Raw genomic sequence first — 48,258 nt, 5'->3', positions numbered from 1 at the left:
CAAGCCAATCGCTGGTGCGTTGATTTTCCGTTGTATTTCAAAGACCGCGGTGCCGCAATCGCATTCGCCAAGGACAATGGTGTGAACTTCATTTTTCACATTGCTTCCAGCAGTATCGAGATAATGTAATCTCGTAGGAAGAGGATATAGCCCAATCACGAATGCAAGGTAGGATGCTGGCAAATTGATTGGTGCAACCAGTCTCTCCATGAACCCTATCTACGGTTTTTAAAAAAGGGCGGCAAATTATTATAGTTTGCCGCCCTACTCTCTTTACTTTTCTTCAGAACTCAATTTTTGCGAAGAACTCCCCTCTTTAGTTGCTGAGGATGATTGAGTGGACTCTTGCTGTTGTCCCTGGCCCTTCTGATCAGTCCTGGCTGAATTCTTGTGATCGTGTGATTTACCATTTGTCATAATCTCTTCTCCTTCTGGACATTTTGAGCAGAAAACCTGCTCAGAAATTTCGAAAGTGACCATCACTTTCGATGAATTCTCCAGACACACGAGGCAGAACAGATGGCGATTCCGCGGAACGGGAACGCACAAAAAAAGGAGCGCCGTACCACGGTCGCTCACGACACCCTCGCCAAAGGGCACACGAAACAACACATGGCCGACGCCCCATACGGGGCGCGGCTTCAAGTGCTGCTTTCGTGTTCAAGGGCAATAGCCCAGGTTGGCGATTTGTCGTGAAGCAGTTCTTGACGCTCGCGCGTCAATTCAAATTGGAATTGTGGTGTTTCTCACCACTAAATCATATCAATCATCTCCTTCGGATGTGAAATTGTTTCTCTTTGTAGTTTTAGTGTATGCAGAATGAGTTCAATATTCAATCTCTGTTTCATTCAATCGTATCCGGCAGGACATCCGTAACAGAATTACTTGAACTACTTTCTTTGAGCAGTAGATTGCCCTGTGAATAATATTTGCGGAGATTGTCTCGTGATCCCTGCCAAAACAACCATTCCAGAAAAAGGAATCCAATTATTTCCCAAAGTGAAACAGACCTATGGGAAAATAAATAAGACACAAAAAGAATGGCAAACGAGATCATCATGTTACTGTGAAACTTGTAATAGTTGTAATGTGTCAAAACCAGATATTGATAGGCAGAAAGCTTTTCCTGAAATCGACCAAAGTTCTGCTTCGGTTCTGGAATACCGGTTCGATGGTGAATTCTGTCAAAAACCATCCACCGAAAAGTCGAAATCGTGAGCCCTGCTGCTAAAGAGAATACAGTGACATATAAAAATCCCCCCACTGTCGAATTGTGGTCAGGTGATGCCCAAATCCAAACACGAACGGTCTCTGAAAGGAAACTGATGCCGATCATCGCGATAAATCCCGGCAAAATATAGGAAATGAGGATGCCAAAGTTACTGGAGTTGGGATCTCGCATTTAGGATCAGCATGCCAGATATTGACTCATCGCGCAAGTAATTCATTTTCGTGACTTTTACGAGCGAGTGAACGACTTGCTCGCTACCAAACGTCCTGAGATGATAGACTGCGAGCAGACAGTCGAGGCGGTTGGCAAAACAAGTCAATCTGTGGGAAGGAAATTTATAATAGAATGCTGATATTTCCTTAGACAGGAGACAGCTTAAAACAATTTTCTCTGTGTTTTGGCGTTGTCCTGTTCAGACACTGATCGAGTGCTTGGCGGTTCTTCTTTCTCGATTTGATCTGTGTCTTTTTCAGAATTCACATTGTCCATACGCTGTTCCAGAAGGAATAACCACTGTGGAACTTCAATGATATTGGAGGGTATTTGCTTTTTCTGGTTCGTTTTCAGTGGGACCGCCTCATGAGCGAATAAATCCTGTGCTGCTTGTCGTGTCGTGTCAGAGACAAAGGGTATCGGTGCCTCTTCAAGTGGAATTTCACGGATCACACCGCGACGTCTGCCATTGGGAGATTCGTGGTAGAAACTGCCAATCCGGTAGGCGAACTTCGATTCCAGTGTCAATGAATTCCCACAAACAACATAACCATACTTGCCTCGTAAGCCGAGATTCAGTGCTGTGATCCGCACACACCTCGCATCAAGATCCTGCCCGACTAATTCCGCTTTGGGATTGACCTCCCCCGCTTTCAGGAGCATCCGCCCAGTCCCGCAGCAGGGATCGTTGATTGTAGTTGTATGTCCCTGGTTCATTTTTTCTTCGGTATTGACGGTCAATTCCGCAAGAAGTTCTGAAACGGATTCCGGAGTCATAAACTGCCCCTTCTCCCCATACGAAATGGCCTCCTCAAATAAATCACCCAGTAAATCTTGATCCTGCTCCGACATGCCCTCGATCAACTGCGCGAGGAACTTCGGAAACAGATCAACGCCCCGTTTTCCCTGTGCCCCCTCTAAATGGTCTTTGATTGTCTCAAAATAGGAAGGTTCCATTGTTTCGGCGGCCAGAGCGGCAACACACGCCTGTAATAAGTCTTCGAAAGCCTTTCCACGACTAACGCCCGATCTCTGAGAAACGCTTTCCACCGTATTGAATAGCTGCCGGGTATGGGAATAAATGAATTGCTCTTTGGCCATGGCCGCGTAGCCTGCCTGAGACTGAAATCTGAGGCAAGAACTTTCGCAGCGAAGTGGCAGCTACTTGATTTTGTCTAATTCATCACGCTGAAGTGAAAGACGGGCTGCATGGCGAACGGTAAGCACAAACACGATTTGCTCCCGAATGGTAAAGACAATCCGAAACGGGCCGTAAAGAGCCTGGCGGATTTCTACTTTGACAAACTCATTTTCGGGAGCCAAACCACAGGCTTCCGGAAAGGTTTCGAAGCCAGTCAGTTTTTGCTCAAGACCGGCTTTCCAGGCTTTCGGATCTGCCGGTCCATGCTTACGGATATAAGCGTAGGCACTTTTAATATCCGACTCTGCCCGACGTGAGAGTTCTACTTGAAATGTCATGCGTCGTCGAGTTCGGACAGGACATCACGGAACGGACGGGTTCGCCCTGCATCAACGTCAGCCAGCCCTTCGTCTAATGCTTTGAGGGAAGCCGCCAACTCCTCATCCGTACCAACCCCCAGCATGTCGCGATAGATCTCAATCGACATGAGGATGTACTTTCGCCCTTCTTCATCCACTTCCACCAGCCCGTGGTGTTCGTCGAGGGCATTCCGCTGTTCTTTGGTGAGTCGTGGTTTTAACATGCTCTTAGTATAGCAGTATGGATGGTGTCTTGTCATCCAGAAAATGAGGCTTCATTTCAGATTCACCTTTCGGAGATCTACCGAAAAACCACTACTAAATCAGTCGCCACCAGAGTCCATTTCTGCCATTCTTCCAGCGTCCCTGGGCATGTTTCCGCATCCAGCAGTTAGTATCATAAGGTTCCATATTCAAGAAGTAGGCAAGGTCCAGATAATACACCTCTACTCCCTTGGCGGCGGTGAGGAAATCGAGAATCAATTGATTTCGGGCTTCGATTTCGGCGTTGGTTAAAGAGGCTGCCATCAGCATTGCAGACTGCCATCGAAATGAAAACCTGTCAAATCAAAGTGAAAGACCGCTGAATTACCGCTTGTACAGAATTGACTGATTGAGCATATCGACGGCGTGATTGTTCCCTCACGAATTCGGAACGGTCAACATTGTTCGTTTCTGGTTTGATGGTCTCCATGGTAAATGCAGGGCGGGACATGCCATCAATCATCAAACGAATACAGGCCCGGTATTTAGGCAAGGCGATCAAGTCGGCTGCGTTGACAGGACCGGTCAGTTGTTCTGCCAGGATGTCCGCGTCATTAGGGCCTACGGCGAACACCAGCATACTCCCCACATTCCCAAACACTGCCTGCAGAGTCTGTTGATCCACCTGATCCAGAAACTGGGTCGCCAGACAGAGACCAAGTTTGTACTTGCGGGCTTCTGAGAGAAATACGGAAAAGCTCGATGTCGCGATGTGCTGAAATTCATCACAATACAGGTAAAACGGCCTGCGATCCTGTTCTGAAATCGCAGCACGCGTCATAGTCGCCAGTTGCAGTTGAGTCACGAATAAAGAGCCAAGAAATGAAGACGTTCGTTCCCCCAGTTTGCCCTTGGAAAGATTGATAATGATGATCTTTCCTTCATCCATCGCCTTTCGGAAATCAATTCTGCTCTTTGGCTGCGAGACCATATTACGGATCACCGAATTCGTCAGTAATTGCCGCAGCTTATTCTCGACCGAGGCAAACGGGTCCTCCCCTTTCAGAGAACGCAGTTTGGGAAACGTGGTCATCCACCAGTTCCGGACCACCGGGTCTGTCACCCTGGCAAGTGTTTCCCGGCGAAACGTATCATCGACGGCAAACATCCGCAGCATATCGAGAATCGTACAGTCCCCTGCCAGCATCAAAGCCAGAACGGTGTTCCACAGAATATCCTCAAGACGGGGCGTATGCGTCCCCGTTCCGAAAACTTTTCGAAACGTGCTCACCACTCCATCACAGGCGACATCCACCATTGGCGGGGGGACATCCAGCGGATTGATACTGACGGGAAATGCCAGATCACTCGGGACAATCAGGATGACATCGTTCGTCCGCTGACTCGGTACGGCTGCAAGGACCGCATCGGCCAGATCCCCGTGTGGATCCACGATGGCCAACCCTTCTCCTGAATTCATGTCGGAAAGAATGGCATTCTGCAGGACCGTCGATTTCCCATTCCCGGTTTTCCCGACGATAAACAGATGGCGAAACCGGTCTTCTGTGCGAATTCCGAATCGTTCATGCTGATCCTGAAAGGCCACTTTTCCCAGTTCACAAATTCTGGAACCCAAAGATTCCCTTTTCTTGAGGGGTAATTCTACAGGCGGTTCCAGCCGCCGGGAATGTGTCGCCATGCGGGAAACATCGCGTACCGAACTGGTGGGCAGATGCCACATGGTTGCCAGCTCTTCATCAGACAGCAGAAAGCCCGGTTGCTTTAAACCAGTCTCGGACTGTCTGATTTTCGCAGGCTGAAACGCACCGAACCGGGGTTCCGTGAATTTGTTCAACACAGCCGCCAGTTCGTGCAGTTTATTGATTGCAGCCTGCTGCTGGTTCAGAGGTGCTTGAGCAATTAACTTCAATTGGACTTCAAACAGATGCTGCCCCAGTTTGACGGACGCGGCCTGCAAATCTTTTTCACTGTCGTGCATCCGGGACGAAGTCTTGCTCAGTTCATCATCGAAACTGAATCGTGAATCTTCAGATCGCACTATCATGCGAACAAGCATGGCTGCACAAACTCGCTGCCAGCGTTGGGGACTGCTGGCATACAATGCATATTGACGGGCCAGCGAACGATGGCTCCGAAAAAAAGGAGTCGCTAAACGTTCCAGGACCGACTGTACCTGCCTGCATCGTCGCGGAAGGGCAGGAATCACTTCAAGTTCAATTCTTGCCCGGAGATCAGAGTCCCCCGCTGCCACGGCCTGCAAGATGCCACCGATGGGGTCATCCACTTCGTTATGAATCCCATCTTCAAACTGCTGGTATCGTAAAATCGGAAAGAGATCGGGACGTAAATGGAGTGACATGACCCAGGTCTGAAACCCGACGGGACAATCCAGAGCATCCTCTTCCAGCAGTTCAATGGAACAATCCGGATATTTGGCGTGAAACTGACTTTGAATCAGGCGATACAAAAGCCCCGGAAATCGACAAAATAAGCCGACCTGTCCGGCGTATTGTCCCATGATAAAAGAAACAGGCTGCTTTCGTGACGTCGCATGATGAATGGTGGCCAGAATCGACCGCATGTGCCGTGGTCCCCGTTCGTTGGTGGGTGTATCACTGATCGAAATCAACATGTTGGACGATAGTCTACAGCATCAAAACTGAGTTGGCTTTATCAAACAAATAAGACTTTTCAAGGACAATGATTTCTTGACCCTTTCAGAAAAATAATCGCTTCACGACTACAAAGGACCCGCGTCAGAAGTTGCATGTTTCATCGGCGGGCTTTGCCTCGTTGTGGCTTGCAATCTGCTCGGGGGTGGCTGACCAGTCCGAGCAGGAGTGGCGAGTTTGATAAAAACTCAGCACCATCGGAGCAACGAGCCTGCCAACAGGAGCCACACGTTATCACAGTGCCTTCGGTCTTTCCAGAAGTGCTGAAGAATCCTGAAACTGCCGTGACTGTGATCGCAACAGAGAAATATTCCTATTCTGAGGCGAATGAAAGCAGGGACGAAAAAAGGCATCAGGATGTGCCAGATAGTCATCCAGTAACACCACATAAAACGGCGCTAAGGATTGTTCAGATATTTTGTATTGACTGGCAGCATCAACAATATGCCGTAACCGATCTGGTGAACCGGTAATCGCAAAGAGCACACGGTACGGTTGAGGCATGACGACCATATCGACCAGATAGCGTCCCATTTTACTCGAAATACTGTCGGCACTTTTATATGACAGCACCGATTCAGTGCTGTTATCCAGTTCCACACAATAAGAGAACTGCGTTCCATTCGGTAATGCGAGGGTAAAACGAGTATCCGGCCAGAGCGGACGTTCTCCGCAATCAATGCGAAACGTGTTTTCCGGATGAAAATCAATGACTTTGATTCCCCGATGATGAGCGGCGACATATGTCTGCACGATGAACTGTGACAATGCTCGTTGATGTCGATGCCGTCCGGGGCTGATTTCTTGAAAGAAGCGTTTCGTGGGTGGCTCGATCTGATCGTCCTGCATCACCGTACGATAACCGGCCAACGTCAGTTTGTAATACAGGCGGGCACCACCTGGGCCAGTCGTGGCATAGCGCCACGAATGCAACTGGCCTGCGGCGGTCAGGTCTTTCATGCGTTCCTGCACCCGCCGCAAACTCTGGAAAGGTTGTGACCAGGTCTGACTCAGTTTGAGGATCTCTTCCGCAGTCAAAGGGCAACGAGCTAGGGCAACCAGGATGTCATCATCGCGTGACGTTTTTTGCCAACGTAGTTTCGTGATTGATTTGGTTGTCATACGTTGGCGACAAGTGTAACATCTTCTCTCTCACTTTGCTGACACTCTCACTTGCATGGCACAAAGAAATCGTGGCTACATTGACGTTGATTCGTTGCAGCAGGAACTGATTGCCGGCGGTGAAATCGTCGAACGCATCGCCAGCTTCTACAACGTTTCCTTACCAGCACTGCATCAAACACAGAATGAAACCCGGATGGCATGTATTTTCGCCTGCGGAAAAGAACAGGAAACCGGTGACCGTGCTCTCTCGATCAAAGCCAAACAGGACGGAGCCGTGTTTCGTTGTTTTCAGTATGGCTGCACAGTCCGGGGAAACCTGCTCAACCTGATGTATCTGATGAAGCACAACTCAGAACCAGCAGATGGAAAACTGAAAGGTCGGGAATTCAAGGAAATCGCTTCTGACCTGCAAGCACTTGTAGCAGGGCGGACACCAGAACCAAAAGCAGAAACACCATCAACACGCCAATCCCCAGCAACGGAATCGATGGATGATGAATCCCCTCTCCTCAACATCCCCTTGAAAGATTCTGAGAATGAACGGGCACGCGAACTGGTCAATCTCGATGAACAGTTTATAACTGATGTTGCGGATATGTCTCCCCAAGCAGCCGCCTATGTGCGAAAGCGTCCCTTTATGACTTCCGAGTTCATGGAAAAGTTCCGCTGTGGTTATTTACCAAGCAATGCCAAGGGGCTGCTGCGCGGCCATTTCGTCTATGGATATCCTGATGCAGACGGAAAAGTTCTGACCTGGTTCGGTCGCAATCTGAACTACGAAGACCAACACAAAAAATGGCAACTCTCTGGTGACAGTTCCAAAGAGCCGCAGAAATTCAAATTCGTCAAAGGTTTTCATAGAGGGCAAGAACTCTTTGGCGAACCTCAATTCCGCGAACTGGCCACCCCGGAACAACTCCAGCAAATTGGCATCATTCTCGTCGAAGGACCGAACGATGTAATCAACCTGCACACGCTCGGCATTCCGGCTTTGGCAGTCTGCAGCAACACCGTCACTGAAACACAGACTGACAAGTTAGCATCCATGGCGAACAGTATTCCCGGTGGACATGTTTCGGTCATGCTTGACCTTGACCGAGAAGGCGAAAATGGTTCGAAACAAACCATACTGGAGTTGGCAAAGCGGTGTTGTGTGCGTCTTGCTTGGACAACCAATCTTTTAGATGGTCAATTTCGTAATCGACAACCGGAGTCTGTGACTGCTGAAGATTGGGATACAATGTTACTTCCGGCTCTCATGCATATATCGTAAACATCCACTCGCACGGCAATCCCGTATTTTGTTTTCGCTGATGGCAATTCAATACAAGGTGTAAGAAAGTTATGCTACGAAAAGATGTTACGCTGAGAAATGTGCTAAAACGAACGCCAAATTAAGTACGCTTCAGCCCACGATCTGAGGATGCCTTGTGGTGAACGGCATTAGAAATGCTTGCGTCCCACCATTGGTAATCTGTCGGGTAATGCGGCATTCATCTTGGGAAACCACGCGTAAACACTATGCTCCAGGTGATGTCCCAAAAGATGCAGATACCTTGAATAGATATTTAAATTAAATAATTATGGGGATATGTTTTGAATTACTTTGATCGAACATAAGCAAAGAGATTACAATTCTATTAAACCACAAAGCCCACTGGACTACAGGGCACCCGTGTGGGAAGCGAAGTTGTTCATACAACAGAACACAAAGTCATTTGACCGTTGACATTGGCGATCATATTAATTCACGTCTATAGAAATCTCTCAAGTAATATTGGGTAGCATTTATAGATAAGGAGAGGAGCACAGGAAATGGTTACATCCTCAAGTCAACAACAGAATGAATTAAGTACAGATCAGCCAGATCAAGTCCGTAAGCCTCTCAAGCAGAAGGTATTCCGATTACTCAGTCTTTTAGCAATGTGGTATTTCTGTGCATTGGTTATTGGGGACGGCAACTTCTTTATTGGGGTCAAGCGAAAGCCAGGATTCAGTAGCCCTGTTGTGAGGTTGAGTCGTAGCACGAATATTTTTAGTGCTGCAGCAAATTCGGGAAGAATTGCTGGGCAATTCAGATTTATCCTGATTGGATTCGATAGTCGCGGCGCGAAAATTTTCTATCCAACAGCTCCTCTTTGGGATAATAATAGCCGATTGAGAAATGACTAATTGAAAATTTATTATGAGGACTTTCTCACACTCTTCAATTAGTGATGAAATTCTTGACTTCAAATAGGGCTGATTTACCTTAAGCAAGAAGTTTTGTTATCCAAAACTAGTCTAGTGAGCTAATTTAAATAGGAATTGGTCAGTGGCTAATTCTAAGCATTATTATGCCTCATTACACTATTGTCGATTTGATTCCAGAGATGTCAAATTGAATACATTCTGATGGTTTTCCAATACTAAGAAGTCCTCCTGTAAAAATAATCGCTCCAATCGTAAAAAACCTATTTATTGTTATACCTTCTGCTTGTGGAAAAAATGGTAGAATTTCTCAAAATAGTTGTTTCAATCGGCGTTGATTTTGCTGACAAGTAATCTATTAGTCAGGCCGATTTTTAGTTTACGACCTGGGAACTTTATTCACTTGATAATTTGGAGGGTATCATGACGGGCCAGATACAAATTCGTCCTATTACTCTGAATCATTTACTGATCACCTTGGTAGTCATACTGGCCACCTCAACTCAAGCCTTGGCCCAGAAACGTCAATCGGTTGGCAGTTGGTTAAGACAGCGGGTTGATCACGTTCATAACCGGCTTGAAAATAGCCCTAAGGCTCGTCAAAAGATTAACCGTGGGATTGATCGGTTTGCTGATAATGTCATTGACTTTGCAACACCTCAATCTGATAAACAAACTCGGCGAGCTCAAAGGGATGCCGTACATATGGTCCTTAATCCTAGTCGCAGTGAAAAGGATCGCCGATTCAATAGCTTAATTCAAAATGTAACTGGAGCCGATCGTACGATAGTAAGTTCTTCTCGTAACCGAGGACATCGGACTATCAATTCATACAACTCGAAGAGGGGAAGCATCTCTTACACGAGATCTCCTAGCAATATGCTAATAGATTCGAAGTCTCAACATTCTTCGAAAGCGCAAGGCATTGCTAAACATTATGCCACAGTAGGAATCACTATGATTCAGGGGGCACACCAGAAGGTGGCTTCCTTTTGGGCTCGTACAGCAAATCTTTCAATGGCTGAGAGCAAAGTAATTGCTGCAGGAATACTCGGGTTTCTTGGTCTTTTCTTACTTATCTTACTTAGCAAATTTTTCAGAGCAGTGTTCAGGCCCAAAAAGCTTCTCGAAGAAAAGTGAATTTGTTGATTAGTGATAGTTTTAATAAAATAGCCCTCTGAATTGTACCTAGGTACGACTCAGGGGGCCATTTCACGTAGTTAATCATGCTAGGTCTCACATGCAGGATACTGTCATTTTATCCAGAATCTATGTGTGACATGAAGCCCTTGAAGCATCATATCAGGACTTAAATCGGTCATTTTGCACGTATTTGTTCCATATCAGCTTCATCTTTAAACAAGTCCATATAGTGTCAATTGATAGTAGGCAGAAATCCTGATAGATTTAGACAGAATCAAATTCTATCTATCAATAATTAGCCAGTAACACCGCACTGGAGAGCACTCATGCGACTCATCGCTTTGCATGCATCTATCGCGTTGCTCGTCGCCGCAACCGGCTGCAACAATCAACCGCAGCCCGCGACAAACACAACGCCACCCGCAGATACGACACGCAATGATGATTCTGGTGTCGAACATCCACAATCAGTCACCGAACCGCAAACGCTTGCCGATTACGTGTTTCTTAAATCGGAATTGCCCGACGAGTTCAAGCCGAATATCGACCAGAAATTTCTTGACTCGCTCAAGATGAAGGATTCTCCCGGAACTGTGGGCGACAAGTCCATGCTGAAAAGTCTCGGTGCAACTGATGCTTTTGCAGCGTCATATGGTCACTTCAATTCGTGCTCCATCGCATTACTCGTTATGCAAATGGAGTCTTTCGACAAAATAGAGGCGATTACCCCCAAGCTGTCGTCGCGTCCTCCGTCGTTCGTCGAAATGAACACAGACGCTTTTAAACCTACAATCATCTACATCCTGAAGCGGAATAACGTTGCAGTAATGCTCTCGTTGAACCTGCCTCAGCGATCGGCACAGGAATTACTCGGCGAACACCGCAAAACATTTATGTCGCTTCTCGGAAATTACATCGAACGTCTTCAACTAACCCCGGTATGGAAATCACCCTTTCTTCGAACAATTGAAGACATCGATGCCATAGCGGAATGGCCACTACCGAACGCGATCTACTCCATTAAGGGCGACGTGGTCGAATTCAATGTCAACGCCAAACGTCATCCTCAGTTTCAGCGATTCACTGACAGCGTCTTTGGCAACCACGATTCCGGACTACGAAGCACTATCAATGTTGGTGATTCTGTTCCGGAGTTTACCGTCGTATTCGCTGGCTCGGTGACTAAGCACCCATTTGAACGTATCCGTCAGGCAAGCGCATTCGGCAGCGATGCGTACGTTGTGTTCCGCACAGAAGTACCAAATACGTTTCCCACCACCCTCCAAGGCTGGTCGCGTTTAACACGCGACGAAAAGGCTGACATAGTGCACTGGAAGTCGAACCCGATCGCTGGTGCTTACAGCCTTAGCGGATCCGTAATTCTCGTCGCCGATCGTGCATTTGTCGAACGCGCTCCGAACCTTCAAGTGCGTTGTGGGCCATCCGAGATCAACAAAGACTATCGGGTGCGGGCAATCCCATTTCTGGAACCTACCAGTGTGCCCGGCATATATGCTACTCCCATCAACATGGAACATCTACCTTGTCGCCGTGCGCGCGCCGGAGTCCGCGGCAAGGATGACGAAATCAGCGAAGTTGATGTTGCCGTTCACATATTTGGCCAAGATCCGGAAAATACTGATGAGCTTGTAGAAGGGCTTCTGATTACATTTGTGAAGTAAAACACACTGGCTAACAAATCGCTCAACCGGAGTGGCGGATGGGCGCGTGTTCTGGAGTCCAAGTCGCTGACCGCCGCCCGGTTAGCTCAGGCGTTATGTTTGTCCGGTCGCCAAAACTGACTGTAATTGACGTCAACTCCTACATGCAGAAGTTGGACAAAATTCAGCGGCGAAGCAGAATCTCCCAACTCGCATCGGTGTTAAAGACCAAAGTAGAAAGTTGGCGAGTCGCCGTCCCAGAAACTCGTCGGGAGCCTGATTTGAATTCTCGGACATACTGAATATCCACCGTTTTCGCTTGCGCGGTCATTGTGTCCGAAGCCGGTAGGCTTTGAGTTTATCCCGCTTCGCGGCCGTCCCCTGCCCAGGGAGCCGTGCGTGACCCACGAGGGGCGACCAGAGGGAGACGCGAGGCCGAGAGTGGAGCCATTGCGTCCCTGGAATGTGTCGGAAGTCTCGGCCTCGCGGGTTCCCGCCCGCGAGTGGTGTCACCTGTTAAGAGGTGTTTCTTGGCTTTGTCAAGACCCCATTGGTCGATTTCCAATCGCCAACGGAAGGGTTTCGCTCCCGCACTTCCCTGCGGGGGTAAACGCGGGGTGTTTTGCGATGTTAGTTGCGGGATTATTGTGCGATCAAATGAAAACCATTCTTCATTTCTTTGTCACCCGATTCCAACTGAACTGAGAGAACGTCCAGACATTGACTCAAACGAAACTCTTTATTCTTGTTGAATCGATCCCGGAAAAATTCGCTGTTGAGTTGTTCTATTGCTGTTTGCTCGATTCTTGTTTGTTCATCGAATGTCAGTTCATGCCAGATGGGCCATAGTTGCTCTCTGCGACGTTTTTTCTCCTGCTTGGCTTCTGATACCAGCTCCTCTTCAATCTCAGCCTCTACAGTTTCTGAATGAGTGTTCTGGAGATACTGGTATTTTTTTTCCTTAATGAGAAGGGAATCTGGTTTCAACCAATTTCCTTCAATGGCTCGTCGTAGCATGCCGAGTGAATTGCGATCTGGGTTTCGATGGGGTAACCATTCAATCTGTTGTTTGATCTCATCCAGTCCCCTACTCCCTGACAATTCCAATGCAATATCCTCGTCAAATCCTGCGTGTTGCAGTAACTGAAACGAATCCAAATTTTCAACAGCAACAACAGCAACAACAGGTAGATCGGTTTGTTGTTTGTTAGTGTTATTTTCTTGTGGCTTTTCTTCAGTCTGGTTTTTGAACCGTTCACCTCACCATTGGCTTGCTCATGCCAACGAATGGCATAGGTAGAGGGACGTCGTTTAATGTGACTTGGATCAATGCCCCCTTTCTGGACACAGTGAACATAGCCCGTTTCGATTGCATGCTGAATGGCTGCACTGAGAGTGGATCGATCACTCAGATTCACGTACTTCTGAATGTAACTGTACGACAACGGAGCGATTTGACGTCGTCCCCCAAACTGGTTCTGATAGCCCACTGTATGACGCAACACTGTCCCGACCACCTTCACCACAGAAAGAGCCTCGTGCTTCACAATCAAATCGAAAAAACTGTTTGGAATTGGTGTGCGATATCCTTCACCAGCAAAGAACCCGTTGAATTTTTCAAAATTCTTATGATACTGAGTGTCGGTATCCCAGCGGAGTGCATAACAAGCCGTTTCTGATGACTGATTATTTCCGTTTGCCTTCCCTTGTTGGATACAAATGATAAATCCACCTGCAACCGCTTCATCTAATGCTTTGCGAATTGCTCCCCTGCTAATTCCTGCTTCATTGATGAGGTCTCGATACGAGACGCTGATATCCTGTTCGATGGGACTCCCCTCTGTATCGAGCCAACCGAGTGTTTTTCGCAACAGATAAGCTACCAGTCGAACCGTTCCCCGTGAATGATGGGGCAGGCATACTTCAAAGAATTGATTGGGACAGTAGAGATAATTTGCCGTTAGATGTTCGAAACCGTCGAATCTCATTTGCGTGATAAGAAATGATTTAAGGTTGGTGTCTCGTACCATTTGTGCTGCTTGGGTTTGGTCTTAGCAACCCCCTTTGTTTTCGGAGTAGTTCTCCTTTTCGACTTCGTGGCAGCTATTGATTTCTTCTTAACATTTCTCTTACTCCCCTGTTTCGAAGAAGGCTTGTTTGTCTTCTTCGGTTCTTCAACAACGACAGCTTCCATTGTCGCGTCATTTTCAAGATCAATAATTGGATTCTGTTCAGTTGGTGTCTCAGTTTTTGGGAAATCATCACCTGGTGAGACTCTCTGGGAACCAAGTAGACTGACATCTGCAAACTTCCCCATCACTTGATGTACCTCTTTGAGAAGTTCTTTCGTGTCGGTGTGATCTTCCTTCAACGTGTCGAACATGTCTTTGAACATTTTGATCTGTTCCATGAACGCTTGCTTATCCTGCTGATGTTCATTAGATCGTCGATCATTCTCCTGCTCCAGTCGAGTGATTTGTGATTTCAAAGTGGAGACCAGTTCGTTGTCTGTTAATGCAGGTGAAGGTTTTGATTCTTCTGCCCTTTGAGATTCTTTCTCAGATTGTTTTTTCTCTTTTTTTAATGCCTCTTTATCGTAATGTTCTTGCACCCATTCACGCAGAGCATACCAAGTTGGTGAGAGTCCCTGATTGGAGAGCTCTTGAATCAGTTCGAGTGTCACCTCAGTTCCCACAAGTTCCTTGCCATCGTCGGTTCGCAGTTTGAGGTTTGAGAGAATCTTTGAGTCCCCTACCCTGACCGCTTGACTGAAGTCACGGGTCAACGAACGGTGGGATCGGCTGAATGCTTCCTCGATCTCTTTCTTGGTGAGATAACCTTCGATGGGAGAAGCTGACATGGTGCTGACGGTATGAAAAATAAGACCGCATCAGAGTAGCCTTGCTGCTGACAGGATGTCAACAATTTCTGTCGCCCCTCACGACAGGATGTCTGACCCCCCGTCACTTGTCAGAGGGGGATGACAAAGAGAGTTTCCGCTTATCTAAGCGAAAAAGAGGACTCATCAAACTTAAGTGTCATACCATCAATTTTTCGTTGTCAGCCCCTCAACAGGCTGACAGTCATGGTGTCAGACGGGGAGTCATGTCAGGCTGTCGCAAGATAGAAATCAGGGTGATAAACCATTCTGATGGCAGGTAGTCATCATCCCATCATCCCATCATCCCATCAGACAGTGTGACAATCAGACCAACAACACGAGTAACAGAAGTAGGGAATTCAACTATCCCTTCAACTGTAAGCAAGAAATAAACCGCGATCAACGAGGCTTTTTCTACAAAGATCACTTCGCAAGTCAGTGACAATTTGCCAAGGAAAGATGGCATCCCGGACAGTTGTCAACTTGAGCATTAGCTTGATTGGCAAGATCATCAACCGCTTGATGGAATAGGGGATTGTGATCCAAAAAATTGTTTGGATAGAAGCATAAATATTAAGCACCGACTTTTACTCGCGAGTTCTTTCTTGTATCTCCCGAATCCCAGGTAAAGTTGCCTCGGCAAACAACTTTGACAAGGCAACACAATGGTAAGAACTCAAGTAGAGACGCACACGACTGAGTGATTTTAATCAACGATATGAACTCCATAAAACAGAAGCTCGTTCTATTTTTTCTTTGGGGTACAGCCAATTTCATTGACCTGGCAGCGATGTCATATTGGGAAAGCAAAGACATTCGTACTAAAGGCGTTGACCCCGATCTAGTCGGTCAATTTGAGTCACTGACATATCAATTTTCGACTCCAACTTATAAAACGCCGCTTCCTTTTCATGCCAGATTTCCGAAACCAGCTCTCATTGAAAATAATCAGAAGTACCCTGTCGACAATAACCGAATTTATATTACCGGTTATTCCATGGGAGGCTATGTCACCTGGAGCATGATCGCCCGCTATCCAGACTTATTCGCTGCCGCATCTCCCATCTGTGGATGCGGTGATCCGACCACGGTTTCTAAGTTTGTGTATCTGCCGTTCTAGGTTGTGCATGGTGACGCCAACCAAACTATTCCCGTCTTAGAATCTCGAAAAATGATTAAAGCACTTCGAGCGGTTGGGGGGGGGGAGAAAGTACTGCGTGTTTCTGAAAGGACGGCGCAGTCCGACTGGAAGTGACACGCGAGTCGCGAAATCCGCTGAGCCCTCCAACATACTGTGTGGCCGATTCTGATTGCAACCTATCCTTAATTGATTTGTCCGTTTCCTTGCTGACATCAAACCATCAGTTTCGAACATTGTCAGCAATGTCCTTCTAATGTTACACAGAGGAAGCCTATTTTTTTTTGAAGTTACGCCTGAAAATTAGATAGACAGCAATAATAACAATGACTATCAAATTGATAGCATAAATCCAATATAAAAAACCACTAGAATTTGACTGTTCAGGAGTTAATGTCTTGATTTTCGGGGCACCATAGGGCACTCCTATGGCACCATCAACTTTTCCTCTCGCGTCAAATACAAAGGTATCCGCTTTTGGCTCAAGAAGTTTTTCAGAGAACAATTCAGGTGAATATGGTTTGTTTACCTCTTTCCAGGCAAAAGTGATTTTTTGAAAATCATCACTTTTGTCCTTCAATCTGTTTTGATATGACTCATATACTTTGGGAATTTTTATTCCCTCAATTTCCTGGTACTCCGTCTGCAAGGCAGTAATGACCTTCCATTCCTCAGACTCAGATAAATGCGCCCAGCTAACCATTTTTTTGAGCAAAAACGGGTCAGCATTTGTGACCCACCAGACTGTATGAACCTCGGAATAGGGGTTTTTGGGATTTGAAATTTTTAATAGTTGATGAATCATATAAGACTCTTCGCCAACCTTTGCAACGGCATTGATTTTAACCTTTAAGCAGTTCTCCACAAAGTTTTTGCCACTTCCAGCCCTATTAATAAACATATGAGGAACGTAGGCAAATGAAAAAATGGGAAACAAATTGCAATACTTTGATACAGGGATTGACGTGCCCCCAAGTATGACACCAGTCACAAGACTTAGTGTCCGATTGTATCAATGACTGTTCTGTTTGCCTGCTGAAGCGTAGCGGAAGCAGGCAAACAGAACAGTTTTGCCTCCGGCACCGGGGCTCGGTATCCCAGAGAACTATGTGGTCGGATTGTGTTGTATTCTTTTCGCCAACGTTCTATCAGAACCTTAGCTTCCAATAAAGTATCGAAGACTTCTCCATTCAGCAATTCATCTCTTAGCTTTCCATTGAATGATTCAATGTATCCATTCTCCCAGGGGCTGCCTGGCTCTATAAATAACGTCTTCACTTCAATTCTCCGTAACCAGTCACGAACTCTTTTGGCTGTAAACTCAGGACCATTATCACTTCGAATATGATCAGGAACCCCGCGACGTACAAACAGGTCACTTAAACGCTCCAATATGTTTTCACTATTCAACCTCCTTTCAACATCAATTGCCAGACATTCTCTGGTAAATTCATCAAGCATAGTCAACATCCGGAAAGCTCGGCCATCATGTGTGCGACAATGCACAAAGTCATAAGTCCAGACATGGTCTTTATGTGTCGGACGAAGCCGGACACACGAACCATCATTGAACCACAAACGTCTTCGTTTCGGCTGTTTTTGAGGGACTTTCAGTCCTTCTTGCCTCCAAAGCCGTTCTACTCGTTTATGGTTCACTTTCCATCCACGCTTTCTAAGTAGCTGAGTGACGCGACGATAACCGTAACGCCCAAATTGGGTCGCCAGTTCGATCATCTCTCGAATCAACCTTGGTTCATCAGAGGGAACAAATCGCTGCCTGCGCTGTGTGGATCTGGGTTGCCCCAGAATACGACAGGCACGGCGTTCTGATACCTGATCCCTTCCTATAGAATCCCGTACGAAATTCACTGCCTTGCTCCGTTTCGACGGGCTTAGAAGTTTCCCGAGGCAGCTTCCCTCAGAATAGATTTATCCAGTTCTGATTCTGCCAGTAATTTTTTGAGACGGCTGTTCTCTTTTTCGAGTTCTTTCAACCGTTTGGCCTGATCCATCCGCAGACCACCATTTTCACGACGCCATTTGTAATAGGTCTGTTGATGGATTCCCAGTTTCTTGCACATCAGAGGAATGGTCATTCCCTGGGAGAGGTGAACCTCGGCTTCCCGGAGTTTAGAAATAATCTGTTCGGATGAATGACGTTTTGTGGGCATAATCGCCTCCTTTTAAAGGTCCAGATACCTGAATTGTATATCAAGCTCTGGATTCGGTTAAAGGGGGCACGTCAGTGCAGTACGCGCGATCAATTCGAATGCTGAAGTCTGGTTGGACTCCGGAATTGCGTACAGCATACTTTGAATGGTTCCTGAAAGCTGCCAACTATAAAGGCGGCGCCAGTTTCGAAAAATTCATTGAATTCATACGTAACGATGCAGTCGCATCTCTCAGTGAATCAGAAAAATCATCCCTGAAAGAACTGCTGGCAAAGAAACCGGTTAAAAAATCAGTCCTCGAGAATCTTGGTGAAGTCTTTGCAGGACGCCCCACGAAAAAATGGACTCTCTCCGAACTCTCTTCTGCTGCCCGTACCGGTCTGAAAAACAGAAACTTCGATAATGGCCGACGTATGTTTGCGGCTACTGGATGTTTTGCCTGTCACCGCTTTGGAAATCAGGGTGGTATGACGGGCCCCGATCTGACGTCCGCTGGCCGCAGGTATTCCCCTCACGATTTACTGGATCAGGTCATCAACCCCAGCAAAGTGATCAATGAACAGTTTTCTGCAGTTTCGGTTGTGACCGAAGATGGCAAGGTTCATACAGGCGTCGTTGTAAACCTGAGTGGTGACTCGATTATGCTCAACACAGACCTGACCCAACCCAATAAACAGGTCAGAATCGACCGTAAGACCATTGATGAAATGGTTGTTTCCAAAACTTCACCGATGCCCAAAGAACTGTTCAATCGAATGACCAAAGAAGAAATCCTCGATCTGATTGCCTACCTGATCAGTGCCGGCGATCCAGATCATCAATTCTTCAAAGACTAAATACAACATCTGCTAAAGCACACTGGTAATAAATATCGTGAGTCTTTGTTGAAATGAACCTGTAAAATGCGACGTGAGAGATCGGGAGCTAACATATTGATACGGTCGATTAGTTACTGATGATGGTTTGCTGTTCGGTAAGCTTATCATTTGTATGACTCTTGATATGAGTCATTGGATTCTCTAGCAGATAACCTGCATCTCAAGATCTGGTTTAATGAAACTACAGTTCAACAATAGACTTTTTGTTTTTCGTCCTCTTCCATTTAATGCCTTACAGCTCGTATGCTCAATTTATTCAGCCACATGATAAACTTTTTAATTAATGGGCTTTCTATTAACTTGTTACTATCATTCTCGACTGACTATAGTCGTACCCTGGTAAGCCAGAAAGCCTTTCCTATTGTATTTCAAATAAGTTTGCAAACCATGTCGTAGAAGACACAAGATATTAATACTAGAATCAATACACAGCATCTCGATAGTAATAATTCAGTAACCCACCAAGGTGATTACACTCAGTCAGAATTCCACCAAACGTGGTTCGATGAAATCGAAGATTTCTGCTTTCGTGTCATTACACTTTTCTCTTGATAACTGATAGCAGAATTTAAATTGGCTACACATATTTCAACTTCATGATCGCCAGCCACTTTTTCTTTTATGGACTGGAATAATAGTCGATCTTATCTCGATCAAGCTCAATTCCATGTCCCGGTCGATCAGGAGCGTATGCGTAACCATCTGCGAACCGGACGGGCTCGATGGCAATTTCGTTCCACACCAAATCCGAATACTCAAGAAAAAGGCACTCGGGTAAACTCGCCGCAAGATGCACTCCAAGTTCCAGCACCGTGTTTCCTAATGACAGAGGCACGCCATAATCAGCGGCCAGCCATGCAGCTGATCGTGTTGTACTGATGGAACCATGAACATTTAACACATCGACTGCGTTGTGTTCTAATAACCGTCGTTTTCCTGAAAAGCCCAGGTACTCCCCTGTGTTCACACGTGTGTTTGTGAGCTGAGAGCATAAGCGAGCATAGCCCTCGTAATCATCGCGCGTAATCGGGTCTTCGATCCAGAATATCTCGTGGCCTGCATCACAATAGGTATGCATGCGAATCAATGTTTCTTTAACAGACCACGCTTCGTTTGCATCGACCATCAAACAAACATCATCGCCCATGACTTCCTTAACAATCCCAAGCCGGCACAGATCCCAGGCAATGTCAGCATGTCCGACTTTGGTTTTGATCGCACGAAAGCCCTGCTTACGAAATTGTTCTAACTTGGCTCGAAACTCGGAATCGGTGAGAGGAAAGTCCAGCGTACTGCCATAAGCGGGCACACACGGGTTGTCGCCACCGAGTACTTGATAGAGAGGCAGTTGTTGCTGTTTACCAATCAAATCCCAGAGTGCGGTTTCGACTGAGAGCGTCAAGTAACCGCCGCCTACATTACCTCCACGCGGTCGTGTGATGCGCTGGGCCAGTCCTATTGGCGAACCACTCAACAGGCTTGGCCAAACGTCGTATTCAAATTGTGTCTTCATATCAGCCAGACTAGAGACAGGCATTCCTTGTTGAATTTGAAAACCAACACCCGAGTGCCCCATATCGGTATGCAGTTCAATAATCGTCATCCAATGATCGGCGAATCGAACTTGAGAATCACCGATTGGCTCTCGCAATGGTAAATGGAGTCGATGGAGTGTGTAATTGGTAATTTTCATCCAGGTTTCTCGTTTTTTCTAATACTTTATTAAACAGGTCATTGATTTAAAGTAGAGCATCTGTATTCCATGGTCACGCTTGTGAAACATTCACTATTTCATAAATATTACAGCAACTAAGCATTAAGTGTTTTAAATTAAAAATAAACAAGCAATGTTTGTACGCCAAGTGCAGTCATCGCAATTCCGGCAATCAACGTTGACACCCACAATGGCCAACTCATCCTTAATACGCGTGGTAATCGTACGTGATTGATCCATAACATGGCGAAACACCATAAACCGCATAATGTAGCACCTCCAATTACCGCACCAAACGTCATCCGGTCCAGTACATTTCCTGCAACTTGTTTGGGTAACCAGATCATGATCATACCACCGCCGTAGCAGTAGGCTACTGTCAGATTGCGCCAAATCGGAACATGTTTGTCTGTTGTCCATTTGGGTAACAGGGAGCGTGCACTCTCAACCACTGTGTAGCGATAAATTTCAAATGCTCCGTACAAAGTACCGATGAATGCCAGGAAAACGCCAACAGGGTAAAGCCAAAGAAGCCATGGATGTAGTTGTGTAAGAAACGTCTCCTGTTCAGAAAGGAGCGTCGTGTTATCAGGGATTCTCTGTTCGGTATGTAATAATAAGGCACCAAGTACGGCGAACAAAAGTGTTACGAGAATCACGCTTGTGAACGAGATCCCCGTATCAAGCATCGCCGCACGTGTCCAGATTTTGGCGCGGGTCACTTGGTCATCGTCGATCAGTTCGAGTTGATCGCAAGAGGCTACCTTGCTGCCAGCAAGTCCCCACTTCTTTTCGCGAATCATGCCGACATAGCCAATGTAATCAAACGTCCCGCCGCCAACAGCGCTTAGGTAGAGCGCCACTTCCAGCCACGGACTGCGACCTGCGAACGTGTTTGCGTATTCGGTTACAACCCAGGGTTCATAATCGGGAACAAGAGGAATAAATAGCCCGGCAAGAAAGTCAGCAACATTTGGTTTGCAAACGATTACGGAAATCGTCGCACAAACGATGATTAGACCGAGTACAACTGCAGAGACGCGCTCCAATGTCTTTAATGTCGAGCTGATCGCCAATATGAAACAGATTGTGAGAACGGCGCCCCCCCAGACGTTTTGCCAGAATTCAAATCCGTCAAACGGACCGACAGGTTGATTGCTCATCGATATCCCAGTCAACTCACGCAGATAGCCACCAAGAATCTCTGAAATACTTGAGAAGGCAATCGGCATCACCAGTACTGTTGGTAACGCGATCAGCAACGGAAACCACAACGGCGGACCGGGGATTGCCTTCCAGCTGACCATGGGATGTTCGCCCGTCAGTGTAAGGTGCCGCGCTGCACCATAGACCTGAACTGCCTTGAAAATACCTGCCAGCAAGAAGCACCATAGCAACTGATAACCGAACACCGCACCAGCTCGTGAAGCCCAAACTAATTCACCGCTACCGATAGTGACCGATGCAATAATCAAGCCGGGGCCAATGAATGAAAAGGTGTTTCGCAGATGCAACGAGGCGAGACGTTCCGGTGGTTCAGGGAATAAGTCACAGGATTGGGACAAATATTTACCTCATATCGCTTACAAAAGGAATGTAGGTGTAATTGATGTATATCAGAATCGAGCTTGATTGAAATAAGCTGGAACCCATTTCTTTTCACTATAGCGTCTTTCATCTTATTTCGCTCGTCTCAAAGAGAATGAAGACGTTACAGTAAACCTGGCCCCAGGCTAGTCGATACTCTCAATCCATAAAAGTAAAAAACAACTATGGTTGGCAATCAATTAATCGTGTCGAGGCACCCGGGTCTTTCGGTAGTTGATATCGACCATGTCTCGAGTTATGACTTTGTGCCTTGTCGCACACATGATGGCCGATCCTTCCGAATGTTCACTATGCTTGATGAATTTACCAGAGAATGTCTGGCAATTGATGTCGAAAGAAGGCTCAACAGTGAAAACGTATTGGAGTGTTTAAGTGACCTGTTTGTACGTCGTGGAGTTCCTGATCACATTATTCGAAGTGAGAGTGGTCCTGAGTTTACAGCCAAAAGAGTTCGTGACTGGTTACGGAGAATTGAAGTGAAGACGTTGTTTATCGAGCTAGGCAGTTCCTGGGAGAATGGATACATTGAATCATTCAATGGAAAGCTAAGAGATGAATTGCTGAATGGAGAAGTCTTCGCTACGCTCAGAAGTCTTTTCCACGACAATGTCCATTACACCGTATGATCCTGACAAGTCAAACATACAAGTCTTGTGGCTGGTGTCATACTTGGAGGAATGTCAGTTCAAAATGAGATGACAGTAGGCTGGAAATTGACGGTTTCCACTAATCCCAAAGTCTGATCATCATAAGACAAGACGCGTAGCTGAATAAATTGACCATACGGGATAGCAGAGAAACAAGCTTCTGAATTGGAAGCCTGTTTTCTGCCGTCCGTTTTTTGTTAGATTTAGAATTCGCCGATGACGTTTCCATCTGCTTTGCCACCGAGGAATCCGAATGTTGCTAGGTCGAGATTCTCGCTGATGAATCTCACTGCACCATCACACATTAAAAAATGGGCGCCTCCGACATGATTACTGGCGAATCCGTGTCCCGATGCCCAGGTTGCTCCTCTGCCAACCCAATTAATGCCTGTTGTGGTTGATGAGACGGCCCAAATTCCATCCCATTGGGCATAGTGGTTTCCTAGACCGTTATTAATCTGTGTCACTTCACCGACGCCGAGTGTGTTCGAAGTCCCGTCGGTAATATCGCGAATTTTGGCTCCTCGTGCATTATTCGCCATGATGCCTTCAACTTTGTTGTCACTACCGAAGTGATTTCCTCCGTCGTGACATAAACAAACGTTAGAAGCACATAGAAAACAGTTCGTCGTAGATGAGGTCGGACCAGACGAACCGTTATATGACGAAACGGCAGCTGTTGTAACAAATCCCAATCCATTGTCTTCATCACTGGCCAAACCACTTCGAATTCCACTGCCCGGTTCGCTAGGGCACTGGTAAACTGCAATAACTTGCTCATGAAAATGGGTCAAGCCTGCCATCGTAGTATTGCTGTAACTTCCAAAATAGGGGCTCATTTCGTTGTAAAGAGGCGCTTGATCAAGATAGGGAAGAATCATGACCCGCCAATTGAAAGCGTTTTCGCCGGCGGCATTCCAGTATATAGCCGAGCCGCCATAGGGGAATGTCCGAAACACGTCATGGTAGTTGTGCAACGCCAATCCGATTTGCTTCAGATTATTCTTGCAGGTGCTGCGGCGGGCTGCTTCCCGCGCTTGTTGAACAGCCGGTAAAAGTAGTGCGATGAGAATGGCGATAATTGCAATCACCACTAACAACTCAATCAATGTAAAAGCGCGTCGTTGTTTCATTTCTTCAAACCTTTCATGCGATGATAAAAAACTAAGTAGTTGTAAAAGAATCACACCTTATATATTCAGAAACACAAATTTACTTCTTGCGTTTCCCGTCTAAAACTATATCAACCACTTTATTCTTGGCTGAATCTTCAATGAATGCGGTCAAGCCTGATTTATTTGCGTCGTAATATTTTTGGGGGAGAATCGGAAACCCCCCTTTGGTTTTCAAATTGTTAGGATCGCCTTCTTTTCTCGCATCGACGAAGATCTTGTAGTTTCCCGGCATGACTCCATCATTTGCCTGAAAAGTCATTAATGTGTAATGACCTTCCTGATTGATGTCTCCCACTGCTGGTCGGCCTTTCTTTGAATCGCTGGGGACAAACTGCACGCGCCCCATCGATAAAGGCGCGCCATTCCAAGTGACCTTACCTGAAACCGGAACTGTTTTCGGACGTTCAACACTATTGCCGCAACCAACGGCGTGAACTAAACTGAAAACTACCAGAATAGTGGGAACATGAATCTGCATCATTGTTTTCTTTCCTGTCAAAACTGGTTGTCTGAATACGTCAAAATATCAGTTGATGATTTTGTATTTAACGAAATCATGTCTTTCACTATATTTCCAGCGACGACGGTCAGTCGATGATCGTGTCTACTTTGATGATAAGTCTATTACTCGTGATCGACGACTTTCGGTTTGTAATTTGAGAAATTCGAATTTTGAATTTGAAGACAGAACCTAGCATTTGCCATTTGACGTATCCTCTTCATTGCTGGAAGACTTCCAGCTAGTAAAACCAAAACCGAGAGTCAAACTCACGTGCATGAAGCAGTATGTATAATTGGTTCTTATCGCTGAAGCTCTTTTAACGCGATCCGCGATGTGCCAAGATCCTCTTTGTTAATTGAATAGGCAATGTGAAGGTGGTCTTTCCAGACGACAGCGTTGGGATATTGCCAACCGTGACTTTTGGTTCGGCCTCCGTAGCGGTGGCGAATGGGCTTGCCAAAAATCATGAAAGCACGATCAAAGGTTTTACAATCATCGCTCAGTGCGATGGTCAAATAGCGTCGATGACCCGGACCAGGGTTGCTGATGAGGTAGGCGGTACCATCGGGGAGATTACCGGCTGAAAATCGGGCTCGGCAATCTGGAAAGTTTGTTTTGGCGGGCGTAGACCATGACTTTCCTTGATTGGTACTCTCGCTGGCATATAAGAACCCGCTACGATTACGAAATGACATGACCAGTGTGCCATCTTCTCTCGAAAAAAATCCTGGTTCTGTGTAACTAAATATATTTATATCATCCATCTCAATGTCAGCCTCTTCCCATCTGCCCAAGCTATAATTTGAATCGGTATATAGTAGCTTCATACGTTTCGTTTTGCGTTGAGGACCAACGTTTTCCCCCGAGAGAAGCAGACGACCACTGGGCAATTGTCGTGGTCCTTCGATGAAAAAACCGTTGACTATTCTACGCGGTTCGCTCCATATTTGAGCGTCGACTGAAGTTCGCGCAATGAGAGATGTGTTCTCCCCAAAATTCTCACCGTCCGTTGTGGTGTAAAACGCGATGAGAGTTTTTCCAGATACAAGAAAACCAGCGGAGACACAAACTCCTTTTCCTTGCTTATGGTTGGCCAACTCAATCGGTTTGGTCCAATTAATTCCGTCTTTGGTATGGCAGTAGAGAATTCTCTGACCTGGTTCATCCTCTGCCACGATACCGTTTGACCACATACAGACTAGGCGATCACGAAAAACAACTAGATTTGGATGATGGCAATACTGGTAGCTTTCTTCAGTTGCTCGAAACAAAGTGCGGTGCTCACCGGTAAGCTCGACTAAACCCAAAGTATCGCTATCGCGATCGAAGAGTTTAGGAGAAATCTGGAAAGGAGGTTCTGCCATCGCAACTGTTTGCAAGAGCCCCATACAGCATGGCAGGCCAAGTAAAAGTGAGAGAAAGACATTGTGGTGTTTCATCAAAAGTTCCTTAATGTATTTAGGAAAAATGGAAATTAATCAAGCTCATCTTTAAAAAGTACGAAGCAAAAGTGTTTGCAAATGACCATGTCCCATGCATACATGACCTTAGTTAGAATGAGTGAGCAGTTTGAAATTGCAGCAGGGTTTCATATATCCGATCCCCACTGTATACCCAATCAAAAGTAGTACACGATGATTTCTATCTATAAAAAACTACGTAGAAGTGGCAACAATATATTGAACGCTGATATTAAAAATGCTCCTCTAAATTTTCAGCCGACTACGATCCAAATCCATTATCAGTAGAGTGCCTGATACGAACACACTAAAGAAATCAGTTTAAACAGTGAGTTTACTACTTTGATTTAAGGTCAAAGTCAAATGAACTTGCATTTCCTGTAACTTCTGCAATATTCTTACGCCCCGCCTTGGTTACAGCCAAGTATTTTTTTGGTATGACTTGTTTGGCTTCCACGTCCGCAGCGGACTTTCCCGCAGGAATTGGAGAACCGTTGGGCATCGCCCATTTCGAGAATATTACATAATATTTACCAGGTTCGATGCCAGGTTTTCCAGATTTGTGTTGAAGTGTATATTTTCCGTCACTATCCGTAACTCCGAACGCACCATTGCCTTTTGTTCCAGAATAGGGAGTAAAGATTACGCTCGCACTTGCCAGAGATTTACCATCAAGAGTCACTACTCCAGATACTTCCGTGAGTTTATCCGGTACAACTTTCTCACTACCACCACAACTGTAAAACAAAATAGATAAATGTAAAATGACAGCTAATTTCAAATGAGAAACTGTGTTTGTCACATTAAAATTCCTTAATCTCAAAAAATGTTAAAAAGAAAAGATTACAGAATATGTACTCTCATTTTGTATATTTTCATGAAGCCTGACAAAGCATCTTAAACATCACTTTGTAAGTACTCATTTAGAACTGGCCTATGACATTACCGTCAGCCATGTAGGCTAGATTTTTACGTATTGTGCTGTCGAGGTTCTCGCTAATAAATCGAACGGCACCATCAGCTAATAAAATATGCATGCCACCAGTGTGAGTACTTCCCGGTGAACCCCACGAGCCTAAACGACCAGGTATCGGTGTCTCTTGCCATGGTGGGATTGTCCAATCACAGCATAACCATCTATTAATATCAATATTGGGAGGAAGGTCGAACTTGATTCCCAAGCCAACGTGATGAGCGGTTGCCCAAGACATTGTTTTACCATCAGCAATCTCCAATGTCGTTTCAGCAATCGCAGCGGTATTACTCGATCCATCTTGGATATCACGCATACGGCAAGATGAATTAGTACCAAACATTGTTCTAGTGCTAAGATTAGCAATAGCCCAATCTGGGCAAGCGGTGGCATCATTCACAATAAACCCATAAGAAGTCCGAGCCGTGTTTGCTACGCCTGATCCATAAGTAGTGTCGGCCCCTTCATAGTACTTTTCTCCGCTATCGGTGGGGCACAACAATACCGTAAGGATGGTTGTGGATAACTGAGCATTTCCACTGGCTATCGCACCACCACCGGCTAAAGTTCCACCTCCCGCTAATCTCTCACCAGTAGCAGCACTAAAGTTGAATTGATTGTAAAGAGGAGATTGATCAAGGTATGGCAAAAGATACAACCACCCTGTATGGTTAGTAATATCACTACCGCTAAAGGTGCACGTGGATGAGGCTTGTCCTGGATTCCCTGTAGCATAGGGAAATACCCTAAACGTCTCATGGTAGTTATGAAGGGCTAAACCGATTTGCTTTATATTGTTTTTACAAGCATTTCGACGCGCTGCCTCCCGCGCCTGCTGAACTGCAGGTAGTAATAGGGCGATTAAAATCGCGATGATGGCGATCACGACCAACAATTCGATTAGGGTAAAACCGAGACGTTTCAGTTTCATATTGACCTCACCATTTCATTTAAAAAAGACAACAAACATATAAAGAGTATTAAAAAAACTGTCAGTAACACGACTTACGCTATTTTGATGTTTCTCAAAACGACTTTATAAAAGAAAATGTTCATAACATGGCAAAGATTCGTCGATGATAGACGCCACGAATGACAATTGTTACAAATTGATAGACTGTTGTCACTCTTCTATCCAATCAAACAATTTCGTTTTTTCCTCAAATTGTCGTCAACACGAAATCTAACTATTCATCCCCATTAGCACTATTATAATAAAGGTATTATCTCTTCCGCTGAATATGCTGACCGCACACACAATTATTTTGAATTTGTTTTTTTCTCAAAATGGCAACACATCATGCCTGAACAAAAACGCGTCCTTCTATTGATTGAAACTTCCAGAGCATATGGTCGTGGCTGCCTATCCGGAGTAGCAGCATATGTCCGAGTCAACCAGAACTGGCACGTCCTTCACACAGAAAGAAGCCTCATTGAGGGACCACCTTCATCCCTGAAAAATTGGAAGGTAGAAGGTGTCATGTCGCGGATAGAGACACCGCAAATGGCCGAGGCCATCGATCGCCTTCACCTTCCAACAGTTGACCTTCGTGGTGCTCACCATCCACACAATGGCGGTATGTTTGATACGGATCACAGCATATGTGCTCAGTTCGCAGTTGACCATTTCCTACAAAATGGTTTTCGGAATCTAGCTTATTGCGGATACCCCGGCATTGAGTTTTCTGATCAGCGATGCAGCTACTTCATCAAGCATCTGAAGGCGAAAGGACACACCGTCGATGTTTTTGAACCACCAACCCGAAAGCACAAGGTTGATGACATCATTACCAGAGAGGCTAGAGGTGAACTAACTGAATTGCAGCTTGTACAATGGCTACAAAATTTGCCAAAGCCAGTGGCTGTATTTGCTTGCAATGATGTACGCGCCCGGCAGATATTGACATCATGCGGACTAGCTGGATTGCGAGTTCCTGATGACCTAGCTGTCTTGGGAGTTGACAACGATGAAGTAATCTTTAACTTCACAATTCCTCCATTGAGTAGTATTCAACCAGATTCCAAGCGAATAGGATATGAAGGAGCAGCTCTACTCGACAGATTGATGGAAGGTGAACCGGCTCCAAAAGAGACAATCTTGATTCCTCCGACATGTATTCATGTTCGTCAGTCTTCCGACATCGTGGCTGTAGAGGACCGTGATGTCGCGGCTGCAATGCGCCTCATCCGGGATTATGCCTGTGACGGAATCACAGTTGATGGCGTGGCTCGTCAAATACCCCTGAGCCGAGCGAGCTTGGATCGTCGATTTCAGCGAGTTTTAGGCTACAGCCCAAAAGCAGAGATCAATCGAATACGAGTCAATCGGGCGAAGCAATTGCTAGCCGAGACAGAGTATAAGATCACTACAATAGCCACTTTGTCTGGCTACGGTATGGCCCCTCAATTTATCACTGCCTTTAAACGTCTCACCGGACTTACACCTGGAAAATATCGAGAACAAAGCCAAATATGATGAACAGGTCTGACAAAGCAGCATTTAACAGAAGGAAGCACCCACAGTTTTTCAATTCATAAAGAATCTTGGCGTAATATTAACCGTACGGCAAAACATTTTGTTGAAAAATACATTGTACTGAATTCCAAGCACCTAAGACTGTCGCACGTTGTGATTTACTGTCTTCGCACACAAAAATATCAGCCATTCGCGCACTACAAAGCGTATACGTATAATTGAACAACTAGAATCTTGCCCCCGGCTACACGTTCGTTTTACCCCGCTGGGCAGCCGATAAAAAACAGAAATCCGATACGCGAATGTGAAATTTCAAACCACTTTCAAATGACCTGTTCAAATACCATAGATTACCTGGTCAGAAATTTGAAGAAGCCTTTGAACTTCGAACCTTTAGTCATTCTGTTCGAGAATTCCCCCCACTTATCCCCCCACAAATACGCGTTATCAAAGCAAAAGCAAAGTATTGTCAAAGCGTGGTTGAAGTAAATTGCCCTGAAAAACGGGTCTTTGTGAAGCATAAGCAAAGCATGGTTAAAGCTATTACGGTCTTCGGAACCGGGGGTTAGGGGTTCGAATCCCTTCGGGTATATTTTTTCAACTCGATTTGAAATCATCACTTGCCTCACCATCCCCTGCTGAACCTCTGCCACATCCTGCTGAAAAAATTCGACTTGACCGCATCGCGCGTATCGGCATGATGATGCGGAGATAACGTCGCGCGCGTGAGAGATCACTATTGGTTCAGTTGAGATTCCTGTACCACTGAAAAAGACAGCACGATCAAACCCGCTCGTTTCAGCACGATTTTCCAATCCACTGCTCCGATGCACCTCAGTTTTCAAACGACATCGTAACGCTTCATTTGGCATTCCTGGAACATGACAAGACCATCCGGGGAGATCACATGACATTCCCGGAGAAAATACGCAACGCCCTCTTGACTCCCCCACGCCGTTCACAAAGATCTTAGTCACAAACATGATGCTCTTCTCCAGATGTCGTCGCGAGTTTAGGTGCCCGCCCGCCTCGCGACGCTCAATCCCAAATCACCGCCTCGATGGAACCAAAACGGTCCCCAAAAATTGAGCGGATCGGCGCTCGCCGCCGGTAGAATCCTGATCAAAGAAACAAACCACCGGCACACAAATCCTACCCGATATCACCAGTACCATCTCAGATGAACATTCTGCAGGAATTCCGATGCTCCCACATCAGTCCTTTTTTTACGAGATGAAGCCTGCAACGGGGACAAATGGGTGCTTTCCCGGATAGCGTGTGAGGAAGTAAAGGGTCAGGATTGAATTCCTAGTTTCTTTAAACAGAAAAACATTCCCAGATAGAGCCCAATCATCACCACAGTCGAAATTCCGAAGCTGGCAGTGAAGCCGACTCCCTTTTTCAACAAAAATGGCAGGAGTAGAAAGAAGGAGAGTGACGGCAGTACCAGCCAGAAGATGCTTCGGGACAGCTCAGAAACTTTTTCGGCGCTTCCTGTGTCGATATAGAGCCAGATCAATCCCAGGAAGGAGACGAGCGGTAGAGAGGCAAGTACACCACCTAACAGAGAGCTACGTTTGGAGATTTCGGAGACCGCCACTACCAGCACTGCTGTCAGAGCCACTTTCAAGAAATAATACATTCTTCGTCCCCATCCTCACTGTAGATGATTCGAATTAGATCATGTATGTCTCTCCCCCTTTTGGTCACCGCTTGAGTGAATCCTCAAAGCGATGACCATCAGGGAGACTCGTTAAACAGGCGGATGAATTATTCCTGGAATTCACCCTGAGATGGTTTACCATCAATTTCTCCCAGTACGGTTCCGGCGAAGTCAGCAACGTTGCCGATCCCGGGATCGGTCCCGACAAATTTGGCTGCTTTTCCGTCTGCCTCGTCCTGAGGGAGCATCTTGACGGTCATGGGAGGCACGACTTTGCCTTCTGCCGTCTTCGTTTCCTTGATTGACAGTGTCAGTTCTTTCGCGGCAACCGGTCCAGGCGATTTCTCATCTGCTCCCAGAAACAGAATCGTGCACTCATGCTTTGGGTGATCCACTGTGAATTCCGCATGGTACTTACCCAGATCAAAGACAACCCCGCCATTCGGGCCTGTCCCATGCGAATGAGCATCTCCATGACTCTCTTTTGTCTGTGCTGCTGGCGGTGGAGTTGTCTCCTTCGGAGCAGAGTCTGTGCTGCCTTTATCTGCACAGCCTGTCACAATCAGAGCAGCGAACAGTAAGCCAGAGATTTTCAAGTTCATCATTTTGTTTTCCTTTTCTTTAGAGAAATCAATCAAGAGTGTTGTTGTGTGACAGCCCGCAGCAGTTCTTCGTCAGAACTTTCACTACGAACCAGGCGTTCGGCATCCTTGCCTGAGAATTTCCAGAACAATCCGGGGTGAATAAAAAATTCACAGAAGGTGGATGTCACCAGCCCTCCCAGTATGACGGTCGCTACGGGATAGAGAATTTCCAGTCCCGGTTTATTTCCGCCCACCACCAGCGGAATCAAGGCGATCCCGGCGGTCAATGCGGTCATCAGCACCGGAGCCAGCCGTTCCAGGCTGCCCCGCAGTACCATCTGGGGAGAGAACGCTTCTCCTTCTTCTTCCATTAGATGGAAATAGTGCGTTACCAGCAAAATTCCATTACGGACGGCAATCCCCCCCAGGGATACAAAGCCCACCATGCTGGCGACTGTCAGAGTCTGGTTGGTTAAGACCAGCGCGAAGACGCCTCCGATGAACGCTGTCGGAATCGCGTTCAGAATCTGAAACGTGATCCGCGCCGAAGGATAGAGCATCATCAGCACGATAAAGATACCGGCAACAGAGACGGCAGCTAGAATCGTGATCAGGAATGTTGCAGAGCGTTGCGCTTCAAACTGCCCCCCGAACTCCACAAAATAGCCGGTAGGCAGGGCGACCTGTTCGCGGACCTGTTTTTCGATCTCAACCACGGTGCTGGCCAGATCGCGTCCCGACACATTACAGCGGATCGTCTGTCGTCTGCGGACATTTTCCCGGTTGACCAGGTTCGGCCCACTGGCGGAGCCGGGGAAGTCAGCCAGTTCCCGCAAACGGATCTGTCCTCTGCCATCGGGGAGTTCCAGCCGCAGTTCCCCCAGATTGTATGGATCGGAACGATATTGTTCGTTAAGTTTGATGATCAAGTCAAACCGACGCTGGCCTTCCAGGACCTGAGAAACCGCTTCCCCCTTCAGGGCTGTTTCCACAAACCGGGCGACATATTCACGGCTCAATCCGAAATATGCCAGTTCGTCTGGCTTCAGAACGACATGCAGTTCATCGACCCGTTCCTGTGGATCGATAATGGGCGGTGTTACACCAGGAATATCGGTGATCGCATCACGGACATCTCCCGCCAGTTCGCGGAGTTTATCGAGATCATCTCCATACAGTTTGATACCGACCTGGGCCTTGACCCCGGACAGCATATGACTGATGAGATGAGACAGCGGCTGCTCCGCCTCGATCCCGACTCCGGGAACATTCGTTTCCAGATTAGAGAGTAACGTCTCCAGAAACTCATCACGATCGTAGTTCGCCTCCGGATTCATTGTCAGAATATACTCTCCCACATTTACCGGTTGAGCATGTTCATCCAGTTCGGCCCGTCCGGTCCGGCGAAAAAAGTGTAAAATCGGCCCCTGTGGCTTGTCTTTGGATTTCTGCATTTTGACCAACTGGGCATCGATCAGTGAAGAGGCTTCATTCGAAGCTTTCAAAGAAGAGCCTCCCGGCAGGGTAACGTTGATCTGTACGCTCCCTTCATCGAATTTCGGCAGAAAGTCAGCTCCCAGTTTGGAAAGTTCCCAGACACTGACGCCGACCAGAGCCCAGGTCATTAGCAGCAAAACGGCTGCATGCCGCATGCTAAACCGGATCAGATATCCGGCACCCCACTTCAGAACCCGCAGCAAACGGCCATCCTGATGCTCGTGGGTCGCCTTGGCCTGGGGCAGCAGATAGAAAGACAATACGGGGGTCACCGTCAGCGAGACCAGCAGCGAGGCCAGAATCGAAACAATATAAGCCACTCCCAGGGGAACGAACAGACGCCCTTCGACTCCCGACAGGGCAAACAGGGGCATGAAGGCCAGCACCACAACGGCGGTACCAAAGATAATCGCAGAACGAATTTCCCGGCTGGCCTCATACACGACGACAATGGCGGGCTTCGGATCAGGGCTCAGGTTATTTTCTCCCAAGCGACGGAAAATATTTTCCACATCCACAATCGCATCGTCAACGAGTTCACCAATCGCAACTGCAATCCCTCCCAGGGTCATCACATTGATCGAGAGTTCGGTGCCCGTGAGTACTCCGACAATCCGAAAAACAAGGGTTGTGATCACCAGTGATAACGGAATTGCGGTGAGTGTAATGAACGTCGTCCGCAGATTCAGCAGAAACAGAAACAGCACGATTACCACGAGTACTGCACCAATCACCAGGGCTTCTTCTACATAGTAAATCCCCCGGTCAATAAAGCTTTTGAGCTTGAACAGCTTCGTGTTGATCACGATGTCGGCAGGCAGTGATGTTTCCGCATCATGTAGAGCCGCCATCACATCATCAGTCAGCTTTCTGGTATCGGCATGCGGCTGTTTGACGATCGTAATCACCACGCCCGCGTGTCCATCGATACTGGCATCTCCCCGCTTTGGCGCAGGGCCTTCGACGATTTCTGCCACGTTCTCCAGTAGGACAGCACGATCACCGTTCATTTTAATTGGAGCTTTACGAAGTTCATCCAGTACTTCATTCGTAATTGCCCCCAGCCGACCAATGATCCGCACAGAACGTTCGGTCTGGCCACTGAGGATAAATCCGCCGCTGGCATTCAGGTTATTTGATTGAACGGCCTCCTCGACATCCTGCAGCGAAACATTGTATTCCTGTAATTTAATGGGGTCGACCAGAACCTGGTACTGCTTTTTATCGCCCCCCATGACGATGACTTCTGCGATGCCGGTTAATTTGAGCAAACGCGGTCGGATGAGCCAGTCTGCTGTCGTGCGCAGATCCATCCGTTCTTCGAGGGGAGTCGGAAAAACGACGTCATAGGAACGTTTATTCCAGACAAAAGAAACATTTCGTCCGAGATCTTTCGGTTTCCAATTGGAATTCTGGACCTCTATTTTCTGCCACAGACCGGGATCGTTGCGCTCTACCGGATTCCACACCGTCAGTACAGGTTTTCCCTCTTGTTCGGTACGTTCCGCCAGTAGGCCAGTCTGTCCAATTGGGGTCAGCGTTCCCCCTTGTGGTCCTTTGCGGCGATGGATTCCCACATGCAGAATTTGCCCCATGATCGAAGCCTGCGGTGTCATAATCGGGCGGATGCCAGGCGGCATGGGCACATTCGCCAGACGTTCCGAGACAATCTGACGGGCGTAGCGCGGTTCGGTCTGCCAGCTGAATTCAATGTAGATCACGTTCATGCCCTGGCTGGACTGGCTGCGAACATCTTCGACCCCGTTCGCTCCCAGAATCGCTGTTTCAATGGGATAAGTGACCAGAGTTTCAACCTCTTCAGACGACATGCCAGGGCACTCCGTCAGAATCACTACGCGCGGGCGATCGAGGTCGGGAAAAACGTCGATCGGCAATGTGGTGGTCAGGTAACCGCCGTACGCCAGGATGACAACACAGGCAGCCAGCACCAGTGTGCGATGAGTTAACGAAAGTCGGATAATGGAATTGAGCACGGCGTTCCCCTATTTCCCTTCATCTTCGTTTTTGTGGAGGCTGCCGTCTGCATGAATGTGGTAGCCTTCCGGCAAATCATCCCCGGAAGACGACTTCAGCATACGGTTCAACTGCTCCGCAGATCCCTGAACCACAAACGAACCGGGAGTCAGAGATCCATCATTGGCAATGACCGTATGGCGGCGATCTCGCTCCAGCACACGCACCGGTTTGCGGTAGAAGGTATTCACATTCTGGATGAAGACATAAGCTTCCGCCCCTTCACGGGCAACGGCATCAGCCGGTAGCACGAACACGTTGTCCAGTTTTTCCACCCGGATCAACAGCCGCACTTTCTGGCCGGGACGAAAACGCCAGAGTACCTGAATCTGTCCATTCTGCTCTATAATACGGGACTGATTTTCTAATGGCAGACGAAAGGCGAAAGTACGGTTCACGGGATCGATGACATTCATCAGCTTGTGAATCAGAAAAACCTGATTGTGAGCAGGCCAGTCACTCGCTGCGTGCTCCTGAAAATCGACTTCGACCGGCCAGCCCTCTCTCACGTTGCGCTCCAGCAGTTGTGTTTCGTTCCGGAAGGCCCGTCCTTCAATCGCCAGCAGACGATGGTTTGCCAGCAGGCACAACATCTGCCCCGTTTTCACCTGCTGTCCCAGATCGACCTCACATTCCTGGACCTCGAATGTAGGAGGTGTTTTCAGTTTGACTTCTTTGCCTGATGTTTTCATGACAACGGACGCATCCAGTGGCTTGGATTTTGACATGCGATCGGGAACCAGGATATCCAGATCCTGAATAAAATTACCGCTGGCAATTTCCTGCAACTGCTGCTGGCTGAACCCCCGACTGCGCAGTTCCTGCTGGTAGCCCTTGATGGCCACTTTCAAGCGGGTGATATCATTGGCCGCCTCGATGATCCGGGATTCAGGAATCGCGCCCCTGGAGGATTCCAGGCGTTTTCTCTTTCTCTCCGCCAGCACGAGATTCTGGGTATCTTTGAACAGATTGGTCTGAGTCTGCAGCAAAGTTTCACTGAGAATACGAATCGTGTAGAGCACATCACCCGGTCGAACCGTATCGCCCGGAAAGTAGTTCATTTTCTCTACGACCCCATCGATGGGTGAAATCACACTCTGGTCACTGCGTCCTGGACGATCCACGATCATCCCCGGGACCTGGAGCGTTTTCCAATAGGTCTCGGGAAAAATTGATTTCACTTTCAACTCTAGATTGGCAATTGCCTGGTCTGAGAGGACGATCTTTTGCTGATCTGTTTTTTTTTTGCCCTCTGCTTTTTTTGATGCAGCGGCCAGATTTTTCGATTGACCAGCCTGATTTGGCTCCAGCAGCGGCAACCAGTGATCGCGCAAGATAAAACCGGCAGCAATCAAAACAAAGATTGTGATTCCCAGAACAGGCTTCAACGATTGAAGAAGTATCTTCATAACGGTCCCTTTAAATACCGAAAATCGGGATCTTGATAATCCAACTCATCAGCTCCGCCGTGATCAGAAAAAACGCATTCTGACCATCCCATGGACACAAAGCTTGATGAACGATTCGCAGCTTCGCTGGAAAATCAGTACCAGCATGCAATAAAATTTTCTTCGACGCCAAGAGAGAAAGCAGTGCAGCAGCATGTCAGTTCAGAGACTGCCTGCAAGAAAAGCGCACGCTTAGATCAGGAATGCGTGATGGCGGAGAAAGAGCGGGGATTCGGCCCCGGGAGGTGCGCAATCCTGCCTGCTCCATTCAGGAGTAGCCGCCGATAATGAGCAGGCCAGCGCATCGGCTTCGATCGCATTCCAGTGAAAGGACAACAACAGTTCTGTTTCCAGCAGTGAACGCGAACTCGATGTCAGGTCCGTACTGTTGAGGTAGATGGCAGAAGAATCATGGTCAAAGGGAAATTCGACCTGAGAAGAATCAGGCTTGTCATGATCCGTATGAGAGTGCCCCTCATGTTCATGAGAGTGAGTCCCATGTGCATGCGAATGCCCATGCTGTTCGTCAGCCTCAGGTGAGCTGACATGAAAATGAACGCGCAAATCATGCCCTGCAGGCTGGTTACCTGCATGCGAATGCCCGAATGAAACTGACTGGGTCAGTAACACAAAGGGGATCAGTAATAGGGACAGGATTCTTCTTAGCATACCCATTGTTTCGGTAGAAAGTCATAGATTGTTGAGATTATTCTAACGCTCGATTGGTTAATGTCCAGACACCAAATAGTAAAACCACATAGACAACATATACATACAGTTCCTACCCAGCTTCTATCATTTCTAACAAAGTCATCATTTTTTGAATACTCCTGTTAGACAAATACTAGATCCAAACAACGGTTTGACAGGTCTTATTATGCCGACGCGCCCTGATATGACACCTTTCACAAGTAAGCAGCCTCAATCCTCTAGTGAGATCGTTATGACTACCACGAAGCGTCAAATGTCTCGTTTCCTTGCATCCAATTTGAATGATCTGGCGGTTGTGCCTCTGATAACTCAATGCTGTGTGATTATGCCCCGGATTCCAATAATTTTTTGCACTTAGAGCCCCCTGTAATAGAACCACCTTGTATCAAGTCGTGAAACCAGGTCTTTAATGGCCGATGTAGACAAATCAGAAAACGAGAGGTAGAATTATAGCAATCAATTATCTCTATCCACACAAAATCTATCTCCCCCCAAATCGAGCGTCGAAAGACGTTGTGCGATCCTCCCACTTGGAGTAGTTAATGCTAAATATTTTTGATGCTTCTTCCAACAAGTTCTGCAATCAGGTGTCGCGGCGGAATTTCATCAAAATCGGCGCCGTTGGTCTGGGTGGTCTTACTCTGCCGAACATTCTCAAGGCGGAGCAACAATCGGGCAAAGCCAATTCTCATAAATCCATCATCATGATCTATCTGCCAGGCGGGCCGCCGCATCAGGACATGTATGATCTTAAGACGGACGCGCCATCGGAAATACGTGGTGAATTCAGCCCCATTGCGACCAATGTTCCCGACATTCGCATTTGTGAACATCTCCCCCAACTGGCAAGAATTGCTGACAAATGCGTCTTTGTCAATTCCCTCGTTGGTTCAATTGGCCAGCATGCTTCATTTCAATGTATGACCGGACACAGTGACCGAAACCAGCCAGCCGGCGGTTGGCCCGAGTTAGGTTCTGCTCTGTCACACTTGAAAGGCAATCCACGGGCAACGTCACCCGCTTATGTGAATCTTTCACCTAAGATGCAGCACACTCCCTATAACTTTGGGAAAAACAGCTTCCTGGGAATGTCTCACACCCCTTTTAATCCGAATGGCGAAATGAAGGGTGATATGACGCTCAACGGCATTACCTTGGATCGCCTGCAAGATCGCAAAAATCTGCTGCGTAGTTTCGATCAGTTCAGGCGTGATGCCGATGCCAGCGGTGCGATGCAAGGGCTCGATTCCTTCAACGAACAGGCTTTTGGTGTTCTAACCTCGGGGCGATTAGTGGAGGCGCTTGATGTTTCGAAAGAAGATCCTGCAATTCGCGAACGCTACGGCAAAGGAACCACAAGAAAACAAGGGGACGCTGCTCCGCGACTGAACGAACAATTTCTTCTCGCGCGTCGTCTTGTCGAAGCCGGGGCGCGCGTTGTGACTCTGAGTTATAGCTTCTGGGACTGGCATGGTAGTAATTTCAAAAATGCCAAAACGAATTTCCCCGATTTCGACCAGGCGATCACAGCCCTGATTGAAGACTTGCACCAGCGCGGCTTGGCTGAAGATACAACGGTTATTGCCTGGGGCGAGTTTGGACGGACACCAATGATTAACAAAAACGGCGGTCGTGATCACTGGCCGCGCGTTTGTAATGCCTTACTCGCCGGTGGCGGCATGAAAACCGGTCAGGTCATCGGCACCACAGACCGGCTGGGTGGTGAGGCAGAAAATCGCCCCGTCCATTTCCAGGAAATGTTTGCTACGCTCTATCACAACATGGGGATCGACGTGCAACAGGTTACCCTGCCCGATCACGCAGGCCGACCTCAGTACCTCGTGGATAGCGGTTACCTCCCTCTGCCTGAAGTCATCTAAAGTTTGCTTCCATAAAAGTGAACTACCATCCAACCAACAGGCCTTCGTCAGATGACGAAGGCCTGTTTTCTTTCTGCTAACGTAAGTATTTGAGGGTATCAAAAATACCCTTCGGTATTAAATGAGCCCCCCATTCAGAATGAAATCCGTCAAGGGATCATCCAGACCGCCCGGAGTCGCGATGAAACCAAAGGAAATCGTTCCACCAGCGGGGATGTCCCGATTCCATGATGCACCGCGAATGACGTAGGTATTTCCGACGTGAGACACAATCTCTGCATTCCAGATATCCGTGATGTCACCATCGAAAGTGAACTGCATTGTCCACCCTTCCCAGGCTTCGTCACTCTCGTTACTGATCTCAATCGCTCCCTGGAACCCACTGTTCCAGTCATTCACGACAGCGAAGTCCACGCCGCCTGTGGGAGCCGGCGCATCGTTGTCCTGAATCGTGCCGTTACCAATGGCTGACGCCAGTGTGACGCCGACTGCCTGATCGAGCACAACCTGGAAGCCCTCATTCGATTCGATCAGAGTGTCGCCCAGAATCGGCACCGAAATGGTTTTCGTCGTCTCCCCTGGTTGGAAGACCAGTTGACCGCTGAGAGCCTGATAGTCTTGACCAGCAATTGCAGCCCCGTCCTGGGTTTGGTATTGCACTGACACCGGTTCCGTGGTCGGCTGATCCAGTGTGACGGTAAACACGGCGAGCGAACTGCCGCTATCACCTTCCGTCACAGTGACATCATTGATGGAAACCTCAGGAACGATGACCACGAAAGGCTCAACAGTGACAAGCACCGTTGTGGTGGTGATGCTACCTGATTCGGCGACAGTCGTATAAGTAAAGCTGTCATCGCCAGAGAAATCAGCAGCCGGCGTGTAAGTCAGCGTGCCGTCCTGATTATCAACGACCTGCCCGTGAGCGGGTTGAGTGAACGACTCCAGTGTCGTACTCCCCCCTGTTGAAGATGTCGGGCTGATAAAGTTTCCTGACATCACCAGCATGCTCAGCATGGAGACTGAATCGGCATAGTAATTCGAGTGAGTCGTCGCGATACTGTCGAATACCGAGTTGAGCCAGGCCTGATCAGCGGCATCCGAACCGGTCATGGCAGAGACACCCACCGCTGCCCGGAAGAAAGGATCGCTCCAGTTATTCAATGGCGTTCCATCGAGTGCGTAGCCGCCCAGAATCTGTGATGGATTGCCCCCCGAAGATTGTTGGAAAAATTCGGACAACATCTGTGCCTGAGCCAGCGAAACGGCATCGCCACTCAAAACCGCGTCCGTGCCGATTCGCCAGGGAACACGTCCCGCGTTATACCAGTAATGCTGATCGTTGACTTCCAGGAATCCTGAAGGAGCAGGCGAAACATCGCCGGTTACCGGATCCACGATCACAAAGTCCGGCACCAGCCCTGTTCCTGATTGTTGCTGCAGCTTCGTCAACACGTCCTGCGTGGCAGCAATAACTTCGTCCCAGGCCCCGGTCTGTGTGGCAGCTTCAAATGCCCTGAAGTGACCATACATAAAGTCGCTGGTACGGGTAGTCCACTGGCTATGCTGGCTACCATTCGGATTGACCCAGTCTCCCAGCATGGGAAGATGACTGTCCGGTCCAATCGTCGATTCGTAGATGGCGTTAATAATGGTAATCGCTTCCTGGCGATAGTTGACCGCGCCATCACTGCCCCACTGCGCATCTGCGACTAACAGTGCATAGGCAATATCGGCATCTCCATCGAAGGCACTGTTATTCCCGTAGGCATCCGGTTGCGCCCAGTCCATCAGATCCGAATTCCCCTGACTGGGATTCGCACGCGAATATTGGAACAGACCATCAAAGATTGCCTGAGCATTCGGATCATAGCCATCCAGGTGCGCTAAGATCAGCATCCCGTAGCCTTGTGCTTCAGATGTCGTCCGTCCTGACGAGTCCATGATCACCCGGTAGCCGTTGCCACCGGGATCGACGCGCAACCAGTCCGACTTCCATTGGTCGAAGTAATCGCTCACCACGGCATCAAGTTGCTCCTGGCTGTATTGACTGGGGAATAGAGTCCCGTTCACATACTGCTGCACATGGCTGGCGAAGTCCGGGTCTCCTGCAGACGTACCAATCGAAATCGTGACAGGCGTTTCGAAGGGGGTCGTAACCGTCACGTCTGTTTCGCTGGCAACGTCGTCATTGAGAATCGTAGTAGCGGCAGACGAAAGGTTATCATCCAGAGTAGCGCCGATGGGACTACTGAGGGTCACATAAAACTGCTCATTCGATTCGACCTGTGTATCCCCAAAGACACGAACGGTAATCGTCTTTGTGCTTTCACCTACGGCGAACGTAACCTGACCGCTGGCTGCTTCATAATCGTCACCAGCGGTCGCTGTTCCATTGGACGTCTGGTAGTTGACCGTAACTGCTTCGGTTGCAGGTTTAGAGAGTGAGACGGTTAGCGTCGCCAGAATAAACCCACTCCCCCCTTCGGTAACAGATGCACCGCTGATGCTTACCACCGGCGCCACTTCATCAGGCGGATCAACGACAACATCTAATGGGACGGGATTTTGATAATATTCCTGCACCTTGGTAATCCACCAGTAATCGTCGGTAGGTTCACTGCCAATCGAATCGGTACTGATTCCGACACCAGCTCCAAAGAGGATCTGCCGCACACCGGCAGCCCGTGCCTCTTCGATGTGCGAACCCCAGGTGATGGTATTTCCGGAAACGGTCAGCTTATCATCCCCGAATTCATTGGTCGAAAAGTAATCCAGACGATCTCCGCTTGCGGTAAAGGTATCGCCCAGGAAGAATGTGGGCGCAGAGTCCTCATACTGGCGCGTGGTATTCGTCAGTGGGTCAAAGGTACCATTCTCGTCATACGGATTCGTGGCGAGACTGTCATTGATATGACCAACGGGAATCTGCCAGAGCACCATTTCGCGGTCCGTCGTTTCCGTGAGCGTCTGAACAATCAGCAGATAATTATTCCAGTGATCGTTGTTCCAGAACCAGGTGCTGGCTTCCGGATTGCTGGCTGCACCATTTTGTGCTCCCGCATCCAGACCGTATTTATCGAGCGAAATAAACCCGGCACCGTAACTCAGAATTCCTGCCTCCATATAATATTCTGCGATCAATTCCGCTTCGCGGGCAATCGCGGCGCGTCCTGCTTCCACTCCCAACGTATCGGTCAGGTGCACGATTCCTGTTCCCGGAATCGGTGTTTCAATCCCGGGCGAAGCCCAGAGGTTGAATTGCCAGCCGAATTCGACATTCGGAGCATAAGTGCTGATCGTATAATTGATCGCCTGAATGAGGCCCGTCACCGAATTGTCGAACTGCGGATCGACGCCCTGCTGTAACACGCCGCTGCTATAGGCGGCACTCGTCATCGCTGAAATCGCACTGGCTGAAGCGCCGGCATTTTGCATCATGTATCCGATGAAGTCAGGTTCCAGGATCATCTGCACCAGCTCGTCACCGGCTTCAGTGCGAATCGTATCGAGTGCATATTTCAGATCACGGAAATAGTTTTCCATATACGACAGGCTGTTGATATGCTCCAGGTCGGTCGTATAGCTTTCCCCGCCATCCGGAATGTTGTAGTAAACGAACTGAGGAATCATTCCCAGCTTCATGCTTTCGCGAACGTAACTACTCACACGATCCGGGTCCCAACTGCGCCAGCCGCTGATTGGCCCGCCATTTAGATAAATATACCGAGAGTCAACATATTTGTTAGTCAGCGGATCGCTGCTGTCAAAATCCTGCCAGAACGCCAGATCGCCTGTGGTATCTTCACTCACTGAACCGATCGTGACATAATCGGGTAGCCCCGGCAGTTGACCGTCTTCAGTGCGGACGCGCACCCCGATATAGCGATCTTCACCAGTTTCTCCATCGGTAATTCGCACAGATGCCCGTCCTGCTTCCAGACCGGTAATCCGTAACGTATTTCCGTTTACGATCTCAGCATTGATCACCCGCGAATTACTGGTGGCAAGACTAAACTGTGCCGACTCGCTGGAGGAGGCAAGTGTGTATTCGACCGTTGTCTGGTCGATTGTCGTCTGCAGAGCTTGTCCGGTAAGGTCGACCTCTTCGATACTGATCAGACTGGCGCCACCGGCAACATAGACCACTTCGTCACTCAACGTTGTTCCGCTCGCGTTGCTGACTTCGACCTGATATCGAAAAATACCGTAGGCTCTGTTCGTGATGTGTAGGCTATCTGTTTGTGGAGTCGCATTCCCCGACAAAGACGACTCATAGATCAATTCGCCGTTCTCGTATAATTTCCACTGCTCCGCAGGTGCCCCTGCATAAAGGTTGAGGGTCACATGATAACCGCCCGTATTATAATCCGCGAGCACACTCACACTCGGTATATTGGGAGCGCCCACCACAGGATCCGGGTCGGGATCTGGATCTGGGTCAGGATCTACCGGATTACCACTTCCTAGAAAAGCGAAGCCCGATGGTTCGCTATGATTTCCAACGGCTACGAATCCGACGGCCAGCGACTCACCTACATCGAGCGTGTTATCCCAATTCGGTGGGGAAATTCGATACCGGCCGCCGCCGAGATTCTCCACTTCGGCATTCCAGAGCGACTGAATTTCGCCGCTATAATCAAACTCCAGCTGCCAATCCGTAAAGGCACTCGCTTCATCGTTTGTCAGAATCAGGCTGGCTGTCCTTCCGGAACCCCAGTCTTCTTCGATTTGAAATTGAATGTCGGGGGCATCGGCCAGCGGATGCGCCGCGAGCATGGTACGCACCTCAAGTGCTTCGACTGTTCGTGAGGTTTTGGCGCGAGAACGCCGTGAAGTGATGGGCTGTTGAGAAAACCATTGCAGCAGGTTTACATAAAGTCGTTTCATCTCATCAACTCTGCGAACGCAGAGTCCTTTCAAGTCTGTGCCAAGGCAGTGATTACCTCTGATGCAGAGATTCTGCATCAGTAGACAATGGACTTGGCACGAGATCAGGATTCTGATGATTCTAAAACGTGCTTTGGTCACCGTAACACTGCTTATACCCGGGTGTGAGCAGAAAACCGCGAGGTAGACAGGCGGCCGCTGACTGCTAACGTGCCCAGGATTAACTTGGCGCGGAAGCTGTTTCGGCCCAGTTCAAACAGCAATGTCCGATATAATTAGACGTGGCTTGAGTCTGGAACCAATCCAGACTCGGAATACTCTGATTTAACCATGCTGTCCTACCCTGTGTCCAGCTATGGTTTGAAAACATTTTGAAAATCATGTACAGGCAGCGCTGCTTTGGCAAGCAGAGACCAAAGTTGCAATGATTCGTACGGCACGTCACAAAACGACTAAATGATATAACCGGAAAAGCGCGCCCTCGTACATAAAATCAAGTTTTCTCTGCTTAAACACAGTAATTTTACTTGGGGCCAAGGGGTCTTCTCGCATCGTCGATATCTCCACTGAAGGGAGCACCGGTCATTTCGTTCCACTGCTGCAGCTGTTGGGGGGTAAGTAGAGATAGAATCTGTTTTAACTGGTCAGAATCATTTTCACGAGCCCGACCACCTGGTGGACGATACTGAGAACCATCAATTCTTTTTTCCTCCGGTTGTTCCGACTGCGGAGGATTCTCTCCCGAAAACGACCGTTTGCCAGCGGGACCACTTCTTTGTCCGGCGCGGGGTGGTCTCCTGCGAAACTGGTACTCTGACTCGATCGCACGCATTGCAAGCCGCTGCTCATTCGTCAGATTCAATATGTTGATGACTTCTGTTTCATGTAATGCACGTGATCCCTGGATCTGAAGTGTTAATTGTTTTAAGCGTTCCAGTTGCTTCCTGGTCAAGATCTGATTGATTGCTGCTGTCGTATCTTTAGCATCCTGAATCATTCGTTTGCGAATGGTCTGGCTCTTTCGTTCATTTTGGCTTTTTGGCTGACCTCGGATAGATTCAACCGCCTGTCGAATTTGTGATTGTCGCCAGTCAAACAGCTCTGTAATTTTGCTTTTTTGTTCTTCAGTCACCTTTAAATCGTTCAGCACATCTGGTTGACGTAAAATATGTGTTTCCCGGTCTGATTGTAAAACAATGAGTTCCGTTAAAATCTGCTCTATTCGATCGCGCGTCTCTTTGAGTTTCTCCAGCGCCGCTGGATTATCCTGTTGCTCTTTCATCATTGCCTGGTAATGCGCCAAAGCCGATTCCAGTAATTTTTTACGTAGACTTTCATCAAAAGGGTTATCAGATAATTCAAATTCCGCCAATGCAATCATGTCATCGGCGGCGCGCTGCGCTAACTGGAGTCTTTGCTCTGCCTCTTGAGCCCGTTGTTGCTCTCGTGTCAGCGCCTGTCGCGTATTATGTTCTTCCTGAGAAATGGCTGCCATGGCAAACGAGACCCCCACCAGGCCGAGTAATAAAACAATGAAAGATGAAACAACGACCGAAGGATGCCGCCTGAGCCATTTACGAGTATGATCGACCAGCGTAGGTCGGCGCGCCAAAATGGGTCGTTCATCCAGAAACCGATGCAAGTCATCCGCCAACTCGGCTGCCGTCTGATATCGTTCTGCTGGCAGTTTCGACAACGATTTCATGACGATCGTTTCCAGTTCGATCGGAATGGATCGGTTCACCTGCCGCAACGGTTTGGGTTCATCATATAGAATGTCATGCAGTAATTGCTGCCTGGCACTGGCTGAAAACACGGGCTGTAGACAGAGTAATTCGTAGAGTGTCGCACCCAGCGAATAAATGTCGGTCCGTTGATCGATCAATGCACGTTTTCCACTCAACTGTTCCGGGCTCATATAGCGCAGTGTGCCTAACAGGTCACCGGTTCGCGTCACACTGGAACTGGCCGACACCTGGGCCAGACCAAAGTCCGTGATCCAGGCATTCCCTTTGATATCAATCAGCAAGTTCGCTGGCTTAATATCACGGTGAATGACTCCCGATGAATGCGCATAATCCAGGGCTTCTGCGATTTGCGCAATAATTTTCGCGATGGTCTGATACCAGCTGCGCGCAGCTCGATGATCCGTATGAGATACAGACGGATTCACGATCTCAGTCGAATCTGTCTGAGTACCTGTATCAGAACCGGCCGCTTCTTCTGGACGTTGATGCGCGGCATGTTCTCCCGTCAGTTCCTGCTTCTGTCGAATCACCCATTCCGACAACGATTCCCCTTCAATCAACTGCATCGCGTAATAATGCATACCTCGTTCGCTGCCCACAGCGTAAACAGGAACGATGTTCGTATGATGCAAATTGGCAGCCGCGTGGGATTCAATCTGAAAACGCTGTCTCTGACATTCATCCAGGGCCGCTGCAAATGGCAGTACTTTCAATGCCACTCGACGTCCTAACGACAATTGTGTTGCTTCATAAACGGTGGCCATTCCTCCGCGCCCAACTTCACGAACAATTTTGAAATCACCCAGCGGTTTGGCCATCATCTCGGAAAGTTGCGGAGAGAGATGTTGAGACAGTGAATGCGCCAGATCGATTCCTTCCAGGCACTCCTCGACTATTTCTGACAATTCGGGATAGCGGCTGATAAACTTCGCTTTGTCGGGAGTTTTTCCAGCTTCAAGTAATGCCAGGTATTCACGGGAGATCTCAATCACACGGGAATCTTCACTATCAGATTTGTGATACACAAATGTGTTCGCCAGACTATCTTCGTTTTGTAACACTATTTCACCTCCGAAGCAGAAGCCGTCCTGGCAAACTCTTTTTTGAGACGCGTTAATCCACGCAACCACAGTTTTTCAACGGAATCCACCGTTTTCCCCATTCGCTCTGCAATCTTAGGGAACGTAAGCCCTTCCAGATGCCGTAAAATCAACACGGATTGATAATCTTCCGGCAGACATGATAACGCATCGGTCACCAGCCTTGTCTGTTCAACACGCAGTACCTGTTGACTGGGAGAAGCCCCGGGATCAACAAGCAGGCCCCCCAAAGAAATCGCAGATTGATCGATTTCAGCTGCCAACTGTTGTTCCAGTCGGGGATCGCGTGCTTGAGTCCCAAAGTAGCGACGAACCGTATTGGCAATCGTATGGGCCAGAATCGAACGAATCCACTGAATCAATTGCGGTTCGTGCTTGCCTTTGAAATTCGGAAAACTTTTATGTGCTTCCAGAAACGCTTCCTGAATAATATCTGAAACATCCAGTTTCCCCTGAAGATGCCGGCCGACTTCCACACGTGCCAGCACTCTCAAGTAAGACCGTTGGGCAGACAGAATCTGGCCCAGTGCGGTCTCATCACCTGCGCGGGCTCTGGCAATTAAGTCCTCGGTGGTCAGCTTCGCTTTTTCATCTTCAGGATCGGCTAACATTAAAATACACATGAATCCGTAATAGTTCGCAACAAAGTGAGTCTCCTTGAGTTTGACCTGCTATGTAATTAAGTCACGTAAATCGTTGTCACTCCGCCGCAAAAAAATGATTAATTTCAAAAATTATACAATTTTCGCGGCGGTGCCTGATCAGTTTTCGTTACTAAATTCATATGTCAGTTTTTTTCGGGCAGGATTTTAGAGAACATCAGTGAGGCTTTTCATGCAGCGATCCTTCCAGACAATTCTATGCTATCTATTTGCTGTCACGGCATTTACTGCGTTTGTTCACGCACAGCCACCTGGTCCGCAAACACAGTCCGCTCCCTCAACCTTTCCTCCGGGACCATTTCAGGGAGCGCCCCCCTTCTCCTCTGGTTCCGGTTCGGAAAGACGCCCCGGTCCTGGTGGACCTGGTGCTGAAGAGCGCAAACTGGTTGATCAGTTTGATCTGAATCAGAACGGCCAATTAGACAAAAACGAACGCACGAAAGCACGCCAGTTTCTAA

Annotated in this window: 36 protein-coding genes and 1 pseudogene (1 of these 37 running past the window's edge); 10 read left to right on the top strand and 27 right to left on the bottom strand. The window is 47.8% G+C overall.

What is annotated here, in order from left to right:
• Positions 1-844 precede the first annotated feature (844 nt).
• The 7 genes from Pan241w_RS08695 to Pan241w_RS08665 all read right to left on the bottom strand — a co-directional run bounded on the left by Pan241w_RS08695 (position 845) and on the right by Pan241w_RS08665 (position 6,963).
• The gene (locus tag Pan241w_RS08695) at positions 845-1,336 is read right to left on the bottom strand and encodes a hypothetical protein (protein WP_145213891.1); all 492 of its coding nucleotides are present in this window, start codon (positions 1,334-1,336) and stop codon (positions 845-847) included.
• Positions 1,337-1,606: 270 nt separating this feature from the next.
• Entirely contained in the window at positions 1,607-2,545 is a 939-nt protein-coding gene (locus tag Pan241w_RS08690; RefSeq protein WP_145213889.1) for an N-6 DNA methylase, read from the bottom strand.
• Between the two features lie 60 nt (positions 2,546-2,605).
• Entirely contained in the window at positions 2,606-2,923 is a 318-nt protein-coding gene (locus Pan241w_RS08685) for a type II toxin-antitoxin system RelE/ParE family toxin (protein WP_145213886.1), read from the bottom strand.
• A complete protein-coding gene (locus tag Pan241w_RS08680; RefSeq protein ID WP_145213883.1) occupies positions 2,920-3,168 on the bottom strand; it encodes a hypothetical protein in 249 nt (82 codons plus the stop codon). Before Pan241w_RS08680 ends, Pan241w_RS08685 begins: the two co-directional genes overlap by 4 nt.
• 94 nt (positions 3,169-3,262) lie before the next feature.
• Positions 3,263-3,472: a hypothetical protein gene (locus Pan241w_RS08675; RefSeq protein ID WP_145213880.1), complete on the bottom strand. Its 210-nt coding sequence runs from the start codon at positions 3,470-3,472 to the stop codon at positions 3,263-3,265.
• A 34-nt stretch (positions 3,473-3,506) separates the two neighbouring features.
• Positions 3,507-5,801 (bottom strand): type IV secretory system conjugative DNA transfer family protein, encoded by a 2,295-nt coding sequence (locus Pan241w_RS08670; protein ID WP_145213877.1) that lies wholly within the window; start codon positions 5,799-5,801, stop codon positions 3,507-3,509.
• 274 nt (positions 5,802-6,075) lie between these two features.
• Entirely contained in the window at positions 6,076-6,963 is an 888-nt protein-coding gene (locus Pan241w_RS08665; protein ID WP_145213874.1) for a replication-relaxation family protein, read from the bottom strand.
• A 55-nt stretch (positions 6,964-7,018) separates the two neighbouring features.
• Here Pan241w_RS08665 and Pan241w_RS08660 point away from each other — a divergent pair, with 55 nt between their 5' ends.
• The 4 genes from Pan241w_RS08660 (at position 7,019) to Pan241w_RS08645 (ending at position 11,981) form a co-directional block, all read left to right on the top strand.
• Complete coding sequence (locus Pan241w_RS08660; protein ID WP_145213871.1) at positions 7,019-8,239, top strand: toprim domain-containing protein; 1,221 nt, start codon at positions 7,019-7,021, stop codon at positions 8,237-8,239.
• Between the two features lie 542 nt (positions 8,240-8,781).
• Positions 8,782-9,138, top strand: a complete 357-nt coding sequence (locus Pan241w_RS08655) for a hypothetical protein (protein ID WP_145213868.1) — start codon at positions 8,782-8,784, stop codon at positions 9,136-9,138.
• Between the two features lie 441 nt (positions 9,139-9,579).
• A complete protein-coding gene (locus Pan241w_RS08650) occupies positions 9,580-10,296 on the top strand; it encodes a hypothetical protein (RefSeq protein WP_145213865.1) in 717 nt (238 codons plus the stop codon).
• Between the two features lie 329 nt (positions 10,297-10,625).
• Positions 10,626-11,981 (top strand): hypothetical protein, encoded by a 1,356-nt coding sequence (locus Pan241w_RS08645; RefSeq protein WP_145213862.1) that lies wholly within the window; start codon positions 10,626-10,628, stop codon positions 11,979-11,981.
• A gap of 621 nt (positions 11,982-12,602) precedes the next feature.
• Here the strand turns inward: Pan241w_RS08645 and Pan241w_RS08640 are convergent.
• Genes Pan241w_RS08640 through Pan241w_RS08630 form a run of 3 tightly spaced genes read right to left on the bottom strand, consistent with a single transcriptional unit; the run spans position 12,603 to position 14,643 of the window.
• Positions 12,603-12,947 (bottom strand): hypothetical protein, encoded by a 345-nt coding sequence (locus Pan241w_RS08640; protein ID WP_145213859.1) that lies wholly within the window; start codon positions 12,945-12,947, stop codon positions 12,603-12,605.
• Positions 12,944-13,948 (bottom strand): hypothetical protein, encoded by a 1,005-nt coding sequence (locus Pan241w_RS08635; protein ID WP_145213856.1) that lies wholly within the window; start codon positions 13,946-13,948, stop codon positions 12,944-12,946. The genes Pan241w_RS08640 and Pan241w_RS08635 overlap by 4 nt, the downstream gene beginning before the upstream one ends.
• Positions 13,945-14,643: a hypothetical protein gene (locus Pan241w_RS08630; protein ID WP_145213853.1), complete on the bottom strand. Its 699-nt coding sequence runs from the start codon at positions 14,641-14,643 to the stop codon at positions 13,945-13,947. Before Pan241w_RS08630 ends, Pan241w_RS08635 begins: the two co-directional genes overlap by 4 nt.
• A gap of 988 nt (positions 14,644-15,631) precedes the next feature.
• Between Pan241w_RS08630 and Pan241w_RS08625 the strand changes: the two genes are divergently transcribed.
• On the top strand, positions 15,632-15,961 hold the full coding sequence (locus Pan241w_RS08625) for a prolyl oligopeptidase family serine peptidase (RefSeq protein ID WP_198000413.1): 330 nt from the start codon (positions 15,632-15,634) through the stop codon (positions 15,959-15,961).
• A 292-nt stretch (positions 15,962-16,253) separates the two neighbouring features.
• On the opposite strand, the gene Pan241w_RS08620 is transcribed toward Pan241w_RS08625, so the two are convergent.
• Positions 16,254-16,916, bottom strand: a complete 663-nt coding sequence (locus Pan241w_RS08620) for a hypothetical protein (protein WP_145213847.1) — start codon at positions 16,914-16,916, stop codon at positions 16,254-16,256.
• A 59-nt stretch (positions 16,917-16,975) separates the two neighbouring features.
• A protein-coding gene (locus Pan241w_RS08615) for an IS3 family transposase (protein WP_145213844.1) occupies positions 16,976-18,150 on the bottom strand; the annotation gives its coding sequence in 2 pieces (ribosomal slippage) (positions 16,976-17,886 and positions 17,886-18,150; 1,176 coding nt in all).
• Positions 18,151-18,248: 98 nt separating this feature from the next.
• Between Pan241w_RS08615 and Pan241w_RS08610 the strand changes: the two genes are divergently transcribed.
• A complete protein-coding gene (locus Pan241w_RS08610) occupies positions 18,249-18,986 on the top strand; it encodes a c-type cytochrome (RefSeq protein ID WP_232107391.1) in 738 nt (245 codons plus the stop codon).
• A gap of 661 nt (positions 18,987-19,647) precedes the next feature.
• On the opposite strand, the gene Pan241w_RS08605 is transcribed toward Pan241w_RS08610, so the two are convergent.
• A complete protein-coding gene (locus Pan241w_RS08605) occupies positions 19,648-20,721 on the bottom strand; it encodes a mandelate racemase/muconate lactonizing enzyme family protein (RefSeq protein WP_145213841.1) in 1,074 nt (357 codons plus the stop codon).
• A 137-nt stretch (positions 20,722-20,858) separates the two neighbouring features.
• Positions 20,859-22,307 (bottom strand): Nramp family divalent metal transporter, encoded by a 1,449-nt coding sequence (locus tag Pan241w_RS08600; protein WP_145213838.1) that lies wholly within the window; start codon positions 22,305-22,307, stop codon positions 20,859-20,861.
• A 264-nt stretch (positions 22,308-22,571) separates the two neighbouring features.
• Between Pan241w_RS08600 and Pan241w_RS08595 the strand changes: the two are divergent.
• Positions 22,572-22,937, top strand: a pseudogene (locus Pan241w_RS08595) (DDE-type integrase/transposase/recombinase); the annotation flags it as partial.
• 263 nt (positions 22,938-23,200) lie between these two features.
• Here the strand turns inward: Pan241w_RS08595 and Pan241w_RS08590 are convergent.
• The 5 genes from Pan241w_RS08590 to Pan241w_RS08570 form a co-directional block, all read right to left on the bottom strand.
• On the bottom strand, positions 23,201-24,130 hold the full coding sequence (locus Pan241w_RS08590) for a DUF1559 domain-containing protein (protein ID WP_145213832.1): 930 nt from the start codon (positions 24,128-24,130) through the stop codon (positions 23,201-23,203).
• A gap of 79 nt (positions 24,131-24,209) precedes the next feature.
• Positions 24,210-24,653 (bottom strand): hypothetical protein, encoded by a 444-nt coding sequence (locus Pan241w_RS08585; RefSeq protein ID WP_145213829.1) that lies wholly within the window; start codon positions 24,651-24,653, stop codon positions 24,210-24,212.
• Between the two features lie 320 nt (positions 24,654-24,973).
• Positions 24,974-26,113 (bottom strand): exo-alpha-sialidase, encoded by a 1,140-nt coding sequence (locus Pan241w_RS08580; RefSeq protein ID WP_145213826.1) that lies wholly within the window; start codon positions 26,111-26,113, stop codon positions 24,974-24,976.
• Between the two features lie 358 nt (positions 26,114-26,471).
• Complete coding sequence (locus Pan241w_RS08575; protein ID WP_145213823.1) at positions 26,472-26,936, bottom strand: carboxypeptidase-like regulatory domain-containing protein; 465 nt, start codon at positions 26,934-26,936, stop codon at positions 26,472-26,474.
• Between the two features lie 121 nt (positions 26,937-27,057).
• On the bottom strand, positions 27,058-28,038 hold the full coding sequence (locus tag Pan241w_RS08570; RefSeq protein ID WP_145213820.1) for a DUF1559 domain-containing protein: 981 nt from the start codon (positions 28,036-28,038) through the stop codon (positions 27,058-27,060).
• A 369-nt stretch (positions 28,039-28,407) separates the two neighbouring features.
• On the opposite strand from Pan241w_RS08570, the gene Pan241w_RS08565 reads away from it, so the two are divergent.
• The gene (locus Pan241w_RS08565) at positions 28,408-29,583 is read left to right on the top strand and encodes a XylR family transcriptional regulator (RefSeq protein WP_145213817.1); all 1,176 of its coding nucleotides are present in this window, start codon (positions 28,408-28,410) and stop codon (positions 29,581-29,583) included.
• Between the two features lie 1,294 nt (positions 29,584-30,877).
• Here the strand turns inward: Pan241w_RS08565 and Pan241w_RS08560 are convergent.
• The 5 genes from Pan241w_RS08560 to Pan241w_RS29320 form a co-directional block, all read right to left on the bottom strand.
• Entirely contained in the window at positions 30,878-31,225 is a 348-nt protein-coding gene (locus Pan241w_RS08560) for a DUF3147 family protein (RefSeq protein ID WP_145213814.1), read from the bottom strand.
• 128 nt (positions 31,226-31,353) lie between these two features.
• Positions 31,354-31,851, bottom strand: coding sequence for a hypothetical protein (locus Pan241w_RS08555; RefSeq protein ID WP_232107390.1), 498 nt, complete (start codon positions 31,849-31,851; stop codon positions 31,354-31,356).
• A 29-nt stretch (positions 31,852-31,880) separates the two neighbouring features.
• Positions 31,881-35,321 carry an efflux RND transporter permease subunit gene (locus Pan241w_RS08550; protein WP_145213811.1) on the bottom strand — a complete coding sequence of 1,147 codons (3,441 nt, stop codon included), beginning with the start codon at positions 35,319-35,321 and terminating at the stop codon, positions 31,881-31,883.
• Between the two features lie 9 nt (positions 35,322-35,330).
• Complete coding sequence (locus Pan241w_RS08545; protein ID WP_232107389.1) at positions 35,331-36,770, bottom strand: efflux RND transporter periplasmic adaptor subunit; 1,440 nt, start codon at positions 36,768-36,770, stop codon at positions 35,331-35,333.
• 231 nt (positions 36,771-37,001) lie between these two features.
• Entirely contained in the window at positions 37,002-37,478 is a 477-nt protein-coding gene (locus tag Pan241w_RS29320; protein WP_198000412.1) for a hypothetical protein, read from the bottom strand.
• 584 nt (positions 37,479-38,062) lie between these two features.
• Between Pan241w_RS29320 and Pan241w_RS08535 the strand changes: the two genes are divergently transcribed.
• Positions 38,063-39,400 carry a DUF1501 domain-containing protein gene (locus tag Pan241w_RS08535; protein WP_145213808.1) on the top strand — a complete coding sequence of 446 codons (1,338 nt, stop codon included), beginning with the start codon at positions 38,063-38,065 and terminating at the stop codon, positions 39,398-39,400.
• A 117-nt stretch (positions 39,401-39,517) separates the two neighbouring features.
• On the opposite strand, the gene Pan241w_RS08530 is transcribed toward Pan241w_RS08535, so the two are convergent.
• From Pan241w_RS08530 to Pan241w_RS08520, 3 genes are all read right to left on the bottom strand, one after another.
• A complete protein-coding gene (locus Pan241w_RS08530; protein ID WP_198000411.1) occupies positions 39,518-44,290 on the bottom strand; it encodes a glycosyl hydrolase family 8 in 4,773 nt (1,590 codons plus the stop codon).
• 523 nt (positions 44,291-44,813) lie between these two features.
• A complete protein-coding gene (locus Pan241w_RS08525) occupies positions 44,814-47,099 on the bottom strand; it encodes a serine/threonine protein kinase (protein WP_145213802.1) in 2,286 nt (761 codons plus the stop codon).
• A complete protein-coding gene (locus Pan241w_RS08520) occupies positions 47,099-47,749 on the bottom strand; it encodes a sigma-70 family RNA polymerase sigma factor (protein WP_145213799.1) in 651 nt (216 codons plus the stop codon). The genes Pan241w_RS08525 and Pan241w_RS08520 overlap by 1 nt, the downstream gene beginning before the upstream one ends.
• Positions 47,750-47,972: 223 nt before the next feature.
• Here Pan241w_RS08520 and Pan241w_RS08515 point away from each other — a divergent pair, with 223 nt between their 5' ends.
• Positions 47,973-48,258 carry the start of a CotH kinase family protein gene (locus Pan241w_RS08515; protein WP_145213796.1) on the top strand. The gene runs 1,544 nt beyond the window's last position, so only the first 286 of its 1,830 coding nucleotides appear in the window; the start codon lies at positions 47,973-47,975; its stop codon lies beyond the right edge, outside the window.

The sequence above is a fragment of the Gimesia alba genome (genome assembly GCF_007744675.1).
GTDB lineage: Bacteria > Planctomycetota > Planctomycetia > Planctomycetales > Planctomycetaceae > Gimesia > Gimesia alba.
This window is presented reverse-complemented; position numbering and strand designations above follow the sequence as displayed.

Bases quoted from the DNA above. Each gene is read 5' to 3' on its own strand.
- Pan241w_RS08695 (WP_145213891.1), bottom strand. From the start codon at position 1,336: ATGATCGGCATCAGTTTCCTTTCAGAGACCGTTCGTGTTTGGATTTGG.
- Pan241w_RS08690 (WP_145213889.1), bottom strand. From the start codon at position 2,545: ATGGCCAAAGAGCAATTCATTTATTCCCATACCCGGCAGCTATTCAAT.
- Pan241w_RS08685 (WP_145213886.1), bottom strand. From the start codon at position 2,923: ATGACATTTCAAGTAGAACTCTCACGTCGGGCAGAGTCGGATATTAAA.
- Pan241w_RS08680 (WP_145213883.1), bottom strand. From the start codon at position 3,168: ATGTTAAAACCACGACTCACCAAAGAACAGCGGAATGCCCTCGACGAA.
- Pan241w_RS08675 (WP_145213880.1), bottom strand. From the start codon at position 3,472: ATGGCAGCCTCTTTAACCAACGCCGAAATCGAAGCCCGAAATCAATTG.
- Pan241w_RS08670 (WP_145213877.1), bottom strand. From the start codon at position 5,801: ATGTTGATTTCGATCAGTGATACACCCACCAACGAACGGGGACCACGG.
- Pan241w_RS08665 (WP_145213874.1), bottom strand. From the start codon at position 6,963: ATGACAACCAAATCAATCACGAAACTACGTTGGCAAAAAACGTCACGC.
- Pan241w_RS08660 (WP_145213871.1), top strand. From the start codon at position 7,019: ATGGCACAAAGAAATCGTGGCTACATTGACGTTGATTCGTTGCAGCAG.
- Pan241w_RS08655 (WP_145213868.1), top strand. From the start codon at position 8,782: ATGGTTACATCCTCAAGTCAACAACAGAATGAATTAAGTACAGATCAG.
- Pan241w_RS08650 (WP_145213865.1), top strand. From the start codon at position 9,580: ATGACGGGCCAGATACAAATTCGTCCTATTACTCTGAATCATTTACTG.
- Pan241w_RS08645 (WP_145213862.1), top strand. From the start codon at position 10,626: ATGCGACTCATCGCTTTGCATGCATCTATCGCGTTGCTCGTCGCCGCA.
- Pan241w_RS08635 (WP_145213856.1), bottom strand. From the start codon at position 13,948: ATGAGATTCGACGGTTTCGAACATCTAACGGCAAATTATCTCTACTGT.
- Pan241w_RS08625 (WP_198000413.1), top strand. From the start codon at position 15,632: ATGTCATATTGGGAAAGCAAAGACATTCGTACTAAAGGCGTTGACCCC.
- Pan241w_RS08610 (WP_232107391.1), top strand. From the start codon at position 18,249: ATGCTGAAGTCTGGTTGGACTCCGGAATTGCGTACAGCATACTTTGAA.
- Pan241w_RS08605 (WP_145213841.1), bottom strand. From the start codon at position 20,721: ATGAAAATTACCAATTACACACTCCATCGACTCCATTTACCATTGCGA.
- Pan241w_RS08590 (WP_145213832.1), bottom strand. From the start codon at position 24,130: ATGAAACAACGACGCGCTTTTACATTGATTGAGTTGTTAGTGGTGATT.
- Pan241w_RS08585 (WP_145213829.1), bottom strand. From the start codon at position 24,653: ATGATGCAGATTCATGTTCCCACTATTCTGGTAGTTTTCAGTTTAGTT.
- Pan241w_RS08580 (WP_145213826.1), bottom strand. From the start codon at position 26,113: ATGAAACACCACAATGTCTTTCTCTCACTTTTACTTGGCCTGCCATGC.
- Pan241w_RS08570 (WP_145213820.1), bottom strand. From the start codon at position 28,038: ATGAAACTGAAACGTCTCGGTTTTACCCTAATCGAATTGTTGGTCGTG.
- Pan241w_RS08565 (WP_145213817.1), top strand. From the start codon at position 28,408: ATGCCTGAACAAAAACGCGTCCTTCTATTGATTGAAACTTCCAGAGCA.
- Pan241w_RS08560 (WP_145213814.1), bottom strand. From the start codon at position 31,225: ATGTATTATTTCTTGAAAGTGGCTCTGACAGCAGTGCTGGTAGTGGCG.
- Pan241w_RS08555 (WP_232107390.1), bottom strand. From the start codon at position 31,851: ATGATGAACTTGAAAATCTCTGGCTTACTGTTCGCTGCTCTGATTGTG.
- Pan241w_RS08545 (WP_232107389.1), bottom strand. From the start codon at position 36,770: ATGAAGATACTTCTTCAATCGTTGAAGCCTGTTCTGGGAATCACAATC.
- Pan241w_RS29320 (WP_198000412.1), bottom strand. From the start codon at position 37,478: ATGCTAAGAAGAATCCTGTCCCTATTACTGATCCCCTTTGTGTTACTG.
- Pan241w_RS08535 (WP_145213808.1), top strand. From the start codon at position 38,063: ATGCTAAATATTTTTGATGCTTCTTCCAACAAGTTCTGCAATCAGGTG.
- Pan241w_RS08530 (WP_198000411.1), bottom strand. From the start codon at position 44,290: ATGAAACGACTTTATGTAAACCTGCTGCAATGGTTTTCTCAACAGCCC.
- Pan241w_RS08520 (WP_145213799.1), bottom strand. From the start codon at position 47,749: ATGTTAGCCGATCCTGAAGATGAAAAAGCGAAGCTGACCACCGAGGAC.